Origin of the sequence: Streptomyces sp. LBL, assembly GCF_029893585.1 — a bacterium.
Classification (GTDB): domain Bacteria; phylum Actinomycetota; class Actinomycetes; order Streptomycetales; family Streptomycetaceae; genus Streptomyces.
This window is the reverse complement of sequence record NZ_JARXYX010000014.1, coordinates 114257-171201: the sequence shown is the minus strand read 5'-3', so window position 1 is coordinate 171201 and position 56945 is coordinate 114257. Positions and strand designations below refer to the sequence as shown.

Sequence of the window (56945 nt, the reverse complement as noted above, 5' to 3'; positions counted from 1 at the left end):
CCGACCGCGGCAGCAGCGCCGCGTCGCTCAGCGCCTCGCGGGCCCGCGCGTGGGTGGCCGGGTCGGTGATGATCACGCCGTCGACCAGCTCCGGCCGGGCGGCCAGTACGCGCGCGTGGTCGACGGGGTCGACGGCCTGGGCGAGATAGCGCCAGCCGGGCAGGGCGGGAATGCCCTGCTCGCCGAGGAACTCCACGGTGGCCAGGACGTCCGGTCCGGGCGGCAGCAGCCCGCCGTCACCGAGGGCGCCGAGGATCCGGGAGTCGTCGGCGGCGGCCGTCCGCAGCTCGAAAAGCTGCCGTTCGGCGGAGGAGACGGCGTCGTCGAGGAGTTCGCGCAGCTCGTCGGCGAACCGGTCCAGGCCCTCGGGAGTGAGCCCGGACCGGTCGTCGTCGGCGTTGGCGTCGGTGTTCCGGCGGGGCTGCGGCACCACGGACGCACGCGTGTCGCGGCCGGTCAGGCTCAGCAGTTCCGCGAGCCGCTCCTCACGGGCCAGCGCCTCGGCGAGGCGTCGCTCGGCCTCGTGGGACCGTTCCGCCGCCGTGGCCGCGTCCTCCGCGCGGGCCGCCGTCAGCTCCGCGCGGGACTCGGCGGCGGCCGCCTCACGCGTGTGCTCGGTGGCCCGGCGCGAGGCCTCACGGGCGGTGTCCCAAGCCGCGACGGCCGCCTTCTCGGCGTCGCTGGCGGCGAGTGCCGCGCGGGCCGGGTCGGCGTCGGGCGCGCTGTCGTCGAGCCAGCCCGCGCGCACCGCCTCGGCGGTCTCCTGCCCGACCTCGGTCAGCCGCTGCCGCAGATGCCCGGCCTCACTGCGGGCGCGCTGCGCCTCGGTGGCGGCGGAGGTCGAGTCCCGGTGCGCTGACTCGCCGACCTCCTGGAGAGCGCCGGAGCGCTCCTCCTCCTCGTCGGCGAGGGTCTCGGCTTTCTCCGTCGCCGCGTGCAGGGCTCGTACGAGGTCGACGGCGGCCTTGGTGCGGGCAGACAGGGCGGGGGCCGCGTCCCGCTCGGCCTCCTGGATCGCGGCGGCCACGCGGGTGACCCGGTCGGCGGCGGCGCGGTGGCGCAGCACCTGCTCGGCGGCCTGCCAGGCGGAGTGCAGGGTGCGCGCCTCGGCGAGCTCGCGCTTCTGTGCGGCGGCCGACTTCTCGGCGGCGGCGAGCGCCAACGAGGCGTGCCGGTAGGCCAGTTCGGCGGCGATCAGCGCACTGCGCCAGCGGGCTGCCTCGGCCTGCGTGACCGTGTCCGCGGCGGCGGTGACCCCCTGGGCGAGGTCGGTGGCGCGCACGCGCTCCTGGGCTCCGCGCGCGGACAGCCGACGCGCCAGGGCCCGCGTGCGGCGCTCGGCCCCGGTGTGGATGTCCCGCGCGCTGGAGCGGGCCTCGGCGGCCTCGACGATCCGCCCGAGGAGGTCGACGGACCCGGCGGTGAATTCCCGTTCGGCGATCAGCTCGGCACGCCGCCCCAGCTTGTTGCCGAAGCCGCTGACCAGGTCGGCGAGGCCGTCGGTGTCACGGGTGTCGGTGACGGCGCGCAGCAGCAGGTCGGTGAAGTCGGAGTCCTTCTTCACCGCGAACAGACCGGCGGCCTCGCCCTCGTCGGCGTTCATCTCCCGCTGGTAGCGGAAGAGTTCGGGGTCGAGGCCGAGATCGCCGAGGTGCTCGATCCACCGGTCGTGGATCTCCTCCCAGTGCACCTCGAGATGCGGATACACCTTGCCGGCCTCCGTGATGGCGTCCCGGAAGCCCTTCATGGTCCGCCGCCGCCCCTGCGCCCCCGACTGCCCCTCGACGGACGGGCGTACGGCGCTGGACTCGGCGACGGGAAGGCTGTCGAGGCTCAGTCCCGGTCCGGGCCGGAACGAGTACCAGGCCTCGGCGAACTTCCGCGGGTCGTTGGAGACCTGGCGCCCCCGCCACTCGCTCACCTTGCCGACCACCACGCACTCGCCGGTCAGCACGTGCTGCCACTCCAGCGCCACGTGCCCGCAGTCGTCCGCGAGGAGGAACTTCCGCAGCACACCGGAGCTCGCGCCGCCGAGGGTGTTGCGGTGGCCGGGCAGCATCACCGAGAAGATCAGCTTGAGCAGGACGGACTTACCGCCGCCGTTCTCCAGGAAGAGCACTCCGGCGGGCGCGGGCCGGCGCGGCGGGCCGACGGGCTCGTCTTCGAAGAACTCCGCTTGGGTGGGCGCGGGGTCGGGCACGGGCGCGCCCACGCCCCGCAGGTCAAGCACGGTGTCGGCGTAGCGCGCACCGGCGGGCCCGATGGAGTAGAGGCGGACCCGGGACAGCTCGTACATGGCGGACTCTCGTAAGTCTTCGTCAGAGGGGAAGTTCAGGATTCAGGGCTGGGAAGGCGCGTGGAACGGCAGTCCGGCATCGGCCACCAGTTCCAGGTCGTCGGTGTCCTCGGGCGGCAGCAGCGTCGGCCTCCCGTCGGTCACCGGCACGACACCCAGTTCGAGAAGCTCGGCCATCGCGGCACTGCCCGCCATGTCCCGCACCTGGAGCTGGTAGCGGGCCGTGGTCCGGTACGTGCCGCCGTTGTCGTCCCCGGTCCGCTGCAGGAACCCGGAGTCGGTCAGGAAGGCGACGGCCTTGCCGACGATGCCGGTCGTGGAACCGGCGAGCCGGCGCGCGTCCTTGGTGGCACCGGCCGCGCTGCGTCTGACCCAGATCCGCCAGGCGGACTCCAGACCGGGGGCTTCGGTCGCCGGGTCGGTGTTCTCGCCCTGCACCTCGGCGCGCTCCTCCAGACGCCGGCACGCCTGCCGGACGAACGCGTCGACGCCGTTGACCGAGACCCGCCCGATGTACCCGTCGTCGGCCAGGTCCTCGGGCCGCGGAAACGCCATGGCGGCGACCGCGAGATGCGCCAGTCCGTGCAGGAACCGGTCCCCGCCGTCGGCGGATGTCCGGCGCGCGTAGTCACCCATCCGCACGGCGAACACCGAGTCCTCGGCGGCCGTCACCGCCATCCCCGCGCGCGGGGACACCTCCAGCACGACCAGCCCCAGTCCGGCGGCCACGGCGTCGGCGAGTCGCGCGAAGGGGGAGTCCTCGCGGTAGCGCCGTAGCAGTTCCGCGTACTCCTGGTCGCGGGCGGGCTGCACCTTGGGCTGCAGTCCGAAGGCGACAAGCCGAGCCGCGTCGGCGGCGTCGGCGGGGGTGACGGGCGCGGCCGCCGAAGGGGCGGGAGCCTCCGTGTCACTCCACTCGACATGCTCGCTCACGACCACAACTCCTCGCACTCGAAAACAGGGGTGGCGGACGGGGTGGCAACTGCCCGCCCAGGGGCGTGGGAGGGTGACATGCGTGGCCCCGCCGGGCGGGCGCGACAGGCCACTGCGGGCCCGCCCGCCGCATACGACATCAGGCCGCCTCCGTCCGGCCCGCGGCCATCCCCGCCACATCCAGCAAAGCGGTCCCCACTATCAGATCGGCCCCGCCGAACTCGGGATCATCGAGCTCCGTCCCGTCGTCCACCGCGAACACCAGCTTCTCCTCCCCCTGCCGATAGGCCGTACCGACCGGCGGACTGGCCGCATGGACGGCCAACAAGGCCACCAGGTAGGCAAGATCGGGGTCGCCCGTCCGCCGAGCCTCCGCGAGCAGCCCCGAAAGACGCCGTGGCGCATCCGCCGGCAGATCGAGGAGTTCCGTCGCCGCAGCCAGCTGCTCCTCGCTGAACCGGCTGTCGTCAGGGGTGGCGATGAGATCCGGCTCCGGCATCTCCGCGCCCAGATGCTCCCGCTCCATCGGCGGCGTCAGCAGTATGTCGACGAGGTCGCCCACCCGCACCGACACCGGCGTACGCAACCCGGTCCCTCGGGAGAAGAACGCGTCCGTGACCCGGACCGCCTGCTCCAGGGGCAACGGGAGAACAGGCGCGAGCAGATGGCCGTACAGATCGATCCCCGATGTCGTCATGGGCGTGGCGAAGGCCTGCCGGTCCTGTTCTGCCCGGAACAGCGGACCGGCCTCCAGCAGCCGCGACTGCAACTGGGTGTGGCGCCGGATGCAGTCCTTCACGATGTCCACCAGCTCGGCGGCACGCCTCTTCTGCTCGGGGTCCTCGGACTCGTCACGCGCTCTCCGGATGTTCGTGAGGATCGCGTTCTCGTGGCGGTATCGGTCGGCCACGTGGTCGAGGGCCTCGGCGATCATGTCGGGCACGGTGTTGAGCCAGTCCACCGCGCGGACGTTGCGCCGGGTGGCGTCCAGCGCCCGCCGCAGGGTCTCCGAGTACTGGACCGTGCGGTACCGGGCCTGTTCGGCGGCCAGTTGGGCGTCGGCCAGGCGGCCCCGGCTGATCAGCACCTCCAGCTTGACCTCGGCGGCGATCTGCGCGCTGGTGACGTCGGTGTCGAGGGCACCGACGAGGACGTTGACCGCCTCGTCCGTCGTGCGGAGATACACGGATCCGCCGGGCCCCGGCACTTCCTCGATCAGCTTGAAGTCGTAGTCACGGCGCACATACGTGCCGTCCGCCGCGAACGTGCCGTAGACCGCGCGGAATCCGCGGTCGACGCTGCCGACATTGATCAGGTTCTCCAGGACCCAGCGGGCCACGCGCTCGTGCTCGGCGACGGGCCGCTCTTGGGCCTGGGCGGCGATGCGGGGGATGAGCCTGGCGACGATCTGGTCGTGGTCGGCGCCCGTGTCGAAGTCCATGTTCAGTGTGACCAGATCGATGGCGGACAGGGCCACCTCAGCCATGCCGTACACCGAGTACTCGCCGGCGAGGTTGGCCTTGCGGGCGTCGAGGTCGTGCAGCGGCGCGGTGCAGGCGAGCGCACGCAGCCGCCGCGCCAGTCCCTCGTCGGCGGCCGGCCCCGGTGCGGGGCGCGGCCCCGCACTGAGCTGGGGCGGAACACTGTCCGTCGATGCAGGCGAAGTCACGGTGCACAGACTAGGTCCTCGGTCTGACAACGACCCAAACGACGCAGAAGCGACCCGTCGTCACGGTGGTCACACCTGCAACGGACCCACCGGGCCACCGCTAAACCTCCTCACCGACCCGACGCCGGTAGACCTCGACCACGCGCTCCAGCGAGTCGTCGAGGTACACCTCGAGCAGTTTCTCCGCCTCGCGCCTGTCCCCCGACTCCAGCGCCCGAAGGATCTGCTGGTTGCGTGCGAGGTACGGCTCGTGCAGCCGACGCGGTTCGTCCACCACATGGAAGGCGAGGCGCAGTTCGGCGAAGACACTGCGCATCAGCTCGTCGGTGCGGTCGCTGCCGGCGAGCGCGACCAGCTCCCGGTGGAAGTGGATATTGGCCGTGCCCAGCGCGTTCCAGTCACCTTCCCGCGCCGCCCGCTGTCCTTCCGCCACGGCCTCCGCGAGGCCGTCCAGGCCGTACGGCGGCTCACCGAGACCTCGTACGACAGCGCACTCGACAAGCCCGCGCGTGCGGTAGATGTCCTCGACGTCCTCGACGGTCAGCTCCCGGACGAACACGCCCCGGTTCAGCTCGTGGACGAGCAGCCGCTCGTGGGTGAGCAATCGGAACGCCTCGCGCAGTGTGTTGCGGGAGACCCCGAGCGCGCCGCCGATGCTGTCCTCCGACAACCGGGTTCCGGGTGGGAAGTACCCCTCGGCGATACGGCTCCTGAGGATGTCCGAGACGCGTTCCGCGGTGCTGGTACGGCCCAGGAGGGCGCGGTCGTCGGCCAGTCCGGTCAGCTGCTCTGCCATGCCCGGAATTCAAGCGCAGATACAGGAACGAAACAACATGGGTATTGAAGGATCGTTCAACGATCCTCTATCTTGTATGAACGGCACCGCCCACTCACGACGGCGCCGCGGCTTCCGCTCGCCCCTGCTCACTCCGCACGCACCCTCCGTCCTCCCTCTGCGAGGTGCCCATGAGCACGCCCCCTCCACCGCGGGCCCTTCCCGCCGACACGCACACCGCCGGCCGCACTGTCGGCGTCGTCTTCCCCACCACGGTGGGCTCCCTGGCCGACAGCCGGGGTGTGAGCGGCGCGCTGGTCTTCGGCGCAACGACCGGGCTCCGCATCGGCGCCCTGGCTCTGCCGGGACTGTCGGAGACGCGCGGAAAGGAGCTCGCGTGAACCGCGTGGAAGGCCGCTCTGCGATCGACCGCCCGCTCGCCCTCGTCGACGAGCACGCGCGCGCGTGGAGCCCGCGGGAGGCCCGGACCCGCTTCCGGGCGGGGCTCACGGGCCCCACCGCGGGAGTGGCGGCGGGCCACACCCAGGCCAACCTGATCTCGGTGCCCGCCGACTGGGCGTACGACATGATGCTGTTCTGCCAGCGCAACCCGAAGCCCTGTCCGGTGCTCGACATCACGGACGCCGGTTCCTGGTCGACGATCCTCGCGGACGGCGCCGACCTGCGCACCGACCTGCCGCGCTACCGGGTGTGGCGGGACGGAGAGCTGGTGGACGAGCCGACGGACGTGCGCGCGCACTGGCGGGGCGACCTGGTGTCGTTCCTGATCGGCTGCAGCTTCACCTTCGAGTGGGCGCTGTCCGAGGCGGGCGTCCCGATCCGGCATATCGAGCAGGGCCGCAACGTTTCCATGTATGTGACCAGTCGTGAGTGCCGTCCGGCAGGGCGGTTGCGCGGTCCGCTGGTGGTGTCCATGCGACCGGTACCGCCGGAGCGTCTGGCGGCCGCCATCAGGGAGAGCAGTCTGCTCCCGGCGGTGCACGGCAGCCCCGTACACTGCGGCGATCCCTCGACACTCGGCATCGACGACCTCGGCCGCCCCGACTTCGGCGATCCGGTGGACGCCGGACCGGACGACATTCCGGTGTTCTGGGCCTGCGGTGTGACCCCGCAGGCCGCGGTGATGGCTTCGCGCCCGCCGTTCGCCATCACCCACGCACCGGGCCAGATGTTCCTCACCGACGCCCGCGACGAGCAGTACCGCGTGGTCTGAGCAGGAGAGACGAAGAATGACCTCGATCGATCTCAACGCCGACCTCGGCGAGGGCTTCGGCCGCTGGCGGCTGACCGACGACGAGCAGTTGCTGACGGTCGTCACCAGCGCCAACGTGGCCTGCGGCTTCCACGCCGGGGACGCGGCCACCATGCGCCGGGTGTGCGAGCTGGCGGCCGAGCGCGGGGTACGGATCGGCGCGCAGGTCTCCTACCGGGATCTGGCGGGGTTCGGGCGGCGCGCGATGGACGTGCCGTCCGCCGAGCTGACGGCCGAAGTGGCCTACCAGATCGGCGCCCTGGAAGTGTTCGCACGCGCGGCGGGCTCGCGCGTGTCGTACGTCAAGCCGCACGGCGCGCTCTACAACCGGGCCGTGCACGACGAGGAGCAGGCCGGCGCGGTCGTGGCCGGCGTGCTCCTCGCGGACGCCACGCTGCCGGTGCTCGGGCTGCCCGGCTCGCGGCTCCTGGAGCTGGCCGACGAGGCGGGCCTGCCGCCCGTCACGGAGGCGTTCGCGGACCGCGCGTACACGGACGAGGGCACGCTCGTGCCGCGCGGCCGGAGCGGCGCCGTGGTGTCCGACCCCGAGGCCGTCGTGGAACGGTCGCTGGACCTGGCCCGCTCCGGCGAGGTCACCGCGCACTCCGGGGCACGCATCGCGGTACGCGCGCGTTCCCTGTGCCTGCACGGGGACACGCCCGGCGCGGTGGATCTGGCCCGCCGGGTCCGGGAGCGGCTGGAGACCTCGGGCGTCCGCGTGGAGGCCTTCGCATGAGGGCCCTGCCCGTCGGCGACGGCGCCCTGCTCGTCGAGGTGGCCTCGGACGAGGAGGCCCAGGCCCTGCACGCCGAGCTGGTGCGGCGGCGTGCGGCGGGCCTGCTCACCGTCCACGAAATCGTCCCGGCGGCCCGGACGGTCCTCCTGGACGGTCTGGACGATGCCGAGCGCCTGGCGCGCGAACTGAGCGCCTCAGAGGTGCCCGGCGCTCCCCCGCGCGGCCGGCGGGTCGTGGACATCCCCGTCCGCTACGACGGCCCCGACCTGTCGGAAGTCGCCGCGCGCTGGGGCGTCCCGGAGGATGAGGTGGCTGGTATCCACGCGGGCACCGAGTTCCGCGTCGCCTTCTGCGGGTTCGCCCCCGGCTTCGGTTACCTCACCGGCCTGCCCGCGCGCTACGACGTCCCGCGCAGGGCCACTCCGCGCACGTCCGTCCCGGCGGGCTCGGTGGGGCTGGCGGGCTCGTACACGGGCGTGTACCCCCGTTCGTCGCCGGGCGGCTGGCAGCTGATCGGCACCACGGACATCGTGCTGTGGGACCACGCACGCGTGCCTGCCGCGTTGCTGTCACCGGGCACGCGCGTGCGCTTCGTCCCCGTGGCAGGCCCGGCAGGCCCGGCAGGCCCGGCAGGGGTCGCGGCACCGGCGGGGGTCGCGGCACCGGCGGGGACGCCATGACGGACCGCGCGCTCGCCGTCGTGCGCGCCGGCGCCCTCACCACCGTTCAGGACCAGGGCCGCCCGGGGCACGCCCATCTCGGCGTACCCCGCTCCGGCGCGCTGGACGCGTCGGCCGCGGCGCTCGCCAATCGGCTGGTCGGCAACCGGCCCGACGCCGCCGTCCTGGAGACCACCCTCGACGGCTGCACGCTACGGTCCCGTTCGGAGGTCACCGTGGCCGTCGCGGGCGCGCCCTGCCCGGTCACGCTGGACGGCCGCCCGGTCGCCTGGGGCGCGCCGGTGCGGATGCCCGCCGGTGCGCTCCTGGATCTCGGAACGGCCGTCTCCGGAGTACGCAGCTACCTGGGCGTCTCCGGCGGGATCATCGTCGAGCCGGTACTCGGCAGCCGCTCCACGGACCTGCTGTCGGGCCTCGGCCCGCCCCCGCTCACGGACGGCGCGGTGCTGCCCCTGGGAACACCTCAGGCGCTGCTGCACGCGCGCGTGGATGTCGCTCCGCAGCCCGCTCCCCCGGCCGAACTCGTCCTGCGCGTGACCCTGGGCCCGCGCGACGACTGGTTCACGCCGGACGCCGTCCGGGCCTTCACCTCGCGCACCTACCGGGTGTCCTCCGCGAGCAACCGCATCGGACTGCGCACCGAAGGGCCCGCCCTGGAGCGGGCCCTGACCGGCGAACTCCCCAGCGAGGGCATGGTGCTGGGCGCCGTCCAGGTCCCGCCCGACGGCAGGCCCCTGGTCTTCCTCGCCGACCACCCGACCACCGGGGGCTACCCGGTGATCGCGGTCGTCCGCGCCGCCGACCTCCCGGCCGCCGCACAGGCGGTGCCGGGCACGCCGGTGCGGTTCGTGGTCGTACGCCGCCGCTGAGCCCTCAGGCGGCGTCCGGCTGCTGCTCACCCACCGAGAGCGCGGCGAGCGCCGCGGACACGGCCGCGGAGGTCCGCAGGTCGAGCCGGGCGCTCGTCCCGCGCGCGTGGTGCCGCATCTCGTCGACGGCGAGCGTCAGGAGCTGCGGCAGCAGATCGGTGCAGCGCCGGGCCACCCAGCCGGTGCCGGCGGTGGCCAGCCACCACACGCTCGCCGACCTGGTGGGGGCGGGGAACCCGGGCTCGGGCAAGGGAGCCGCCCCCGTCGCGAGGCCCCGTTCCGCGAGCAGCGCGTGGAAGCGCACGGCCAACTGCCGGTGTCCCCGCTCACCGGGGTGCAGCCGGTCCGCGCTCCACATCGCACGGTCGGTGAGCCACGCACCTTCACAGGCGTGCAGATGCACGGCCCCGTACCGCTCGGACAACGCGTGGACGACGGCGTTGACCGCCCGCTGCCGCCGGGCCAGCGGACGCGCCAGGGCACCCGGCAGCCCCAGCATCGCGCCGGGATCGGGCAGACAGGCCGTGAGCAGGACGGCGCCCTGCTCGGTGAAGGCCGAGTAGACGGTATCGAGGCGGGCGGCCACGGCCTGGATGTCGAAGGTGCAGCGCAGGGTGTCGTTGACGCCGATGACGACAGAGGCGACATCGGGCCGCAGCGCCAGCGCGGCGGGCAGCTGCCGTTCCAGCACGTCACGCGACTGCGACCCGCTCACCGCGAGGTTGGTGAACTCCACAGTCTCCAGGGACTCCACGGACCCCATCGGCTCCACGGGTCCCTCCGACACCACCGACCCCAGCAGCTCCACAGACCCGTCCGACACCACCGACCCCCGCGAGTCCGCAGGCCCCTCCGACACCACGCCCCCTTCGGCGATCCCGTCGGCGAGCAGCGCGGCCCAGCCGCGCCACCCGTCGCCGACGGGGTCTCCCACCCCTTCGGTGAGCGAGTCGCCGAGCGCCACGAAGCGCAGCGGTCTCATGCCACGCCCCCGGGCGCGACCGAGCTGCCCCCGGGCACCGCGGGGGGTACGGAGGTCACCGCGTCGTGCGCGTGCAGGAAGCCCGCGACCGCCGTGTCCCACCCGAAGCACTCCGCACGCGCGCGTGCGGTCTCCCGGCGCTCCTGCACGGACCCGGCCAGCAGCAGCTCCACGGCGTCCGCGAAGGCTCCCCCGTGGTCCGCCGCGACGGCCCCGGCGGAGCCGATCACCTCGGACAGCGCGGACGAGGCACTGGCGACCACGGGTGTGCCGCAGGCCATCGCCTCCAGTGCGGCGAGCCCGAACGTCTCGGCCGGGCCCGGCGCCAGACACACGTCGGCGGACGCCTGCAGCGCGCCCAGCAGTCCGCGGTCGGAGACGTGGCCGAGGAACGTCACCGGCAACCCGCGCTCCCGCGCCCGCTGTTCGAGCCGCGACCGCAGCGGCCCGTCCCCGGCCACCACGAGCACCGCCCTCCGACCACGCCGTACGAGCGCCTCCAGCGCGTCCAGCGCGGTGCCGGGCCGTTTCTCCACGGACAGCCGGGTGCACGTCACCAGCAACACCTCGTCCCCGCGCGCGTGCCGGGCGCGCAGCCCGGGGTCGCGCAGCGCGGGGTGCCGCTGCACCAGGTCGACGCCGAGGGGCGCCCGTACGACGTTCCGCGCCCCGATCCGCACGAACTCCCGCTCGGCGAACTCCGTGGTGCACACCACGCGCGCGTAGGTGTGCGCGGTACGGACGTTGAGCGCGTCGGCGGTGCGCCGGGCCGCTCCCTCGGGCAGGCCCCAGGTGCGCAGCACGCCGTCGGCGGTCTCGTGGGAGACCATCACGGCGGGGACCCGGGCGCGTCGCGCCCACTTGCCGGTCCACCTCAGGGTCGTACGGTCGGAGACCTCCAGGCGGTCGGGGGCCAGTTCCTCCAGCAGGCGGGCCACCCGCTGCTTGTCGGTGAGGACCCGGTAGCCGCCGGTGCCGGGCAGCAGCGGCCCGGGGAGGGTGATCACCCTCCCCTGCTCGGTCTCGCGGTCGCTCGCGCGCTCGCCGGGCACGATCAGCACCGGCTCGTGCCCGGCGGCCTTGAAGCCCTTGCCGAGCTCGCGCAGCGCGGTGCGCAGGCCGCCGGACGCCGGCGCGACGAAGTTGGCCAGCCGCACTATGCGCAAGGAGCTCATGCCGCCACCACCGTCCGCCGTGCGGCGAGGACGTTCTCGTAGTGCCCGATCAGCTGATCGCCGACGGCCGCCCAGGTGCGTCCCTCGACGGTCGCGCGCGCGCTGGTGCCGAACTCGGCGCGCAGGCCGGCGTCGGCGGCCAGGGCCCGCACGGCGTCCCGTACGGCGGCCGGGTCGCGCGGCGGGACCAGCAGGCCGGTGCGCCCGTGGGCGACCAGGTCCAGCGGGCCGCCGGCGGCGGGGGCGACGACGGGCACGCCGCTCGCCATGGCCTCCTGCACGGTCTGGCAGAAGGTCTCGAAGGGACCGGTGTGCACGAAGACATCCAGGGAGGCGAAGATCCGGGCCAGTTCGTCGCCGGTGCGGCGCCCGAGGAAGACGGCGCCCGGCAGGGCTTCGGTGAGCGACGGCTGACTCGGCCCGTCGCCCACCACCACGACCCGGACACCGGCCAGTCCGCAGACACCGGACAGGAGCTCGACCTGCTTCTCGGGGGCGAGCCGGCCGACGTAGCCGACGATCAGCTCACCGTTCGGGGCGAGTTCGCGACGCAGCGCCTCGTCCCGCAGTTCGGGGCGGAACCGGGCGGTGTCGACGCCTCGCGCCCACAGTTTCACCCGGGGCACACCGTGCGTCCGGAGGTCGTGCAGGGCCGGGCTGGACGGGGCGAGGGTGAGGTCGGCGGCGGCGTGGACGGAGCGGATACGGCGCCAGGCCGCCGCCTCGCCCGCGTGGACGTAGGTGCGGGCGTAGCCGGCGAGATCGGTCTGGTAGACGGCCACGGCGGGGATGCCGAGCCGGGCGGCGGCGGCCATGCCGCGGACGCCCAGGATGAAGGGGCTGGCCAGGTGGACGACGTCGGCACGGTGCTCGGCGATCGCCGCGGCCACACGCCGGCTGGGGAGGGCGACACGGACCTGGGGGTAGCCCGGGAGCGGGAGGGAGGGGACACGGATGACAGGGCAGGGCGCCAGGGCGTCGACCCCGGGCCCGGAACCGGCCGCGGTGGCCGGCGCGACGACGAGCGGAGAGTGACCGCGATCTACGAGGTGCCGGGCGGTCTGGAGCGCGCAGTGGGCCACGCCGTTCACATCGGGGGGAAAGGATTCGGTCACGATGACGACACGCATACCCGTGTTGTCTCCGTACTGGACGTGGCCGCGTCAACGTGGATCTGTCCGGACGAGGAACGGTCCATGAGCGTTGCGGTGCACACCCGAGCAGGCCAGACCGCGTCCATGCCCTCCTGACCCACGGGTCATCCCGGGTTCATCCAGCGGGTGCGCCGATGCCCGATGACTTCCTTCTGAGGGCGCACCTGAGCGAGCTGCGATCACGATCGGACACGCCCGGAAGACCGGCGTTCACATGGCGGTGGCGTCCGGTCCGATCCGGCTGCGGACGGCGGTCTGGACCTCGGCCTCCTCGGCGGGATCGGCAGCGAGCCGGCGTAGCCGCTCGACGACCCGGGCATCACCGGTCTCCGCGTGCCGGGCGGCGATCTCGCGGGTGGATTCCTCGCAGTCCCACAGGCACTCGACGGCGAAGCCGGTGGCGAAGGAGGGGTCGGTGACAGCGAGGGCACGGGCGGCTCGGCCGCGTAGATGGGACGAGGCGGTCTCTCGGTAGACATGGCGCAGGACGGGGGCCGCGCAGGCGATACCGAGCCGTCCGGCGCCGTCGACGAGGGTCCACAGGGTCGGCGCGTCGGGCCCTTCGCCCCGTACGGCCTCCCGGAGGGCCGCGAGGACGAGTTCGCTGTCCTGGGCCGCGCCCCGGCAGGAGAGCATACGGCCGGCGGCGGCGCCCAGGGAATCGGGTCGGTGGGCCCAGCCGCGCGCCCGGACGACGGCGGCGACACTGCACATGCGTTCGAAGGCGTCCAGGGCGGCGTCCACGACGACCGGGGTACCGGTGATCACGGCCAGCTCGATCAGGTCGAGGGCGTCGGGATCGTTGCCGTCGGCGAGATAGCGCAGGGCGGTGCAGCGGGCGCCGTCCGTGCCGTCCTGGGCGGCCCGGACAATCTCCGGCCGGTCCTCGGGCCCCGCGACGGCCACCAGACAGCGGGCGGCCGGCACATGGAGGGCGGCACCGCGCTCCATCCCCTGCTGGGCCCACTCGAAGACGGCCTGCACGCTCCACCCGGGGCGGGGCCCGCTCGGCCGCATCTGCCGTTGCCAGCGGTCGAAATGGCCGGTCTCGTGAGCGGCGCGCACGCGCGTGGCGATCGATGCGCGCGGGTCGTCCGCCCACAAGCGCCAGGGCCGGGGCTCGAAGGCGTCCCGCACGACGGCCGCCAGCTCGGCCTCCCCCTCGGCATCGGTCGCGAACCGTGCCAGAACGGGCGCCGCCAGGGCACGCAACCCGGCGTCGTCGTCGCGCAACGCCAGCTCGTCCAGGGCCCAGGCCCAGTTGGAGCCTGAGGCGGCGTACCTGCGCAGCAGCTCGAGTGCGTCCCGCCTGCCGTACGAGGCGAGATGACCGAGGACCGCCAGCGCCAGACCGGTGCGTGACTCCTCGGTGTCGAGTACGTCCTGGACGTCGAAGAGGTGGGCCTCGATCTCGTCCAGCTCGCCGTTCAGGTCGAGGAAGAGACGGGCGTAGTAGAGGGAGCGGTTCTCCACCTGCCAGTCGTGGCGGGGATCGCGCACCACACAGTGGTTCAGTGCCGCGAGCGCTTCGGCGCGCGGTGCGGTGAGCGCGTGCAGTGTGCCGTCGCCGCGGCCCCGCTGCAGCAGGCCGAGCAGCGTACCGCTGGGCGCTATGACCGGATCGAACATGGGAAACAGCCTCACATCAAGCGTCGACGCAACCGGGGACGTGCATTACCTGGCCGCGTGACAACACGTCGGGGCGCCCGCCGTTTCCTGCTTGCTGTAAGCCATCTTCCTCTGCCTCTCGTCGGTGGCCCATGCGGACCGCGTCACGGTCCGCGCGGCGCGGCATCTTCCGCCCGGCCATCACGTCCGTGAACCACGAGGTCATGATGACTCGGCAGTTCCATCCGCCGCGACCGAAATTTCGGCGGCCCGCTACCGCCTCCCCCGTTCTCTGTGTCTGCCCTGGTCAGGGCAGGTGCTTCAGTGTGCGCCGAACAAGTCGAGCAACTGCGTCTTGCCGAACATCCGGGCCGTGTCGACGGCCGACGGCGTGCCCGCCGCGGGGTCGGCGCCAGCCTCCAGAAGAGCGTTGATCACTTCTTCCTCACCCTTGAAGACGGCCCCGGCGAGCGGGGTCTGGCCCCGGTCGTTGATCCGGTCGGCCTCGGCACCCCGGGCGAGCAGAGCGCGTACGGCGTCGGCGTGACCGTGGTACGCGGTGAGCATCACCAGGGAGTCACCGCGGTCGTTGGTCAGGTTGGCCGGAACGCCCGCGTCCACGTACGCCACGAGCGCCTCGGTCTGCCCCCGTCGGGCCAGCTCGAAGACCTTGGTCGCGAGCTCCACGACCTCGGGGTCGGGGGCTTCACTCATCGGGCGGACCGCCTCTCCATGCAACCGTTCAGGTGAATCGCCAGGGTACTGGCTCGCGCCGCACATGACCCGTTGCGCCGGAGGTAAAGATCACCGCAGCCGCGGTCGGGCGCCGGCGACCGGCCCAACCGGCCAACCGGCCCAGGACGACTCCGCCGCCTGGGGTAAATCAACCGAAAACCACCCAGTTGCACCTTTTATCGTATAGATACATGCTGTGATCCTGGAAGTACTCATGGTGACTGTCCCCACAAACCAGGAGAACGCAAATGATCCTGTCCATCTCAGGCGTGGTCCTTCTCGGCATCATCGTCTTCCTCTTCTTCCGCAAGGACGGCCTGAAGGCGTCGCACTGCACGGTCTCGGTCATGTTCGGTTTCTTCCTCTCGAGCACGGCCATCGCTCCGAGCATCAAGGCCGGCAGCGAGAGCCTGGCGAGCCTCCTCGGCGGAATCAAGTTCTGACGCCCCCCACGCCCGCACGCATCACCAGGAGACAGAAGTGGCCCGGCGCCCCCTCCCCCGCATCCTGAGCACAGGCAGCGCGCAGATCGCCCGGAGCCGGGAGCTGGCCCGGACGGCGGTCGACAGCACCACCGATGTCCTCCACCCGCTGATCACGATCACCCGCGGGCTGCGCCGGCTGGCATCGGCCGGGCGGCGCAGGTGGGCCGAGACTCCCAAGGACAAGCGCGGGCCGCTGCTGTTCCTGGTGGCGTCAGCGGTTCTGGTGGTGGCGCTCGCTCCGTACGGCCCACTGCTCGCTGTCATCACGCTGATGGCGGCGGCAGCCTGGCAGGGCCGGGACCGCGGGCCGTCGAAGCCCGAGGGCCCCGACGACTCGCAGATCCAACGACTCCAGTCGCTGTACGAGGCCCTCGTCCCGTATTTCTCGATCGCCGACGATCCGGCCCCGCTGTACGCGCACGGCGGCGAGTGGGAGACGGCCTTCCCCGCGTACGAGTTCGACGAGACGGGCCGCACCACCCACCTCGTGATCCGCTACCCGGCGTACTTCACCGACGGGGAGGCCGAGTCCCGCACCCGCATCGAGCAGTTGCTGCACGCCAAGTCGGGCCGCGGGCGCGAGTACCACTTCGCCTGGGACGAGGAGGGCAACCACCTCACGGTCACCGCGCTGTCCCCGCTGCCCACCGACATCGCCGCCCAGCGATTCGTCACCGCCCCCGGCGAGACGGTACTCGGCTTCACCGACCGCTCCGAGGTCCAGCGCACACTCCCCCTCGCCTACGGTGAGGAACAGCGCGACGCCGCTCCGGTCGTCTGGCGCACGGGCATCCGCTCCACCGAGCCGCACCTGCTGATCATGGGCCAGCCGGGCAGCGGCACCTCCACCCTGCTCCGCTCGATCACCCTCCAGGCCCTGCGGTACGGCGACGTGGTGATCGTCGACGGCGGCGGCACCGGCGAGTACGCGTGCCTCACCGGCCGGGACGGCGTCCTCGCGGTCGAGTGCGGACTGGCCGGGGCGCTGGCCAGCCTGGAGTGGGCGACGACGGAGACGGAGCGCCGTCTGATCGCCGCGAACCGTGCCCGCCAGGCGGGCCATCCGCCGCCGGACGACACCAAGCGGCCGCTGTGGATCCTCCTGGACCGCCCGAGCGTGTTCGCCCACATCGCCGCCGCCGAAGGCCACCCGGACCCACAGTCCCTCCTCCACGTCCCCCTCCGGCACGGCCGCGCGGCGAACGTCACGGTGGTGGTCGCCGACCAGTTCGACACCGCGGACGCCCTGAGCGACGCGGTACGCCGGCACACGCGCGCGCGGGTCGTGCTCGGCCCGGCCACACGTGAGCAACTGGAGACGGTCCTGGGCATGCGCCCGCCCACCACCCTGGTCGCCCACGTCCCACCCGGCCGCGGCTACGCCCGCCTCGGCACCGGCCCGATCCACCGCCTCCAGGTCCCGTCGACCCCGGACCCGTACGACGAGGCGACCAGCGACACGGACCGCCAGACGGTGCTGGCGTTGCTGCCCCCCAGGACGACACCGGCGGACGGCGAGAACCTGCCGACGGCGGTTCCAAAGGAGGCAGTTCCAAAGGAGGCAGTTCCAAAGGAGGCAGTTCCAAAGGAGGCGGTGGCAACGACGGGAGTGACGACGGGGATGGCGACGGAGGCGGTTTCAACAAAAGCGGTTCCGGAAGCGATTCCAACGGAAGCGGTACGCCCGAAAGCAGCACGCCCGGAAGCAGCACGCCCGGAACCGGCACAGCCGGAAGCCGTAGCGGCGGAGACCTCATAGCAACCGCACCCGCGGCCGGCGGCTACTGGCGCCGCTCACCATCCGCCGCGGCTGCGGGCAGTCCTGCCGGCGGGACGGCACGGGTGGGCGCAACCGCACCCACCAAGGGCGGGCAAGCGAACCCACCGCCCACCCCACCCCACCTCACGCCACCTCACGCCACCCCACCCCAATTCACGCCACCACCGTACGAGGCGCCTCCGCACCCCCAGATCCCCCGCTCTCCACCCACCGCGCCGCCGCAGCCAACCGCGCCGCCGCCTCCTCGGCCACCGCACCCCCCACGGTGAACGGCAACCGCACATACCCCTCGAAGGCCCCGTCGACCCCGAAGCGCGGCCCGGACGGCACCCGTACCCCGACCCGCTCCCCCACCTCGGCGAGCCGCGACCCGGAGAGCCCGCCCGCCCGCACCCACAGCGTCAACCCGCCCTTGGGCACCTCGAACTCCCACGTCGGCAGTTCCCTCCGCACCGCTGCCACCAACGCGTCCCGGTTCCCCCGCGCCTGCTCCCGCCGCACCTCGACGGCCTTCTCCCAACCCCCCGTGCTGAACAGCCAGTTCACCGCCAGCTGCTCCACCACCGGCGTACCCAGATCGGCGTACGCCCGCGCGGAGACCAGGCTGCGGATGACGTCCGGTGCCGCCCGCACCCACCCGATCCGCATCCCCGCCCAGAACGCCTTGCTGGCCGACCCGACGGTGATCACCGTGGATCCGGCCGGGTCGAACGCACACACGAGCCGCGGCATCACGCCCTCGATCTCCGCGTCCAGCCACAGCTCGCTCATCGTCTCGTCGGCGACCAGCACCGTCCCGGCCGACCGCGCCGCCTCCACCAGCCGCCGCCGCTGGTCCTCGTCGGCGAGCGCACCGGTCGGATTGTGGAAGTCGGCCACGACGTACGCCAGCCGGGGCGCCGCGTCCCGCAGCACCTGACGCCAGCGGTCCATGTCCCAGCCGGTCAGCCCCTCGGCCATGGCGACGGGCACGAGCCGGGCGCCCGCCGCCCGCATCAACTGGAGGATGTTGGCGTAGGACGGCGACTCGACGGCGATACGTTCGCCCCGCCCCGCGAACAGATGACAGATCGCGTCGATCGCGCCCATCGCACCGGTCGTCACCATGATCTGCTCGGGCATCGTCGGGATCCCGCGCGCGGTGTACCGCTCGGCGATCATCGAGCGCAGTGCGGGCAGCCCCGCCGGATAGTCCCCGTGGGTGTGGGCGTACGGCGGCAGCTCCTCCAGGGCGCCCTGGACGGCGCGGGTCAGCCACGGCTCGGGCGCCGGGAGCGCCGCGCAGCCGAGGTCGATCATCGAGCCGAGGGCCTCCGGCGGCAGGGGTTCCAGTCCGCGGGCAGGCAACGGATTGCCGGCCGGTACCGCCGTCCAGCTGCCGGCCCCGCGCCTGGACTCCAGGAACCCCTCGCTGCGCAGCGCCTCGTACGCGGCGGCGACCGTCGTACGGCTGACGGACAGGGCCAGGGCCAGTTCGCGCTCGGCGGGCAGCCGGGCGGCCACCGGCACCCGTCCTTCGAGGACCAACAGCCGGATGCCGTCGGCCAGCGCCCGATAGGCGGGCGGGCGGCGCGTACCGGGGCCGGCCGGGCGGTCCTGCTGGGACTTGAGCAGCCGCGCCAACTGCACCGCACCCATCGCCGAGGTCCACTGCGCCATGGAAATCAGTCCACCTTCCCCAAATTGGCCATGGATGACATCTCCACTCGCGTCTCAGGGTGTCACGGGTCAGGCCACTACCACCACAGGAGGACCTCTTGCTTCGGGCCGGGCCCCCGGGACGGTCTGATGACCGGCCTGCATCGGCGCACCGGCCGCTCGATCCGGCTGACGCGGACAGCCGTCGAGGCGGCGGTCGTGCTGACCGGGTTCCTCCTGGGCGGCACCGTCGGCGTCGGCACACTCCTGTACGCGGTGTCCATCGGCCCGCTCGCGCAGCTCTTCCTGCGCGTCTTCGCCGTCCGCCCGGCATCCGGCGGCAGCACGGTCGTTGCCACCGGGCCACCCCGCGGGGCGATACTGCGACCGTGACCCCCCGGATACGCCACCCCTACCTCGACCATCCCGGCCCGATCGCCTTCGCTCACCGCGGCGGAGCGGCCGACGGCCTGGAGAACACCACCTCGCAGTTCAGGCGCGCGATCGAGGCGGGCTACCGCTATCTGGAAACCGACGTCCACGCCACCACCGACCGCAGGCTCGTCGCGTTCCACGACGCGACACTGGACCGGGTGACGGACGGGGCGGGCCGGATCGCCGACCTGCCGTGGGCGGAGGTGCGCCGCGCACGCGTGGCGGGCAGGGAACCGGTCCCCCTCTTCGAGGAACTCCTGGAGACCTTCCCCGGGGTGCGCTGGAACGTCGACGTCAAGGCGGAGCCCGCCCTCCTCCCCTTCCTGGAGCTGATCGAGCGCACCAACTCCTGGGACCGGATCTGCCTCGGCTCCTTCGCGGAGGCTCGCGCGGCACGGGCCCAGCGGCTGGCCGGGCCGCGCCTGGCGACATCGTACGGCACTCGCGGGGTGCTCAACCTGCGGCTGCGTTCCTGGGGACTGCCGGCCGCGGTGCGCCGGTCGGCGGTGGCCGCGCAGGTGCCGGAGGCCCAGTCCGGCATCCAGGTGGTCGACCACCGCTTCCTGCGCACCGCCCACACGCTCGGGCTCCAGGTACACGTGTGGACGGTGAACGAACCCGAGCGCATGCACCGGCTCCTGGACCTGGGCGTCGATGGCATCATGACCGATCACATCGACACACTGCGCACGGTCATGGAGGACCGGGGCATCTGGGTCTGACACCCGGCGGGTGTCCGGGTGCCCTTCCCTCCGCCCTCGCGCGGGACCTTCACGGGGAAGCGAGGGGCACGGGTGGGCACCGACACCGTGCGGACGGAAGCGGACGACGCGGTCGGCGAGCGACGGCGCGAGCAGCGCGGCTGGTACTTCTACGACTGGGCGTGCTCCGTCTACTCGACGAGCGTACTGACCGTGTTCCTGGGCCCGTATCTGACGTCGGTGGCCGACGAGGCGGCGGACACGGACGGCTTCGTCCATCCTCTCGGGATCCCGGTGCGAGCCGGCTCCTTCTTCGCGTATTCGGTGTCCCTGTCGGTGATCGTGGCCGTTGTGGTGATGCCCCTGGTGGGCGCGGCCGCGGACCGCACCGGCCGCAAGAAGCCCCTCCTGGCGGCCGCCGCATACACCGGGGCCGCCGCCACGACGGCCATGTTCCTCCTCGGCGGCGACCGCTATCTGCTCGGCGGCCTCCTGCTGGTGGTGGCGAACGCGGCCCAGTCCGTGGCGATGATGCTCTACAACTCCTACCTCCCGCAGATCGCCCCGCCCGAGGAGCGCGACGCGGTCTCCTCGCGGGGCTGGGCCTTCGGCTATGCGGCGGGCTCCCTGATACTGATCGCGAACCTCGTCCTCTACACCGGCCACGGGTCCTTCGGCCTGTCGGAGAGCGCGGCGGTCCGTATCTGTCTGGCCTCCGCCGGCCTGTGGTGGGGCGCCTTCGCCCTCGTCCCGCTACGGCGCCTGCGCGACCGCCACCGCGAGCCGAAACCCGCCGGTGAGCCCACGACTCCCGGCTTCCGTCAGCTCGCCGCGACCGTCCGCGACATGCGCCGCCACCCGCTGACTCTCGCCTTCCTACTGGCCTATCTCGTCTACAACGACGGCATCCAGACCGTGATCTCCCAGGCGTCGATCTACGGCTCCGAGGAACTCGGCCTCGGACAGTCGACGCTCATCGTCGCGGTCCTGCTGGTCCAGCTGCTGGCGGTGGCGGGAGCCCTGGGCATGGGCCGGCTGGCCCGGGCCTACGGGGCCAAGCGCACGATCCTGGGCTCGCTGGTGGCCTGGACGGTGACCCTGGCGGCCGGCTATTTCCTCCCGGCCGGGGCTCCGGCGTGGTTCTTCGTCCTGGCTGCCGGGATCGGGCTCGTCCTCGGCGGCAGCCAGGCGCTGTCCCGCTCCCTGTTCTCGCATCTCGTCCCGCCGGGCAAGGAGGCCGAGTACTTCTCGGCGTACGAGATGAGCGACCGGGGCATGAGCTGGCTGGGTCCTCTGCTGTTCGGGATCACCTACCAGCTGACCGGAAGCTATCGGGACGCGATCATCTCGCTGGTGGCCTTCTTCGTCATCGGGTTCGTGCTGCTCGCACGGGTTCCGGTGCGGCAGGCAATCGGTGACGCGGGCAACCCTGTTCCCGAGAGGATTTAGCGTTCCAGACGAAAGCGCTGTAGTGTACGCGTTTGGCCTTCCAGGCGTACCGTTACTGCGCGTCAAAGATGACGAAGCGCTGGGTGACATCTGCTGGCAGATGTGACAAACCGGGTGCTGGTGGGTACAACAAGGGGCGGCTACGACGGCGACGCATTGCCCGGGACGGGACCCGGAACGGGAATCTTTACCGCCGACCGGACGTTGACCGGATGACGACGACAGCGACACCTGTCCTGTGGGCGACAAGCCCGGGAGGCACGATTCATGAGTGAGCGAGCTCTTCGCGGCACGCGCCTCGTGGTGACCAGCTACGAGACGGACCGCGGTATCGACCTGGCCCCGCGCCAGGCCGTGGAGTACGCATGCGAGAAGGGGCACCGATTTGAGATGCCCTTCTCGGTCGAGGCGGAGATCCCGCCGGAGTGGGAGTGCAAGGTCTGCGGGGCCCAGGCACTCCTGGTCGACGGCGACGGCCCTGAAGAGAAGAAGGCCAAGCCTGCGCGTACGCACTGGGACATGCTGATGGAGCGGCGTACCCGCGAGGAACTCGAAGAGGTCCTCGAGGAACGCCTGGCCGTTCTGCGCTCCGGCGCGATGAACATTGCAGTTCATCCGAGGGACAGCCGAAAGTCGGCGTAACCCGTCCACGGGTTGGGCGGAACACAACACACGCACAGAAGACCGCGGGCGCCGTACTCCACGTACGGCGCCCGCGGTCTTCTGTGTACGCGTGCACCCGGCCGCGCGGGCCCGCGCGGCCGGGCCTGAGGTCAGCGCGCCGGATCAGCGCGCCAGCGGCGGGCGCGGGTCGTGCCGGGCATCGCTCGGCTCGTCCCGGACGACCTCGCCCTGGACCACCTTGCCGTCGGGCTGACGCATGCGGGCCTGCTGGAAGGCGCCGCCCAGGGTCCCCGTGGCGGCCTCCCGGAGCTTGCGCTCGACGGTGCGCTCGGCATAGCGGCTGAGGGCCTTCTGCACCGGCGGGACCAGCAGGAGCAGACCCACCGCGTCCGAGATCAGGCCGGGGATCATCAGAAGCAGACCGCCCAGCATCATCAGGCCGTTGCCGCCGCCCTTCGACGAGTCCGAGGGAGCCCCGCCGCGCTGCAGCGCCTCGTTCAGGTTCTGGAAGGCGCGCCGGCCCGCCCGCTTGATGACCACCGAACCGAGCACGAAACCGGCGACCAGCAGCAACAACACCACGAACCCGCTCGCCGCACCGGCCACCAGGGTCAGCAGCCAGATCTCCAGCACGAGCCATGCGACGATGCCCAGCGGCAGAAACGTGCGCAGCCGGGAACGCCGGGGCCGGGCGGGGTAGGTGGGAGTCGAAGCGCCAGTCGTCATACGTCCAGTGTGCCTGGGACCGGCTCAGTACAGGATAAGGGGATGATCAGCCGTGGCCGGGGGGTCGTAGGGCTACGATCCCGAGGGCTTCGTCCGGCTCACGATCTTGCCGACGCGTTCCCCCACACCCCATGTCGTGACCCGCCACAGCGCCTCCACCAGGATGTCCCGGCTCATCTTGGAGTCGCCGAGTTCCCGCTCGACGAAGGTGATGGGCACCTCGACCACGTGGTAGCCGGCCTTGACCGTGCGGCGGGCCAGGTCGACCTGGAAGCAGTAGCCCTGGGAGGCGACCTCCTCAAGGCCGAGGCCCTCCAGGGTCTCGCGGCGGAAGGCGCGGTAGCCGCCGGTGATGTCGCGCAGCGGCAGATCCAGCGCCAGGCGGGAGTAGAGGCTACCGCCGCGGGAGATGAACTCGCGGGACTTGGGCCAGTTCACGACCCGGCCGCCCGGCACCCAGCGGGAGCCGAGGACCAGGTCGGCGCCCTTGAGGGCGGTCAGCAGCCGGGGCAGCTCCTCGGGCTGGTGGGAACCGTCGGCGTCCATCTCGACGAGGACGCCGTACCCGTTCTCCAGGCCCCAGCGAAAGCCCGCGAGGTAGGCGGCGCCGAGCCCTTCCTTGCCCTTGCGGTGCAGGACCTGGACCTGCTCGTCGGTGGCGGCCAGTTCGTCCGCGAGCTTGCCGGTGCCGTCCGGGCTGTTGTCGTCGGCCACGAGCACGTGCGCCTCGGGGACGGCCTTGCGCACCCGGCCCACGATCGCCTTGATGTTCTCGGCCTCGTTGTAGGTCGGGATGATCACCAATGCCGTGCCGAGCGGGCCCAACTGTCTCCCCCGGTCCGCTGCCGCGAGGTTCCCGTCGCCGTCGTTCACTGCTGCCCCTTCAAGTCCGTCCGCAGAGGTCCACCATAGTGGCCACGGCCTGCAGTGAAATGACAGGACGTTCGAATGGTGGTGTCGGTTCCACAAAAGCGGGGTAGAAGAGCGTCTTTTGTGTGCGGTGTGTCCCGGATCGGGAGTTGTGCGTACTACGGATGGGGGCCCGGCGCCCTTCGGGCCGACCTGGGACCCGCTGGCTGCGGGTCGACCGAAAGCCGTTGTCTACTGAGCGCCCGGGCCCCATCCGGGTCACACCTCCCCGATCGGCCAACACGTTCCCTTGCCGTGGCGCGGGCGCTGAGCCTGGCTCCCAGTGGCGGTGCCCCGGTGCGGCACACCGTCCCTGACCCAGCGGCGCCACGACGCGTGCGCGGACGTTCTCCGATCGGGCGTCCGGTGGTGGACTCGGCCGAACCTACCGGCCCGCTGCCGTCGCCTGTCAACAGCCGTTCGACCTGCGCGTCTTCCGTCAAAGCCCTGGTCAGCGCGGCGGATGCGCAGGTCGCGCGTCGGCGCGGCGGCGGCCGATCGGGGGTGCGCCGCCCCGGGAGATCACTCGCTCGGCCGCACGAACACCGTTCGGCCGCCCACCACGGTACGCAGACAGAGCGGGAGGTCGCGGCCCAGCGTCAGGTCCGGCAGGCCGGGGGTTCCGGAGCGAGGGTCGGTCGACCAGCGGGCCACCCGGTCGTCCGGGGCCTGGACGACCAGTTCGTCGGTGCGCCACACGGCGTAGTCCGCGGGCGCGCCCGGTACCAGGACGCCCGCGTCGTCCCGCCCGACCGCCCGCCAGCCGCCCCGCGTGTGCGCGGTGAACGCGGCGCGCACGGAGACGCGGTGCTCGGGGGTGCGGTGGAAGGCAGCCGCGCGGACCGTGCCCCACGGGTCCAGGGGCGTGACCGGGCTGTCGGAGCCGAAGGCGAGCGGTACACCGGCCCGCAGCAGGGCCGCGAAGGGATTCAGGGCGCGGGCCCGCTCGGCGCCCAGGCGCTGGGCGTACATGCCGTCCTCGCCGCCCCACAGCGCGTCGAATGCGGGCTGGACGGAGGCGGTCAGGCCGAACTCCGCGAAGGCGGCGATCGTCTCCGCCGTCAGCATCTCGGCGTGCTCCACACGGTGCCGGGCGGCCCGGACGCGGGCGAGGCCGACCTTCTCCGCGGCGGTGCGCACGCCCTCCACGACCGAGGTCACCGCGGCGTCCCCGATGGCGTGGAAGCCCGCCTGGAGGCCCGCCTCGGTGCACGCGGTGACGTGCGCGGCCACGGCGGCCGCGTCCAGGTAGGCGGTGCCGGTGTGGCCGGCGTCGGCGTACGGCTCGTGCACACAGGCGGTGTGCGAGCCGAGGGCGCCGTCGACGAACAGGTCACCGGCCGCCCCGATCGCACCGAGTGCCCGCACCTTCTCGATGTCGCGCTCGGCCCAGTAGCCGACGACTCTTGGGCCGGGCTCCTCGGTGGCGAGTTTCAGCAGCCCGGTGAAGTCGTCCTCCGAGGAGATCTCCGGGCCTGCGCATTCGTGAACGGTGCCGATGCCGAGGGAGGCGGCCCGAGCGAGGGCGGTCCGCTGGGCCTCGATGCGCTGCTCTGGTGTGACGGCGGCGAAGGCGGTGGCGCGTACGGCGTGGTGGGCGTCGGCGGTGAGCGGGCCGTCCACCGTGCCGAGACCGGAGGTCAGGTCGAGCAGGGCTGTCGTGACGACCGCCGAGTGGACGTCGATCCGGCTGAGGTAGAGGGGACGTCCGCCGGTGGCCTCGTCGAGTTCGGCGCGCGTCGGCGGACGGCCACCCGGCCAGCGGGAGGCGTCCCAGCCGTGGCCGAGCAGGACCCGGTCGGCCGGCCGGGCGGTCGCGAAGTCCCGGACCAGTGCGAGGGCCGCGTCCAGGGAGGGGGCACCGGACAGATCGAGGCCGGTGCGGGCCAGGCCGGTGGCGGTGGTGTGCACATGGGCGTCGGTGAACGCGGGGGTGACGAGGGCGCCGTCGAGGTCGACCACGTCGTCGACGCCGTCCGCGAAGGCGTCGGCAGCGCCCTCGGAGCCGACCCAGGCGACGTGTCCTCGCTCCACGACCATCGCTGTCGCGAACGGGTCGGCGGGGCTGTGGACCTCGCCGCGACGGAGGAGGACGGTCTTCGGCTCGGGGGTGCTCTCACTCATGGGGAACAGTCTCGCGCCTCAGTTCGGCGGCACCGAACGCAGGGCCGTCAGATCCGCGGCGGGCGCGCCTCGTACGGTGTCGACAGCACGACCGTCGTCCGCGTCGACACCCCCGCCAGCGAGCGCAGCCGCGCCAGGAGTTCCTCGAGTTCGTGCGGGGTGGCCACACGTGCCTTGAGGATGTAGTTCTCGTCCCCGGCGACGCTGTGGCAGGCCTCGATCTCGGGCACGTCGGCCAGGCGTTCCGCGATGTCGTCGGGGGCGCTGGGGTCGAACGGTTTCACCGAGATGAACGCGGTCATCGGCAGCCCGACGGCCTCCGGGTCGACGACCGCGGCGTAACCGCGGATCACGCCCCGCTGTTCCAGTCGGCGCACCCGCTGGTGCACGGCCGACGTGGACAGACCGGTCGCCTTGCCCAGGTCCGTGTAGCTCATCCGCCCGTCCTTGACGAGCAACTGCACGATTTGTCGGTCGAGCTCCTCCATGGCGCAAGAACCTACCGTGCTCCTGATCTCCTCGGATACCTGAGCGGCGCAGGTCATACCCGGTTCGTGATGTGACGAGAGCGGCCCGTGAGGCTCCTGGGGGCGAAACGAGCGCCCCGGGCACCTGCGGATGGCATGTGACGAAGACCACACCTGCCGAACGCGCTCCGTGACGGTCTCGTGATTACCGCCGAGACGGGGCGGGAAGTGCTTGCTGTGGTCGAGGCCGCAGTGCCTTTCACGGCCCAGCCCGAGGGGGAGAACCCAATGCAGAGTCTTAAGCGCCCTGGTCGCACCGCATCCAAGCGGCCGCAGCTGGTTGTCGAGCCGGAGCCGGAGGGCGTCGAACCCGACGCCCTCGAGGACGAACTCGACGCCTACGACACCTTCGAGATGTACCGGGTGATCTGCCCGGACTGCGCGCAGCCCATCGCCCTGCTGGCGGATGAGGAGACCCTTCCGGAGCACGCACTGTGCGCCTCGCCGTGGAATCCGTTCGGGCTGACGGTCTGTGCCGGTACCGGCCGCAGGGCGTCCGACGCCAAGCCGGCGGACGAGTCGGTGGAGCCCCAGGAGCAGGACACGGCCCTTCTGTTGACACTCCCTCAGGGACTCGACTGGCGCAAGCAGCCCTTCTCGCACGTCGGCGGCCCCAGCTCGCGCCCCTTCCAGGTGCCCGTGATGCGGCGCCAGGCCGCCTGAGCGACGCCCTCGCCCTCACCTCGTGACCGCACCGCGCCTCGGCTCGCATCTGCCGTGGCGCGGTGCGATGTGTGCTGACCGGGTCGACGGCGCGTCGGGCCGGCCCACCGCCCCGGACTTCCACGAACGCACGCGCGATTCCGGCGACCGGTGACCTGTCCGTCAGCCTCCGCGTTGCCCTGGTATGACCCCCACTTCTTCAGCGACCGGGCGTCAACGCCGGCTCTTCGTCCCCGTCCCCGTCCCGGGACACGGAGAATCGGTTCCGCTGGCTCCGCCGCCGATTCAGGACCCGCCCATCTACCGGGATCTGCTGCGCACCTGGGCCGACCGCGGCCGTACCCTGCCGGGCCGCCACGACCCGGAGTGGGTCCGGCTGACGGCGCCCCAGGTGACGGCAGATCAGTTCAGCGGGTCTCGGGACCCGCTAGGTGACGGGCGATGACCATCCGCTGGATCTGGTTGGTGCCCTCGACGATCTGCAGCACCTTGGCCTCGCGCATATACCGCTCGGCCGGGAAGTCGGCGGTGTAGCCGTACCCGCCGAGGACCTGGACGGCGTCGGTGGTCACCCTCATCGCGGTGTCGGTGCAGTGCAGTTTGGCCATGGCCGCCTGCTTGGCGAACGGCCGACCCGCGTCCCGCAGCCGTGCCGCCGACAGGTACAGCGCCCGCCCGGCCTCGATCTGGGTAGCCATGTCGGCGAGCATGAAGCGCAGCCCCTGGAAATCGGCGATCGGCCGCCCGAACTGTCGCCGTCCGGTCGCGTATGCCACCGCCTCGTCCAGCGCCGCCTGGGCCAGGCCGATCGCGCAGGCCGCGATGCCGAGCCGCCCCGAGTCGAGCGCGGCGAGGGCGATCGCGAAGCCCTGACCCTCGTCGCCGATGCGCCGGTCGTCGGACACCCGCACGCCGTCGAAGTGGACCTGGGCGGTGGGCGAACCGTTCATGCCCATCTTCTTCTCGGGCGGCGCGGCGCTCACCCCCTGCGCGTCACCCGGCACGAGGAACGCGGTGATCCCGCGCGGGCCCTCCTTGCCGGTGCGCGCCATGACCGTGTAGAAGTCGGCGATCCCGCCGTGCGTGATCCAGGCCTTGGTCCCGGTGATGACCCAGTGACCGTCGTCCCGCACGGCCTTCGTGCGCAGTGAGGCCGCGTCCGATCCCGAGGACGGCTCCGACAGGCAGTACGCGCCCAGCAGACCGCCACCGAGCATCGCGGGCAGATGCTCGGCCTGCTGCTCCTTGGTGCCATAGGCGGCGAGCGCGTAGGAGGCGAGGGTGTGCACGCTGACACCGAGGCCGACGGTGAGGCGGGCCGCGGCGAGTTCTTCGAGGACCTGGAGGTAGACCTCGTACGGCTGGTCGCCGCCGCCGCACTCGGAGTCGTACGGCAGGCCGAGCAGGCCGGATGCGGAAAGCAGAGTGAAGACCTCGCGCGGGAAGCGTCCGGCGTCCTCCTCCTCCTCGGCCGCCCGGGGGGCGATCTCGTGCTGCGCGATGTCGCGGACGAGCGAGATCAGATCCCGGGCCTCGTCCGTGGGCAGTTGCCGGTCCACCGGCTTCGGGGCGCGGTCGGGCATGGCGACGCTCTCCTCCCTGTCGGGCGCAGGCGGACGAGCCCTTCAGGTGGGGGCGGCGCCGCCATGTCTCACTGGGTGCCGGCCGATGCTCGCACTCCCGGGTCGCGGAAGCTGCTGACCAGCGGCTGTGCGCTGTGAGTATGCCCGATCGGAGGCATCCCGTCACCAGTTAACGACCGCTCACTTCAGGAAACCGGAAAAGAGCCGGGCAGGGAATTGGTCCGAACCATTGACGTACTGGTCTAGTCCTCCTACCGTTTCGGGCCAGCGCTTCATCGCGTTCATGCCAATCGGCACGCTCCCCTCCCCCCCCCCCCCGAGGAGACACCCGATGCACACCTCCCACCGTCACCGGCCACGCCTGCGGACGCTCACCGCGGCCGCCTGCGCGGCGATCCTCGGCGCCGGTCTGCTCGCCGGCGCGGGCACCGCCGCCGCCTCCGCCAGCCCGCCGGCCGGGACGGCCCAGCAGGCCCAGTCGGCCAAGTCGGCCGAGAAGGCGGCCGCCGGCTCCAAGGTCGTCGGCTACTTCACCGAATGGGGCACCTACGACCGCAAGTACTACGTCAAGAACATCGAGACGTCCGGGTCGGCGGCGCGGCTCACCCACATCAACTACGCCTTCGGCAACGTCACCGGCGGCAAGTGCGCGATGGGCGACGCCTACGCGGCGACCGACCGGACGTACACCGCGGCCGAGTCCGTCGACGGTGTCGCCGACACCTGGGATCAGCCGCTGCGCGGCAACTTCAACCAGCTGCGCGAGCTGAAGAAGAAACACCCGGGCCTCAAGGTCCTCTGGTCCTTCGGCGGTTGGACCTGGTCGAGCGGTTTCGGCGAGGCCGCGAAGAACCCGGCCGCCTTCGCCCAGTCCTGCTACGACCTGGTGGAGAACTCCAAGTGGGCGGACGTCTTCGACGGTATCGACATCGACTGGGAGTACCCGAACGCCTGCGGCAACACCTGTGACACCAGCGGGAAGGCGGCCTTCAAGAACCTGATGGCCGCGCTGCGGGCCAAGTTCGGCACCGGCAACCTCGTCACCGCGGCGATCACCGCCGACGCGACGCCCGGCGGCAAGATCGACGCAGCCGACTACGCGGGCGCCGCGCAGTACACCGACTGGTACAACCCGATGACGTACGACTACTTCGGCACCTGGGACGCGACCGGACCGACCGCTCCGCACTCGCCGCTGAACTCCTACTCCGGCATCCCGAAGGCGAACTTCCACACCTCGGCGACCATGGCCAAGCTCAAGGGCCTCGGTATCCCGGCCTCGAAGCTGCTGCTCGGCATCGGCTTCTACGGCCGCGGCTGGACCGGCGTCACCCAGGCGGCGCCGGGCGGCACCGCGACGGGCCCGGCGGCGGGGACGTACGAACAGGGCATCGACGACTACAAGGTGCTGAAGACCAAGTGCCCGGCGACGGGGACGGTCGCCGGCACCGCGTACGCCAAGTGCGGGAACAACTGGTGGAGTTACGACACCCCCGCGACCATCGCGACCAAGATGACGTACAAGAACCAGCAGGGACTGGGCGGCACGTTCTTCTGGGAGCTGAGCGGGGACACCACCGGCGGAGAACTGATCAAGGCGATCAACTGACCTGTTCCACAGGGGACTCGGGGCGGGGGAGCACGAGCCTCCGCCCCGAGCCGTCAGTCCGCCGAGTGATCAGCCGACGATGCCGTCCGGCGGCCGAGCGATCAGCCGACCATGCCGTCAGCCGACCGGGCCCCCGCCGGCCCGGGCCCTCGCCGCCCGGGCGTCTCAGTCGTCGTCCCGGCGGGCCGGTTCCGGGGCCGGGTAGGCGGGGTCCATCTCCTCGATCGCTCGCATGACGCCGCCGAGCGTCTTCACCAGCAGTTCGCACATCGTCTCGCGGGACAATTGGGGGCGGCCGATCCAGTCGAGGGCGGCGCCCTCCACGCTGGACAGCCAGGCGAGCAGCCCCATGCGGGGCAACGGGGCGATGTCACTGCGGCCGTAGGCCCCTTCCGCGATGGTCGCGACGATCACCTCGCGCACGCTGTCCCGGATGGCGTGCACCTCGATGTCGAAGCCGACGCCGCCGCCGACGATCGTGCGGTACGCGGCCTGATTGTGCTCGGCATAGCGCAGATAGCTGTCGATGGTGCGGTGGACCCGGTCCACCGGCTCCAGTTCGAGACCGCTCGCCGCGTAGGTGACCAGGTCGGCGACGGAGTCCTGGATGATCGCCAGGTAGTAGCCGCGCTTGGAGTGGAAGTAGTAGTAGATCAGCCCCTTGGCGACCTGCGCCTGGCGGGCGATGTCGTCCATGGAGAGCGCGTCGTACGACGTGTCGGCGAACAGCTTCCGCCCGATGGTGATGAGTTCGGCACGGCGTGCGACGGAGCGCTCGGTGCCACGCGCCCGTGGGTGGGCGACGTCGCGCTGTTGACTAATATTCAATTTCGACCCTGGTCTCGACGGGCGGCGGGGCACCCGCAGTATGCCAGGTCGGAGCGGGTCGACTCACAGCAGACCGAGCTGGGCGACGAGCATCGCGATCACCACGACGAGGGCCCATCCCAGCACGTGCTCGACGATCTTCGGGCCGCCTTCCCGGGGGCCACCGGTACCGGCACGGGTGGCGGAGGCGGAGACGATGACGGAGGCGGAGGCGGAGGCTGCTGGGCTGGTCATGGCGTCTCGCTGGGCTCGGATGCGCGGTGGACTCCCCCGGGGTTCGGTCCACCTTGCCATCGTCGGCGGCTTTTGCGGCCGAGACGTCGGTCACAGGGCCCCGGTCTTCCGGGGCCCTGTGGACTCGTCAGCGCACGCCCACCGCCGCGAGCGCCGTGCGCTGACGCGCGGTCGGACGGGCCGGGAAGTACAGGTAGCAGACGCCGCCGCTGCCGGAGACGACCTTGCCGGAGGCGTTGTACCGCTTGGTCCTGAGCCAGATGTTCTCCCACTCGCGCCGCCTGTAGACGCGCCGCACCGCGTCGTCGCCGGGCGAGGCGGGGTCGTTGGCGATCACATCGCCGTCGTCGGTGAACCCGATGACGGTCATCAGGTGCCCGGCGGTGCCGTAGCCCGCGCCGGTGAGCTCCTCCTTCAGGAACGACTGGGACGTCATGGCCGGGATGCCGGCGGCGATCAGTGTCTCCAGGTCGGTGAGGGAACCGAGCCGGGTGACCACGCCCTGGAGGTCCTTGAAGGTGGCCGCGTAGGCGACGTTGAAGGGCCAGTTGCCGCAGCCGGCGTACTGGTGGTCGTAGGTGAAACGAGCCGCGTGGCAGACCTGCGGGTCGGCGTACGAGGGGTCGACCCAGGCCAGCTGTCCGGTGGTGAGCCCGCCGCCCCAGTACTCGATGATCATCTGCGAGGAGGTGGGACTGCACCAGGCCTCGCCGCCGTTGTCGTACTCCGGATACTGGCCCTTGTGGATCTCCTGCGAGTAGCGCGGGACGATCAGCTCCTCGGCCGTGCCCGGCAGGGAGGCCGGGACGGTGAAGCGGTCGGGGACGTCGGAGCCCATCGCGCCGAGCCGCCAGACGGTGGGCGTGGCCGTCGTGCCGGGCTTGCGGTGGAGAGTGAGCCGCAGACGGTACGAGGACAGACGCAGGCCGGTGGCGGGGTCGTCGATCGCGAAGGTGTCCGTCCAGACGCTGCTCCTGCCGTCGCTCTGGCCGTCGACCGAGGTCCGCCTGATGTCCTGGTCACCCGCTGCCCAGCGACCCATCACGTACCAGGGGGTGTCCGTCCCGTCGGAGTACGTCCCCTTCAGTTCGACCTGGAGCCAGGTGCCGGCCGGGGTGTGCGCGTTCCAGGATGCGATCACCTCGGTGGAGGCGACGGCGAGAGGGTGCACGGGGGAGGTCCAGGTCCCGTACTCCCAGGCGGCGGTCGTGCCGGTGTGCGGGTCGGTGTAGTCGGCGGTGCCCGCGGGGGTGTCGATCACCAGGCCCGGTCGGGCGCCCGCGACGGCACGGGTGCCCTGCGCCGTGCCGCCGCGCCAGTCGGCGTACGTGATCCAGGCGCGGTTGTCGACGGGGCGAACCGGGGCTTGAGCGGGAGCAGCGGGGCCGGCGGGGCCGCCCCCGGCCTCCGCGGCGGCCGCCGGGCCGGTGCTGCCGGCCACGGCGGCCGCGACCGCGGCGGTCAGGACGGTTCTGCGGGACGGCTGTTCGGATCTGATCATGGGTGGAATGACCCCCAGGTGTCCGAGTCGGGCGGATCAGTGCACGGTGGTGCGCCCACTATGGAACAGGCGGCATGCCCCTGCCAGCACTTCGGCCCGCGTCGCGCGCACCAATATCGGCCTTGTCCACCGGCATGCCGCCGGCACCGGCGATCAGCCGGGAAGGCCGCGTAACCTGGAATTTCAGCGTCCATGTCCACCTCCCCACACCGACCCGGGAACCGCCATCCACGAGCTCGCCACCCGACTGCGCCGCCTGCCCCCGTCCTGCGGTCCGGTCCGTCTGATCGGGATCGACGGGCACGCCGGTTCCGGAAAGTCGACGTTCGCCGGGCAGGTGGCCCGCGCGCTCGCGGGTGCGCCGGTGCTGCGCCTCGACGACATCGCCGGCCACCACGAACTGTTCGCCTGGACGCAGCGGCTGCGGACCCAGGTGATCGAGCCCTTCGGCCGAGGCGAGACCGCGCACTACGCCCCCTACGACTGGCACGCTCGCCGCTTCGGACCACTCCGCCCGCTGCCGCCCGCCCCGGTGGTCCTCGTCGAGGGGGTCGGCGCCGGCCGCCGCGCACTGCGCCCGCATCTGGCCCGGCTGCTGTGGATGGAGTTGCCGCGCGAGGAGGCGTGGGCGCGTGGACAGGCCCGGGACGGGGAGGAACAACGGGAGTTCTGGGCCGGATGGGTCCCGGCGGAACGACAGCACTTCACCGAGGACCCCTCCCGGCCCTTCGCCGACCTCCTCGTGCGCCAGTGCGAAAAGGGATACGAGATCCTTCCCGGGCCTGCCGGAACCGTGGGACCGGACCAGGCCATCACGTACAGTGACGGACCATCCGCGGTGTGCTGAAAACGTGAAGAGCCGTGCCGGACAAGTTGCCCGAGTGCTTCAACTCCGCTTGACCCAGGGGCCGTACAGGACTTACGTTCTTTACGAGCGGCCCATTCGGCGCCACCCTCAGACGCGAAGCCCCCGGTCGTTCCCCCGTGACCGGGGGCTTCGTTCCGCCCTGAAGGTACTTTTCGGGCGTCATGTGACACGAATCGCTCACCCTCGGTCACCATGCGGAATCCGCGCATCTGCTCCCACCTCGACAAACGGCCCGTGCGGCACCCTTCGATGAGCGACACCCCCGCAGGTACGATGCCTTCGGTGCGACCTACGGACGGCTGCTCTGCGCATCGGTGCAACTCCGGTCCGCGGCACAGCGGTTGGACCAAGGCGGCCGACGGGCACCGGCCCGCCGGGAACCAAACGGGGGCACGGTTTGTGGGGGACGTGATGGATTTCGGCACGCAGGGCCTGGAGGCCCCGGCCGACCTCGCCTGGCTGCGAGGCGTGGACGCCTACACGATGGGCGCCTATCCACAGGCGGAGGAGGAGTTCCGCACCGCGGTGCGGATCGATCCCGGGATGGCCGACGGCTGGCTCGGACTGCACGCGCTGCGCGTCGACACGACGACCGCACTGCTGCGGATGTTCCGGCACCGGGACCGCTTCGGCGAACAGCGCACCCGGCACCGCCGCACCCTCAACTCCTGGTACTGGCTGGGCTGGTGGGTTCAGCCGGTACTGGAGAGCCCGCGTGACCTGCTCCTCGCGCACTCCTCGCACTGGCTGGACGGACGGCACGTCCCGGAACTCGACCGCGCCCTCGCAGGCCTGCCGCCGGTGGACACCGACCCCCAGGTCCGCTTCCTGCAGGCCTGCCGCGCCTATCTGGTCAAGGACTGGGAGCAGCTGGTCCGGCACACCGATCCGCTGATCAACGACCCCATGCTCGGCATCGAGGCCGGCCTCTTCGGTGGCATGGCCCGGGTCCGCCTGGAGATGTACGGGCAGGCCGAACCGCTGCTCTCGGCGGCCCTGATGCGCTGCCGCAGCGAGCAGCCGCAGCGCAAGGAGCTGCGCTACTGGCTGGCGCGGGCCCGCGAGGGCACCGGCCGGTCCGCCGCGGCCCTCCCCCTGTACCGGGCCGTGCATCGCGTCGACCCCGCCTTCATGGACACCTCGGCCCGGCTCGCCGCGATCGCCGAGGGCGACGGGTACGACGACTCCGCCGACCTCGCGGCGATCACGCTCGCCGGGGGCGGGCAGGACGTGGTGGAGGGCCCCGACGGCCTCGACCCGCTCTTCGGCACCGAGGGCCGCGAGCTGAAGCTCACCGAACCGGACCCTTCGGCCTCCGCCCCCCTGTCGTCGCTGACCGACCCGGCGGTACGCGAGAAGCTCCTCCCCCCGCCGTCGCTGCCCGCCGGGCCCACCGATCCGGCGTTACTCGATGAGGCGCTCGCCGAGCTGGAACGGATGGTGGGTCTGGAGCCCGTGAAGCGCCAGGTAAAGGCGCTGTCGGCGCAGTTGAACATGGCCCGGCTGCGCGCCGGGCAGGGCCTGCCGGTCCAGCCGCCCAAGCGGCACTTCGTCTTCTCCGGGCCGTCCGGCACCGGCAAGACCACGGTGGCCCGCATCCTCGGCCGGGTCTTCTACGCCCTCGGACTGCTGGGCGGCGACCATCTCGTGGAGGCGCAACGGGCGGACCTCGTCGGCGAGTACCTCGGCCAGACAGCGGTGAAGGCCAACGAGCTGATCGACTCCGCGCTCGGCGGGGTGCTGTTCGTCGACGAGGCGTACTCGCTGTCGAACTCCGGATACGGCAAGGGCGACGCGTACGGCGACGAGGCGTTGCAGGTGCTGCTGAAGCGGGCGGAGGACAACCGGGACCACCTCGTGGTGATCCTGGCCGGCTATCCGGAGGGCATGGACCGTCTCCTCACCGCCAACCCGGGACTGTCCTCCCGCTTCACGACCCGCGTCGACTTTCCCTCCTACCGCCCTCTCGAACTCACCTCCATCGGCGAGGTGCTGGCCGCGGAGAACGGCGACGTGTGGGACGAGGAGACACTGGACGAGCTGCGTTCCATCGCCCGGCACGTGGTCGACCAGGGGTGGATCGACGAGCTGGGCAACGGACGGTTCCTGCGGACGCTGTACGAGAAGAGCTGTGCGTACCGGGATCTGCGCTTGTCGACGTATCCGGGGCTGCTGACGCGGGACGACTTGTCGACACTTCGACTTCCCGACCTGATGCAGGCGTACGGAGAGGTGTTGTCGGGACGGGGACCGCAGGATCCGTCGGCGATCTGACGGACCCGGCGGATCCGTACCCCGCGTCAGCCGGCCAGCGCCTCCTCCTGCGCCCCGCTGGCCCGCGGTTCGGTCACCCTGACCTCCGGCACCTCCCGGTGCGCGGGGTCCCGGACCTCACCCACCAGCAGTTCCAGTACGTCCTCCAGGGCCACCAGGCCGAGCACCTTGCCGGAGGCGTCCGCCACCTGGGCCAGGTGGGTCGCGGCGCGGCGCATCACCGTGAGCGCGTCGTCCAGCGGGAGTTCGGACCTGAGCGTCGTCATCGGTCGCCACACCTGTTGCGGCACCGCCCGTTCGGAGTCCTCCAGGTCGAGGACGTCCTTCACATGCAGGTAGCCCATGAAGGCGCCGTTCTCCGCCGCCACGGGGAAGCGGGAGTACCCGGTGCGGGCGGTGAGCTCGACGATCTGGCCCGGGGTGACCGAGGGACTGACGGTCACCAGGGTCTCGCGGCTCAGCAGGACGTCCGTCACCGGACGGGAGCCCAGCTCCAGGGCGTCCTCCAGGCGTTCCTGCTCGTCGGGGTCGAGGAGACCGGCCTGGCCGGAGTCCTCCACCAGCCGGTTGAGCTGCTCACTGGTGAAGACCGCCTCGATCTCGTCCTTGGGCTCGACGTGGAAGAGCCGCAGGATGCCCTTGGCGCAGGCGCCGAGGGCGACGGTGATCGGCCGGCACAGGCGGGCGAAGGCGACCAGGCCGGGGCTGAGCCACAGCGCGGCCTTCTCCGGGGCCGCCATGGCGAGGTTCTTCGGGACCATCTCGCCGATGACGAGGTGGAAGAAGACGACCGCGACGAGCGCGATGACGTACCCGAGGGGGTGGATCATGCCGTCCGGCAGGTGGATTCCCTCGAACACCGGCTCCACCAGCTGCGCGACCGTGGGCTCGGCCACCGCGCCCAGGGTCAGCGAGCAGATGGTGATACCGAACTGCGCGGCCGCCATCATCTGCGGCAGCCGCTCCAGGCCGTACAGGACCTGCCGGGCCCGGGTGGTGCCGAGCGGTTCGATCTGGCTTCGGCGGACGGAGACGAGCGCGAACTCGGCGCCGACGAAGAAGCCGTTGGCGAGCACGAGCAGCGCGGCGAACAGGAGTTGGAGCACGCTCATCGGACGGCCTCCATGACGTTCGCCGCCGGGCTCGTCCTGACCACGCGCACCCGCTCCGCGCGGTAGTGACCGACCTGGCGCACGGCCAGCCGCCAGCCGGGCAGTTCCGCCTTGTCGCCGACGGCCGGGATCCGGCCGAGCAGATCGGCGACCAGGCCGGCGACCGTCTCGTACGGCCCTTCGGGCACGTCGAGGCCGATGCGCTGCAGGATGTCGACCCGGCAGCTGCCGTCGGCCTCCCACGCGGGTCTGCCGTCCTCGGGCGGGGCCGCCGCGAGTTCGGGCAGGTCCTGCCCGTCGTGCTCGTCACGGACCTCGCCGACGATCTCCTCGACGATGTCCTCCAGCGTGACCACGCCGGCCGTGCCCCCGTACTCGTCGACGACGACGGCGATGGGCTGCTCGCTGCGCAGCTGTGTGAGCAGCGGCCGCACCGGAAGCGTCTCGGGCACGAGCAGGGCCGGACGCGCGATGCGCCCCACGGGGGTACGCAGCCGGTCCCGTACGGGCACCGCGAGCGCGTCCTTGAGGTGCACCATGCCGACGATTTCGTCGATCCTCTCCCGGTAGACGGGGAAGCGGGACAGGCCGGTGGCGCGGGTGAGGTTGACCACGTCCTCGGCGGTCGCCGTGGACTGCAGCGCGCTGACCTTCACGCGCGGGGTCATCACGTGCTGCGCGGTCAGCTCGGCCAGCGACAGCGTCCGTACGAAGAGGTCCGCGGTGTCCTGTTCCAGGGCACCGGCCCGCGCGGAGTGCCGGGCCAGGGAGACCAGTTCACCGGGGGTGCGGGCGGAGGCCAGCTCCTCGGCTGGCTCGACGCCCAGGGTGCGGACCAGGCGGTTGGCGACCGCGTTCAGCGCGGCGATCACCGGGTGGAACAGACGGGCGAAGGCGTGCTGCGGGCCGGCGACGAACCGCGCGACCTGCAGGGGCTTGGACACCGCCCAGTTCTTGGGTACGAGTTCGCCGATCACCATCTGCACGGCCGCGGCCAGCAGCATGCCGACGACCACGGCGACACCGGAGACGGCTCCCTCGGGGAGACCGGTCGCGGTGATGGGGCCGTGCAGCAGCTCCGCGAGCGCCGGTTCGGCGAGCATGCCGACGACGAGCGAGGTGATGGTGATGCCGAGCTGGGTGCCGGAGAGCTGGAAGGACAGCTCCTTGAGGGACTCGACGACCGTACGGGCCCGTCGGTCGCCCTCGGCGGCGGCCTTCTCGGCGTCCGTCGACTCGACCGTCACCAGGCCGAACTCGGCCGCCACGAAGAATCCGTTGGCGAGAATCAGCAGGAACGCCGCTCCGAGGAGCAGCAGGGGGGTGGTCATGATGCCGCCGCCTCCGCGTACACGCGGAACGGGCCCGCGGTATGTCGGCAGGGGGCGGCGCAGGTACTACAGGACGATCCGTCCATCGCCGGAGAGGGTCACTCCTCGCGTTGCAGGAACCCCTGGGCGCCGGGCGGCGCGCAGGGGCGGAGGCGCAGCGAATACGCCTCCGCCACCAGATTAATCAAGACACCGGCCACTGCGGCAGGGTGGGAGGCCCTGAGTTCAGCCCTGATCTTCGTCGGGGCCGGCCGTGGGGCGTGATGTGGGGCGGGCCGTGGAGCGCGCCTCGGCAAGCGCCCGCAGGGCGTGGGCGTCGGCGATGGCGCGCTGCTTGGCGATACCCGGCTGGATGCCGAGCGCGGGCAGGCTGGTGCCGTCGCTGAGGTTGAGGAACACCCAGGGGTCGCCGGGGCGGAGGTTCACCTGAATGATCTCGGCCCAGTCCAGATGGCGCTTGCCGGCGATGTTGACGACGGTGACGCCGGACTCGTCGGCGACGACCTTGGGCCGCGACAGCAGGAACAGCACTCCGGCCAGGAGCGCGGCCGTGAACACGAAGCTGAGGCGCTCGCCGGAGCTGAGCTGCTCCAGCAGGAGCCCGACCGTCGTGATGACCACGAAGATCGCGACACCTGCGGTCAGCAGGACGGCACGGGTGCGGCTCGGCCGGAAGGTGACGGGGAGCGGGGGCAGGTCCGACATGGGTCTATGGCTCTCGTGCGGTTCTCAGAGACGGCAGGCGTGGATGGCCGTTGTCAGGATGGCCCGGGCGCCGATGTCGTACAGGTCGTCCATGATCCGCTGCGCTTCCTTGGCGGGGACCATCGCGCGGACGGCGACCCAGCCCTCGTTGTGCAGCGGGGAGACGGTCGGGGACTCGAGGCCCGGGGTGAGCGCGACGGCCTTCTCGAGCTGCTCGACCCGGCAGTCGTAGTCCATCATCACGTAGGTCCGGGCCACCAGAACGCCCTGCAGGCGGCGCAGGAACTGCTGCACCTTGGGCTCTTCGCCGTCGGTGCCGGTGCGACGGACGACGACGGCCTCGGACTTCATGATCGGCTCGCCGATGACCTCCAGGCCCGCGTTGCGCAGACTGGTGCCGGTCTCGACGACGTCCGCGATGACCTCGGCGACTCCGAGCTCGATGGCGGTCTCGACGGCGCCGTCGAGGTGGACCACGGAGGCGTCGATGCCGTGGTCGGCGAGGTGCTGGGCGACGATGCCCTCGTACGAGGTGGCGACCGTCATGCCGTTCAGGTCCTGCACACCGGCGGCCGTGCCGGGCTTGGTGGCGTAGCGGAAGGTGGAGCGGGCGAAGCCGAGCGGGAGGATCTCCTCGGCCTTGGCGCCGGAGTCGATGAGCAGGTCGCGGCCGGTGATGCCGATGTCCAGCTTGCCGGAGGAGACATAGATCGCGATGTCGCGGGGGCGGAGGTAGAAGAACTCGACCTCGTTCTCCGGGTCGACGATCCGCAGTTCCTTGGACTCGCGGCGCTGCTGGTAGCCGGCCTCATGCAGCATCTCCGCCGCAGGTCCTGACAGGGAACCCTTGTTGGGGACGGCGATGCGCAGCATGAGGTCGGCTTCCTTTGTTCGTTCTGTACGGGCTGTACGGGGAGGTGTGCGGGTACGGCTCAGAGGTGGGCGTAGACGTCGTCCAGGGAGATCCCGCGGGCGACCATCATCACCTGGACGTGGTACAGCAGCTGCGAGATCTCCTCGGCGGCCGCCTCCTTGCCCTCGTGCTCGGCGGCCATCCAGACTTCGGCGGCTTCCTCGACGACCTTCTTGCCGATGGCATGGACACCCTTGCCGACCAGCTCTGCGGTGCGGGAAGTGGCGGGATCGCCGTGGGCGGCCTTGTGCTGGAGCTCGGTGAAGAGCTCCTCGAACGTCTTATTGGACATGGTGCCGCTCACTTTACGCGTGTGCCGACCGGCCTAACGCCAGGGTTCAGATACTGAGCGGAGGGTGGCCGCGGTCGCCACGGCCGCGGTCACCGCCTCGTGCCCCTTGTCCTCGTGGGAGCCCTCCAGGCCGGCGCGGTCCAGGGCCTGCTCCTCGGTGTCGCAGGTGAGAAGCCCGAAGCCGACGGGGACTCCGGTGTCGACCGAGACCTGGGTGAGGCCCTGGGTGACGCCCTGGCACACGTACTCGAAGTGGGGGGTGCCGCCGCGGATGACGACTCCGAGGGCGACGATCGCGTCGTAGCCGCGGCCCGCGAGCACCTTGGCGACGACCGGGAGTTCCCAGCTGCCGGGGACCCTGAGCAGGGTCGGCTCGTCGATTCCCAGGTCGTGCAGGGCGCGCAGGGCGCCGTCCACCAGACCGTCCATCACCTTCTCGTGCCATTGTGCCGCGATGACGGCGACCCGCAGGTCTCCGACATTGCGTACGGACATTTCCGGTGCACCCTTGCCGCTCACGTCTCTCCTCGGTGTTTCTTGCTCACTGGTTGCCGCAGGCGGAGACGGGGGTCGTCTCCAGCCAGGGCAGGTCGTGCCCCATCCGGTCCCGCTTGGTGCGCAGGTAGCGGAGGTTGTGTTCGCCCGCCTGGACCGGCATCGGCTCGCGGCCGGTGACCTTGAGGCCGTGACGGACGAGCGCGTCGGTCTTGTCGGGGTTGTTGGTCATCAGGCGCACGCTGCGGACGCCGAGGTCCTGGAGGATCTGCGCGCCGGCGCCGTAGTCCCGGGCGTCGGCGGGCAGACCGAGCTCCAGGTTGGCGTCGAGGGTGTCGTGGCCCTGCTCCTGGAGCTCGTAGGCGCGGAGCTTGGACAGCAGGCCGATGCCGCGTCCCTCATGGCCGCGGAGGTAGACCACCACTCCCCTGCCCTCGGCCTGGATGCGGTCCAGGGAGGCGTCGAGCTGGTGGCCGCAGTCGCAGCGGGCGGAGCCGAAGACGTCGCCGGTGAGGCACTCGGAGTGGACGCGGACGACGATGTCCTCGCCCTCGCCGATCTCGCCGTGCACGAGGGCGACGTGCTCGACGCCGTCGACGGTGGAGCGGTAGCCGTACGCCGTGAACTCTCCGTGCCGGGTGGGCAGGCGGGTCTCGGCCTCGCGGCGGACGGTGGGCTCGGAGCTGCGGCGGTAGGCGATCAGGTCCTCGATGGAGATGATCGTCAGGCCGTGCTTGCGGGCGAAGGGAATCAGCTCGGGCAGGCGGAGCATACGGCCGTCCTCGCCGGCGATCTCGACGATCGCTCCGGCCGGACGCAGGCCCGCGAGGCGGGCGAGGTCGACGGCGGCCTCGGTGTGGCCGTCGCGGGCCAGTACGCCGCCGGACCTGGCGCGCAGCGGGAAGATGTGGCCGGGACGGACCAGGTCCGAGGGCTCGGCCGTACCGCTCGCGAGGAGCCGCAGCGTGGCGGCGCGGTCGGCGGCCGAGATCCCGGTGCTCACACCGTGGTCCGCCGTGGCGTCCACGGAGACGGTGAACGCGGTTTTCATCGACTCGGTGTTGTCCTGGACCATCTGCGGAAGCTGGAGCCGGTCCAGTTCCTCGCCCTCCATGGGCGCGCAGATCAGGCCGCGGCACTCGCTCATCATGAAGGCGACGATCTCGGGGGTCACCTTCTCGGCGGCGACGACGAGGTCGCCCTCGTTCTCCCGGTCCTCGTCGTCGACGACCACGATCGGGCGGCCGGCCGCGATGTCCGCGACGGCCTGCTCGACGGGGTCGAGAGCGAAGTCCTCGAAACCGTCGGTGCTGTACAGAACCGGCGGGTCGAGAGGTACGGCGCGATGGGGGTCTCCCCAGGCCTTTTGCCCGGGGGGAGCGGGAGGAGTGGGGAGAGCCTCGTTCAGGGGGGCGGTGGGTGACGGGCGGGCAGTCATGCCGGCGCTCCTTCCAGGAAGGGCTGCGAGGCCTTGCGGGAGCGCAGCCACCAGTCGCGCATGCCCCACAGGACGAGTGCGCCGTAGATGACGTAGACGAAGCCGGAGAAGGCGTAGCCGTTGGCGAAGTTGAGGGGGACGCCGACGAGGTCGACGAGGAGCCAGGCGAACCAGAACTCGACCATGCCGCGCGCCTGGGCGTACATGGCGACGACGGTGCCGACGAAGATGTAGGCGTCCGGCCAGGGGTCCCAGGACAGGCTCGGGTAGGCCTTGAACAGCAGGGCCACGGCGACCGTGCCGACGACGGCGGCGGCGGCCATCACCGCGCGTTCGCGCCAGGTGGCGAACCTCGGGGTGATGTGGCCGTCGCCGGAGCCGCCCTTGTCACGGTTCCACTGCCACCAGCCGTACAGGGCGACGGCCATGACGACGGCCTGCTTGCCGGCGCTGCCGGTCAGGTGGCCGAAGAAGGCCCCGAAGAGGACGAGGCCGGACAGGAACTGCACCGGCCAGGTCCACAGGGAACGGCGCCAGCCGAGGGCGAGGGTGATCAGGCCGAGGGTGTTGCCGATCATGTCCGACCACAGGATGTGCTGGTCGAAGAGGACGAACGCCTCGGAGTTCAGCCCGTTCACCGGCCGGCCCCCTGACCGGCCATCAGCCGCTCGACGTACTTGGCGATGACGTCGACTTCGAGGTTGACCGGGTCGCCGGGCTGCTTGTGGCCGAGCGTGGTCAGATCGAGGGTGGTGGGGATGAGGCTGACGGTGAAGTAGTCGGGCCCGGCGTCGACGACGGTGAGGCTGATGCCGTCGACCGTGATGGAGCCCTTCTCCACGACGTAGCGTGCGAGGTCCGCGGGCAGCGAGATCTTCACGATCTCCCAGTTCTCGGACGGCTCGCGCTCCAGAACCGTGCCCGTGCCGTCGACATGGCCCTGGACGATATGGCCACCGAGGCGGGCGCCCAGGGCCATGGGACGTTCGAGGTTGACCCGGGAGCCGACGGCCAGGGCGCCGAGGCTGGAGCGTTTCAGGGTCTCCGCCATGACGTCGGCGGTGAACTCGTCGCCCTCGTGTTCGACGACGGTGAGACAGACGCCGTTGACGGCGATGGAGTCGCCGTGCTGCGCGCCCTCCGTGACGACGGGGCCACGAAGACGGAAGCGGGAGGCGTCGTCGAGGATCTCGACGGCGGTGACCTCACCCAGCTCTTCGACGATTCCGGTGAACACTTCCCGGGTCCTCCTGCCACATGGGGGCACGGACTCCGGGGCTGTCGATGACGACAGTATGTACGGACAGGAACACCGATGCGACGCCGGACGCACCCGTCCCGAAGGACGAGCTGATACGGCGGCGTGCACGAATGCCCGCCCGCCGCGCACTGCCTCCCATCCGGACTTTAACCGTCGGTCCAGGAATTTCACCTGGTCAACCGGCCGCTGGAAGCGACCGGGTCGCGGACTGTAACCGCCGGTTCGGACTTTCACCGACCCCGGAGTGCGCTGCTTCTGGTACACGGACAGTGTGCCACGCCCGATCCGGCTCCATACGGGTGAACGGTGTGGGTTGCCTCACAGAGCGTATGGGGAATGTAACCGGCCTCACGGTTGGACCATACCTATTGACCCTACTGGTCTAGTCCTCTTAGTGTCTGCGTACGGTCCGGCGACGGTGACGACGGCCCTTGCCCGCCGCCGGACCCCAGGGCCCCCCGGACCCCGGACCCCGGACTGACCGAACCCCAGGGACCCCGGACTGACAGGACTCCTGGGGCCCGGACCCCAGGGGCCCCGGACGACTGCTGACTACCGCGGAGGCGCGAACAGTTCGTCCTGCGCCCGGTCCCGCGCCGTGAGCAGCGCCCCGCGCAGCACCGCCCCCCCGCCGAGGGCGCTGGGCCGCACCTCCGTGGGCAGCGGGGACAGCCGCGCGAGACGGTCCTGCACGCGCCGGGCCAGGACGTCCCCGCCCGCCCGGCCGATCTCGCCGGCGAGCACCACACAGCCCGGATCCAGTACGGAGATCACGGCGGCGACGCCCAGGGCGACACGGTCGGCGAGGACGTCGAGGAACCGGTCGGCGCCGGCACCCGACCGGTCCCCCACCAACGACACAGCTGCCCGAACCAGCGCCGCGGCCTCCGGCTCATGTGCTGCCGCCACGGCCGTCACCCCGTGCTCGGCCGCCAGCGCGGCCACCGCACCCGCGCCCGCCAGCGAGTGGAACCCGCCGTCGCAGTCGGTCGCCGACGGCAGTCCCGTGGTGCCCGGCACCGGGAGGAAACCGATCTCACCGGCGCCGCCGGAGGCGCCCCGGCGCAGGGCGCCGTCGAGGACGAGCGCCGCGCCGATGCCCATGCCGAGCCATACGAGCACGAAGGTGTCCCGGTCCCGGGCGGCACCGTCACGCTGTTCCGCCAGGGCCGCGAGGCTCGTCTCGTTCTCCACGCTGAACCGGGCGCCCGGGAGTCGCTCCTGGAGTGCGGCCACCAGGCGCCGATGCCAGGCGGGCAGGCCCGAGGAGTCGCGGAGTTCACCGCTCGCCGGGTCGATCAGGCCGGGTGCGCCGATGCCGACGGTGTGCAGCCGGTCGGCGCCGGCCTCCTTCGCCACCCGCTCGACCAGTGTGACCGCCTGCTCCACGGCGGGCCCGGTGCCCGTATCGTCGCCGATCGGCAGGGATGCCTCGGCGAGCACCTGCCCGAGCAGGTCGGAGACGACCACGGCGACGCCTTCGGTACGGACGTCCAGGGCCGCCAGATGGGCGCGGTCGGCGACGATGCCGTACAGCTTCGCGTTCGGCCCGCGTCGCTGCTCGCCCGACTCCCCGACCACGGCGATGAGACCGGAGGCGGCGAGGCGGTCGACGAGGTCGGCGACGCTGGGTCTGGACAGGCCGGTGAGCTGCTTCAGCTGTCCCGCCGTCAGCGGGCCCTCCTGCTGGAGCAGACGCAGGGCGAGCCGGTCGTTGATGGCCCGGGCGGTGCTCGGGGATGCGGGCATGCGGGGATCCTTCCAGATCGGCGGGGCCGCGGCGTGCGGCCGGTAACCCGCTATCTATCAGGCAGGGTTCCTGATAGTTTACGGCGCCAGCGGAAACGGGAAACCGGGAGGGGACGGAGAATGAGTGGAGTGGTCTACGACCAGCGCCAGGTGAGGCGGGCCCGGTATGCCGTGGCCGCCGTGTTCACCGTGCACGGCGCCGTCACCGGCTCGTTCGCGACCCGCGTGCCGTGGATCCAGGAGCATGCGTCGGTCAGCGCGGGACAGCTGGGCCTCGCCCTGGCCTTCCCCGCGCTCGGCGCGTCCGTGGCGATGCCGCTCGCGGGCAGCATCAGCCACCGCTTCGGTGCCCGGAACGCCCTGCGCGGCCTGATCGCCCTGTGGACCCTGGCCCTGATCCTGCCGTCCCTCGCCCCGAATCTGCTGACCCTGTGCCTGGCCCTCTTCGTCTACGGCGCCACCGCGGGCATGTCGGACGTCGCGATGAACGCGCTCGGTGTCGAGGTCGAGAACCGGCTGAGCCGGTCGATCATGTCGGGGCTGCACGGCATGTGGAGCGCGGGTGCCCTGGTCGGCTCGGCAGCCGGCACGCTCGCCGCGCACCTGGGTGCGGACGCCCGGCTGCACCACGCGCTGGCCGCCGCCGTCCTGACCGTGCTGGGCGTGGCCGCCTGTGCGTGGGTGCTCGACCTGCAGCCCGCCGAGGACGAGGAGCCGCCGCCCCGGTTCGCGCTGCCGCCGAAGTCGGCGCTGGTCATCGGCGCGGTCGGGTTCTGCGCGGTGTTCGCGGAGGGCGCGAGCCTGGACTGGTCGGCGGTGTATCTGCGCGACCGGCTGGACAGCTCGGCGGGACTTGCGGCCGCCTGCACCACGGGCTTCACGTTCACCATGGCGATCGCCCGGATCGCCGGCGACAAGGTGGTGGACCGGTTCGGTTCGGTGCGCACGGTCCGGGTGGGCGGGGTCCTGGCCGCCCTCGGCGGGCTGCTGATCGTCGTGGCGGACCATCCGGCGGCGGCCATGGCCGGGTTCGCGCTGATGGGGCTGGGCATCGCGGTCGTCGTACCGCTGTGCTTCGCCGCGGCGGGCCGCAGCGGTGCGAACCCCAGCCTGGCCATCGCGGGCGTCGCGACCATCACCTACACCTCGGGCCTGGTCGCGCCGGGCGCCATCGGCGGTCTGGCCCAGGCGACCAGCCTGGTGGTGTCGTTCGCTCTGGTGACGGTGCTGGCCTGCGGGCTGGTGCTCTTCGCGGGCGTGCTGCGGGCGGGAGACCGGGATCGGCCGAAGGTCGGTGCCGAGGCCGCGGCGGTTCCCGACCCGCGACCCTGAACGCGTCGCGCCACGGCGCCGAGCCCGAGAGGGGCCTGCGCGCCAGGCCCGACCAGGGCCCGGGTGCCGAGCCCGACCACCCCCCGGATGCCGAGCCCGACCCTCCGGGTGCCGTGGGACGTATGTCACCGTCCCGTCGGCCGAGCGGAAGTGGAAGTCGTGGGCCGAGCGCAAGCGGAAGCCGTGGGCCAGGTCGGTGGTGCGCCCGTTCGCCCTGGACAATGTCCCGGACAAACCCACCGGCACGACGAAAGCGAAACCGCACCATGGATCTTGGCGTCCGCTGGAAACTGCACGGAGACGGACGCACGCCGGCGCCCGGAGCGGTGGTCCGCCCCGACGAACGGCTCTCCTGGCCCCGCACGTTCGGGCTCGGCGCCCAGCACGTGGTGGCGATGTTCGGTGCGTCCTTCGTCGCCCCCGTCCTCATGGGCCTGGACCCCAACCTCGCGATCATGATGTCCGGCGTCGCGACCGTGATCTTCCTGCTCGCCACCCGCGGCCGGGTGCCCAGTTACCTCGGCTGCTCGCTGTCCTTCGTCGGGGTCGCCGCGGTCATCCGGGCGCAGGGCGGGACGAGTGCCACGGTGACCGGCGCGGTCCTGGTCGTCGGCGTCGCGCTGTTCCTGGTCGGGGTGGCCGTGCAGCGGTTCGGGGCGCGGATCATCCATGTGGCGATGCCGCCGATCGTCACGGGCGCGGTGGTGATGCTGATCGGCTTCAACCTGGCGCCCGTCACTGCCTCCACGTACTGGCCGCAGGACCAGTGGACGGCCCTGCTGGTCATGCTGCTCACCGGTCTGGCCGTGGTCTGCCTGCGTGGTTTCTGGTCCCGCATCGCGATCTTCCTGGGCCTGGTCTTCGGCTACGGCATCTCCTGGGCCTTCGACCGGATCTTCGGCCGCATCCACTCGGCGGACGCGAGCGGCAAGATCACCGACCACTGGCGGCTCGACCTGTCCGCCGTCGGCCGGGCCGACTGGATCGGGCTGCCGTCCTTCCACGGGCCGTCCTTCGAGTGGTCGGCGATCCTGGTCGCGCTGCCCGTGGTCATCGCCCTCGTCGCGGAGAACGCCGGGCATGTCAAGGCGGTCGGCGAGATGACCGGCGACTCGCTGGACGACCGGCTCGGTACGGCGATCTCCGCCGACGGCATAGGCTCCGTGCTGTCCACCGCGGTCGGCGGGCCGCCCAACACCACCTACTCCGAGAACATCGGCGTGATGGCCGCGACCCGCGTCTACTCCACGGCCGCCTACTGGGCCGCCGCCGGCTTCGCGCTCCTCTTCGGCCTGTGCCCGAAGTTCGGCGCGGTCGTGGCCGCGATCCCTGGCGGTGTCCTCGGCGGCATCACGGTCATCCTGTACGGCATGATCGGCCTGCTCGGCGCCCAGATCTGGCTCAACGCCAAGGTGGATTTGCGTAATCCTCTCAACCTGGTGCCGGCCGCGGCGGGCATCATCATCGGCGTCGGCAACGTGACGATGAAGTTCACCGACACCTTCTCGCTGAGCGGCATCGCCCTGGGCACGCTGGTCGTGATCACCGGCTACCACGCGCTGCGGGCGTTCGCACCGCCCCACCTCAAGACGCAGGAACCCCTGCTGGACGAGGGCACCAGCACCTACGGCAGCGACACTCAGCGCGCCAAGTCGTAGGCGTACGACGGCGAGAACGCCCCCGGCGAGCCCTTGCAGCCGTCCGACTCCCCCGGCAGCTTCACCCACAGGAAGGCGTCGATCCGCGCCTCCCCGGTGTTCAGCGTGGGCGCCCGTCCGATCTTGCGCCCGGACGGGTCGCACCACTCGCCGTCGGCCGGGGCGCCGTTGCCGTTGCGGCTGGTGTCGATGACGGCACCCAGGCTCGCCGGGCCGCCCAGGGCGTCCAGGACCTGGCGGTCGTACGCGATCTCGTCGGCCGTACGGTGGAAGTTGGAGACGTTGCTGAACACGCCGTCGGAGGAGGCGGCCGAGGCGGCCCCGGCCCGCCGGAGCCAACCCGCCTGTTTCGTGGCCGCGTTCCAGCCCGAGTGACCGGCGTCGTAGTAGACCCGCACCTGGGGATCGGCCGCCTTGAGGACGCGGCCCGCACGGGCCAACGAGGCGAACCGGCGGGCGCGTTGGCCCGAGGAGAGGCACTCGGCCTGGGCGACCGAGTCGGGCTCCAGGATGACGACGGCCTCACCTGATCCCAGTCCGGCGGCGAAGGCGTCGATCCAGGCGTCGTACGCGTCGAGGTCGGGTGCCCCGCCCTGCGAGGCGCCACCGCAGTCGCGACCGGGAATCGTGTACGCGACCAGCACCGGGACCCGGCCCTGTCCGGCACCGCCCGAGGTGACCGCACGGACCCGGGCCGTAATGGTCGAGGGCGTGTGGTCGGCGAACCAGACGGCGGCCGGCTGATCCGCGATACGGGACTCTATGACGGCCTGCCGAGGGTCGTCGGAGTTGGCGCGCACCCACTCCAGCACCTGGGAATCGGGGTGACGGTAGAGCCGGGTGGACACGAAGGCGGTCAGGTCTTTCTCCTTCTCCTTCTCCTGCTCCTTCTCCGGCTCCTTCCTCTCCTCAGTCGGCGTGGGCATGGGCGTCGGCGTGGGCGTGGGCGTGGACGTAGGGCTCTCCTTCGGGGACGGCGAGGCGGAGGCGCTCGGGCTCGGCGAGGTGGACGGCCTGGGCACGACGGGCGGCGGCGCCAGGTAGGGCGAGCTGCTCACCTCAGGCTTCGCCTCGTCGGAGACCTGCCGACCGTCGAGGGCGGACAGCATCCCGGTCGCGGTGCCGACCGCGACGACGACCGAGGCCGTCGCCACCATCGCGCCCCGCCGAGCGGTCCGCCTGCGCTCTGCCCGGCGCGCGGCCAGGCGCTGGGCACGTAAGCCTGACACGGTGCCGTCCCCCTCCCCCGAGGGCGGGCACGTTCCCCCGTTCTGGGGAAGCGTCGGGCCCGCCGGTACCCGGGTCAGCCTAAAGCTGCGACTCTGCAACCCATGGTGCAATGCGAACAATTCACCACTCCCGTGGACGCGGTCCTCTCCCGCATGCGCGCACTCGACGCGGCGCTGCCGACGAGGGACGGAGTCGCGGTCTTCAACCGTGTCTACCTCGCTGTCACCGAGGCGGTCGACCGGCGCATCGACAGCGGGCAGTTCGGGGACGCGCGAGCCGCGATCACGCTGGACGTACGGTTCGCGGAGCGCTACCTGGCCGCCGTCGAGACGGTGACCCACGAGCGGCGTCCGCCCGCCTGCTGGCGGCCCCTGTTCCAGATGCGCCGTCATCCCTACGTACGACCACTGCAGTTCGCGCTGGCGGGCATCAACGCGCACATCGGCCACGACCTGGCGCTCGCCGTCGTGGACACCTGTCGTACGCTCGGCTGCGAACCCGCCGAGGTGGAGGACGAGTTCGACCGCGTGGGCGATCTCCTCGTCTCGCTGGAGGAACGCATCCGCGAAGAGCTGATGCCGGGCCCCGACCTCCTCCAGATCGCCGATCCGCTCACCCATCTGCTCGGCGCGTGGAGCCTGGAGCGGGCTCGGGACGCCACCTGGACCACGGCCCGGGCCCTATGGGCGCTGCGCGGACTGCCCGAGGTCGCCGGGGAGTTCACCGAACGGCTGGACGCGGCGGTGGGGTTCGCCGGACGCATGCTGCTCACCCCGCTGCCGGACTGACCGACGATCTGGTCCTCCGAGAGCACGACCGGCGCGATCTCGTCGTACACGTCCCCCGGGCCCGGGCCCACCCTCGCCCTGCCCCCTGCCCCCTGCCCCCTGCCCCCTGCCCCCTGCCCCCTGCCCCCTGCCCCCGCGGATGGTGCCCCCGCCGCCCCGGCCCCGTGCATGACGCCCCGCCCCCGTCATGTCATCCGCCACTCCCGCCGCGCGCTCCGACCCTCCGCGTGCCCTTCGCCAACACCAGCGCCGTCACCAGGTACGGCACGGTGAACAGCGCGAAGACCGTGCCGTGTGTGGCGCCCGCGGCGACGCCCGCGTACACGGCGTACACGACGACCGTGGCCAACTCGGTGCCCAGGCTCGCGACCGAGGTCAAGGTGGCCCGGCCGGTGTCCTCGATGCGGTGCTGGAGGCGGACGTCGACCAGCACGGTCGAGAGCTGGAAGCCGCCGAAGGACAGGGCCACGAGGACGAGGCCGGTCGGGGTCCCTGCCCCGGCGCCCACGGCCAGGGCGAGCGCGGCGCCCGCGAGCAGCCAGGCGAGCCCGCGGCTGCCGAGGCGTTCGGCGGGGCCGGCCAGCAGGCTTCCCGCCGTGGCGCCCGTCCAGATCAGCAGGAGCAGATACGGGACCAGCTCGTCCGGGACACCGGTGTCCCGGACCAGCAGCGGGGTGTACTCGTCAAGCGCTCCCCAGACGGCGCCGACGGCCGGGACGAGCAGCAGTGCCCGGCGCAGCGACCGGTCGCCGCGGGCCGCTGCGAGTCCGTCCCGCAGGGTCGCGGCCCAGCTGTCGCCGCCGGTTCCGGGCGCCCGGTGCTCCGGGAACCGGGTCGCGGTCAACGCGGTGAGCAGACAGGCCAGGACACTCGCGGCGCCGACGGCCGGGTAGCCGCCGAAGGCGAACACCGGCCCGGCGGCACCCATCGCCGCCATCACGGCCAGCAGCCCCGCCGCCCGGGCCCGGCCCATGACACGGGCGTACCGGTCGGCCGCGCCGAGCCGGACCAGTTCCTCGTACACCAGGGCCTCCAGCGCACCGGAGCCGAGCGCTCCGCGTACGCCCCACAGGACGAAGCCGGCCGCGAAGGCCCCGTACGAGGGGACCAGTACCCACAGGGCGAAGCCCACGGAGGTGAGCAGCGGGCCGAGCCACAGCAGCAGCCGGCGCGAGACGGCGTCGGCCCAGGCGCCGGACGGCACCTCCAGCAGAACGCCGGTGAGGGACCACAGGGCGAACAGGGAGGACATCTGCCAGATCGACAGACCGGTGTCGGCAAACAGCAGCGCGTACACCGGGTACAGCAGGACGAAGTCGTCGAGGAACGCGTAGCCGTACAACGTGGCCGTGAGCCGCCGGACACCGGTGACGGGCACACGCGCGGGTGAGAGTGTCATGAGACCTTCCCGAAGGGACGAATCGGACGCCGGAGGTACGGCGTCCGAGGCGGCCCTCGGGAGGCACGGCTGCTGAATCAATGTCGCCAGGTCATGGCACCGATGGTAGTCCCGCCGACGCGTCCGGCCGAGTGAATTGCGCGATCGTCGCCTGCGGTGCGCCCGTCATCGTCCTGGCCTGTGGCGAGGTGTGGCGACAGCGGAGGTGGCGGGACTGCGGAGGTGACGCGTCAGCTCCAACTGGCGTGCAGTGGCTGGCCCTCGGCGTAGCCGGCCGCGCTCTGGATGCCGACGACGGCCTTCTCGGCGAACTCCTCCAGGGAGCCGGCGCCGGCATAGGTGCAGGAGGAGCGGACGCCCGCGATGATCGCGTCGATGAGGTCCTCGACGCCCGGGCGGGCCGGGTCGAGGAACATCCGGGAGGTGGAGATGCCCTCCTCGAACAGTGCCTTGCGGGCGCGGTCGTACGCCGACTCCTCCGACGTCCGGTTGGCCACGGCCCGCGCGGACGCCATGCCGAACGACTCCTTGTAGAGGCGCCCGCCGGCGTCCTGCTGGAGGTCGCCCGGGGACTCGTAGGTTCCCGCGAACCAGGACCCGATCATCACGTTGGACGCGCCGGCCGCGAGCGCCATGGCGACATCGCGCGGGTGACGGACCCCGCCGTCGGCCCACACGTGCTTGCCGTACTTCTTCGCCTCGGCGGCGCACTCCATGACCGCCGAGAACTGGGGCCTGCCGACGCCGGTCATCATGCGGGTCGTGCACATCGCCCCCGGACCGACACCGACCTTGATGATGTCCGCGCCCGCCTCGATCAGATCCCGGACGCCCTCCGCGGCGACGATGTTGCCCGCCGCGATCGGCACCCGCGGGTCGAGGTCGCGCACCAGCTTGATCGCGCTGATCATCGACTCCTGGTGGCCGTGGGCCGTGTCGATGACCAGCGTGTCGACGCCCGCGTCCAGCAGCTGCTTCGCCTTGCCCGCGACATCGCCGTTGATACCGACGGCGGCGGCGATCCGCAGGTGCCCGTCCGCGTCGACGGCCGGCGTGTACAGCGTGGCGCGCAGGGCGCCCTTGCGGGTGAGGATGCCGGCGAGCCGGCCGTCCTTGTCGACGGCGGGGGCGTAGCGGCGATTGGCGTGGTCAAGCCGGTGGAAGGCCTCGCGGGGGTCGATGGCCGCGTCGAGGAGCAGCAGGTCCTTGGACATGACCACTTCGAGTTGGGTGAAGCGGTCGACACCGGTCAGATCCCGGTCGGTGACCACACCGATGGGCCGCTGCTCCGCGTCGACGACGACACCGGCGTTGTGCGCCCGCTTGGGCAGCAGGGACAGCGCGTCGGCGACGGTCTGGTGCGGGGCCAGCACGATCGGCGTGTCGAGGACGTGGTGGCGGCTCTTCACCCAGGCGACGACCTCGGTGACGACCTCGATCGGGATGTCCTGCGGGATGACGACCAGTCCGCCACGACGGGCCATCGTCTCGGCCATACGGCGCCCGGCGATCGCGGTCATGTTGGCGACGACCAGCGGAATCGTGGTGCCCGTGCCGTCCGGGGAGCTGAGGTCCACGCTCTGCCGCGAGCCGACCGCGCTGCGGCTCGGGACCATGAACACGTCGTCGTACGTCAGGTCGTACGGAGGCTGGATGTCGTTGAGGAAACGCACGTGCTGCACATCCCAGTCGATCAGAGGTGGCCCCCGGACAGGTCAGCCCAAGGGAAGAGCACGTACCTCATTGTCCCATGCCGACCGGAAAGCGATGCCGGAACGAATCATCCAGGCTGGTCAGAGAGGCCTTGGGAGGAACCTCCAAGAGCGAGCGCCACGGTGGGCGCCGAAGGAGTCGTGGTGATCGTCGCAGGGATGGACCCCGGAGGGGGCGACCGTGGCCGCCCCCTCCGGGCTGTCCGCCAGATCCCCTCCGGGCTGTCCGTCAGATCCCGTCCGGATCGGCCCGGTTGAGCGCCGGCTTCGGCGTCGGTCCCGCCGCCAACAGGTAGTCCGCCGCCGACGTGTCCGTCACCAAGCTGGTGACGAGGCCCGACCGCAGCACCGCGTCGATCGCGGCCGCCTTCCGCTGTCCGCCCGCGATCGCGACAACCTCGGGGACACGGCGGAGCTGATCGGTCTTGACGGTGATGCACCGCTCGCCCAGGTCCCGTCCGACCCGGCGGCCCTCGGCGTCGAAGAGGTGCGCGGACATCTCGGCGGCGACACCGAGCGAGGCGTAGTGCGAGCGCTCCTCGTCGCTGAGCATGTCGTGCACCGTGGAGATGCCCGGCTCCCAGGAGCCGATGGACACGCAGGCGACCGTGACCTTGTCGAAGTACTCGAAGGCCCGGGCGATCCCGGTCTGGTGGCGCAGCGCCTGCGCGGTGGCCGCGTCCGGCAGCAGCATCGGCGCGTAGATGGGGTGGGCGTCGCCGCCCGACACCTGGGCGGCACGGCGGACGGCCTCGACCGAACCGCGCTCGGCGGTCCCGGCGTCGTACACGCCGGTCAGCTGCACCACCGTGCAGGGCGGCAGCCGGTCCAGCGCCGCGGCCATGTGGATGGTGGACCTGCCCCAGGCCAGCCCCAGCACATCACCTTCGTTCAGGAGTTCGCCGAGCAGCTCGGCGGCCACTTCCCCCAGGTTCTCCGGGTCGGGCGTCTCCTCGGCATCGGCCGGGGACTCGACCACGACGGCGTGTCTGAGGCCGTAGCGGGCGCGCAACGCGTCGGAGCGGTCCGCGTCCAGTTCGGCCGGCACACGGATCTCGATCCGCACGAGATCCCGTTCGAGGGCGGTCTCCAGGACCCGGGCCACCTTGAAGCGGCTGACGCCGAACTCCTCGGCGATCTGGATCTTGGACTTGCCCTCAAGGTAGAAGCGGCGGGCCATGGCCGCCGCCTGCACCAGCTCAGCGGGTCCCATCCGCATGGCTGACCGGCCCGCCGACATACCCGACACGGCGATCTCCTCACTACTGTTCACACTCTGGATTCGCCGTTCATCCTTGCAGATGCGGCGCACTTGATCAGCCCTGATGGGAGCCGTTCACGTTCCCTTGGTTCAGTGGTCGCACGCCCAGCTCGCGTTGGCACTCGCCCCCTCGGCTTGGGTGCGCAATGCACGTACCGCCTCGGCCGGGTCGGACGCCCCGAAGACCGCCGATCCGGCGACGAAGACGTCGGCGCCCGCGTCCGCGCAGCGCTCGATGGTGGAGGCCGAGACTCCTCCGTCGACCTGGAGCCACAGCTCAAGACCGTGCTTGCTGATCAGCTCGCGGGTGCGGCGGATCTTCGGAAGCATGATGTCGAGGAAGGCCTGTCCCCCGAAGCCCGGCTCGACCGTCATGATCAGCAGCATGTCGAGCTCGGGGAGCAGGTCTTCGTACGGCTCGATCGGCGTCGCCGGCTTCAGTGCCATGGAGGCGCGGGCGCCCTTGGCGCGGATCTCCCGGGCGAGCCGGACCGGAGCGGCGGCCGCCTCGATGTGGAAGGTGACGGACGAGGCACCCGCCTCCACATACTGGGGCGCCCAGCGATCGGGGGCTTCGATCATCAGATGGCAGTCCAGCGGGGTGTCCGTCGCACGGGCCAGCGACTCCACGACCGGCACGCCGAGCGTGAGGTTCGGAACGAAATGGTTGTCCATGACGTCGACGTGGAGCCAGTCGGCTCCTTCGACCGCCTTCGCCTCGTCCGCGAGGCGGGCGAAATCGGCGGACAGCATGCTGGGATTGATCTGCACGGCCATGACCCAAGCCTCCCATGCCCGGGCACGAATGTTCGCGCCGGTCCAGACCTGAACAGTTCATCGGATGGTGTGCGGTGCCCGGCGCGCGCCGTGCCGGGCGGCCGTTCGGGTCGGCACTACCAGCACCGAGGGCCTGACCTGCGGTTGCTTGGCTGTCGTAGCCGAGCAGGCAAGAGGACGCGAAGTGGCCAAGAACTGGTGGCGGCCCCACACGACCGTGTACCACACGCAAGCGGCTGGACACAGTGCGTTATATGTGACCAGACCGGATCATGGCATCTCATGTCTCTCACGATGCGTCAGCCTCGGCTCTGGGTTGTCCGTACGAGGCGAAGTGGGCTCTGTTGGAGTTGCTGCGCTGATCTTCCGAGCGGCCGGGCGGGGCCATCAGCCTTGAGCTCCATGACGACGTGGCCTGCGAGGTCTCGGGGTGCACTGCCAGGGCCCCGGCAAAGTCGTCTTGTAGCCCTGTGGCGTGGGGTTTTGTGGCGGGGTAGCGGTGCGCGGGCGTGTTCCGGTCCGGTTGGATGGAGGTTCCTACGCCGTACCGTCCGACCAGGGGATCACGCCCGCGCCATGCCATCGTCTCTCATCCCCGCGCCTGTTCGCACGCCCGTACTGGATCACGAACTCCTCGTCCACCTGCTCGGCCGGATACCTGATCCGCGCCGACGGCGCGGTGTGCGGCATCCGGTGGGTGCCCTGATCGCGGTGGCCGTGTGCGCGGTGGTGGCCGGAGCGCGGGGGTTCACCGCGATCGGGGAGTGGGCCCGTGATGCCGGCGGCGGTGCGCTTGCCCGGCTGGGACTTGAACGCGGCGGTGTGGACGAGTCGACGTTGCGGCGCCTGTTCGCCCGCCTCGACGCGGACCTGCTCGATGCGGTGCTGGGTGCCTGGGCGGCGACCGGGACCGCGTTGGTGGCGGGACGGCGGGTGATCGCCATCGACGGCAAGACCGTCCGGGGTGCACGCAGTGGCGGCTCCTCGGCCCCGCACCTGGTCGCCGCCCTCGCGCACGGATCAGGGGTGGTGCTCGGCCAGATCGCCGTGAGCGAGAAGAGCAACGAGATCCCGGCTGCCCGGGAGCTGCTCCAGAACCTCACCTGGACGGCGTGGTCGTCACGATGCACGCGCTGCACACCCAGCACGACACCGCGGCTGTCGTGACCAGGGCCGGCGGTGACTACGTCCTGACCGTGAAGGCCAATCAGAAGTCGTTGTATGCGCACCTCAAAGCGCTTCCCTGGGTTTCTGTACCCGCCACCACCAGGACAGATCGCGGTCACGGACGCCGGGCCACCCGGACGGTCAAGGTCGTCGAGGTACCGGCCTGGGTCGAGTTCAGCGGAGCCGCGCAGGTCGCACAACTGCGGCGCACCGTCACCCGCAAGGGTCGACGGACCGTCGAGATCGTCTACCTGATCACCAGCGCGGACGCCCGTACCGCGCCACCGGAAGTCCTGGCCACCTGGGTGCAGTCGCACTGGGAGATCGAAAACCGCCTCCACTGGGTCCGCGACGTCACCTTCGACGAGGACCGCTCCCAGGTCCGCACCGGCAACGCACCCCGCGTCATGGCCGGCCTGCGCAACACCGCCATTACCCTGCTCCGCCTGGAGGGCCACCGCAACATCGCCGCCGCCCTACAA

51 protein-coding genes, 2 pseudogenes and 1 riboswitch (2 of these 54 running past the window's edge) are annotated in these 56945 nt (G+C 71.7%); of the genes and pseudogenes, 20 read left to right on the top strand and 33 right to left on the bottom strand.

The window, feature by feature from the left end:
* The 4 genes from M2271_RS19080 to M2271_RS19065 form a co-directional block, all read right to left on the bottom strand.
* Nucleotides 1–2296: the start of a hypothetical protein gene (locus M2271_RS19080; protein WP_280888453.1), read on the bottom strand. Its footprint begins 2330 nt before the window's first position; the window shows 2296 of its 4626 coding nt (coding positions 1–2296); it begins with the start codon at nt 2294–2296; the stop codon falls past the left edge of the window.
* Between the two features lie 42 nt (nt 2297–2338).
* Nucleotides 2339–3229, bottom strand: coding sequence for a hypothetical protein (locus M2271_RS19075; RefSeq protein ID WP_280888452.1), 891 nt, complete (start codon nt 3227–3229; stop codon nt 2339–2341).
* A gap of 139 nt (nt 3230–3368) precedes the next feature.
* Nucleotides 3369–4898, bottom strand: coding sequence for a hypothetical protein (locus tag M2271_RS19070; RefSeq protein WP_280888451.1), 1530 nt, complete (start codon nt 4896–4898; stop codon nt 3369–3371).
* Nucleotides 4899–4998: 100 nt separating this feature from the next.
* The gene (locus tag M2271_RS19065) at nt 4999–5694 is read right to left on the bottom strand and encodes a GntR family transcriptional regulator (RefSeq protein WP_280888450.1); all 696 of its coding nucleotides are present in this window, start codon (nt 5692–5694) and stop codon (nt 4999–5001) included.
* 209 nt (nt 5695–5903) lie between these two features.
* Between M2271_RS19065 and M2271_RS19060 the strand changes: the two are divergent.
* From M2271_RS19060 to M2271_RS19040, 5 genes and pseudogenes are all read left to right on the top strand, one after another.
* Nucleotides 5904–6074, top strand: a pseudogene (locus M2271_RS19060) (MFS transporter); the annotation flags it as partial.
* 5 nt (nt 6075–6079) lie between these two features.
* On the top strand, nt 6080–6907 hold the full coding sequence (locus M2271_RS19055; protein WP_280888483.1) for a putative hydro-lyase: 828 nt from the start codon (nt 6080–6082) through the stop codon (nt 6905–6907).
* Nucleotides 6908–6923: 16 nt separating this feature from the next.
* A complete protein-coding gene (locus M2271_RS19050; protein WP_280888449.1) occupies nt 6924–7682 on the top strand; it encodes a 5-oxoprolinase subunit PxpA in 759 nt (252 codons plus the stop codon).
* On the top strand, nt 7679–8362 hold the full coding sequence (gene pxpB, locus M2271_RS19045) for a 5-oxoprolinase subunit PxpB (protein ID WP_280888448.1): 684 nt from the start codon (nt 7679–7681) through the stop codon (nt 8360–8362). Before M2271_RS19050 ends, pxpB begins: the two co-directional genes overlap by 4 nt.
* The gene (locus M2271_RS19040) at nt 8359–9231 is read left to right on the top strand and encodes a biotin-dependent carboxyltransferase family protein (RefSeq protein ID WP_280888447.1); all 873 of its coding nucleotides are present in this window, start codon (nt 8359–8361) and stop codon (nt 9229–9231) included. Before pxpB ends, M2271_RS19040 begins: the two co-directional genes overlap by 4 nt.
* 4 nt (nt 9232–9235) lie before the next feature.
* Here the strand turns inward: M2271_RS19040 and M2271_RS19035 are convergent, their stop codons facing one another.
* The 5 genes from M2271_RS19035 to M2271_RS19015 form a co-directional block, all read right to left on the bottom strand.
* Nucleotides 9236–10213: an SGNH/GDSL hydrolase family protein gene (locus M2271_RS19035; protein WP_280888446.1), complete on the bottom strand. Its 978-nt coding sequence runs from the start codon at nt 10211–10213 to the stop codon at nt 9236–9238.
* Complete coding sequence (locus M2271_RS19030) at nt 10210–11388, bottom strand: glycosyltransferase (protein ID WP_280888445.1); 1179 nt, start codon at nt 11386–11388, stop codon at nt 10210–10212. Before M2271_RS19030 ends, M2271_RS19035 begins: the two co-directional genes overlap by 4 nt.
* Nucleotides 11385–12518, bottom strand: coding sequence for a glycosyltransferase family 1 protein (locus tag M2271_RS19025; RefSeq protein WP_280888444.1), 1134 nt, complete (start codon nt 12516–12518; stop codon nt 11385–11387). The genes M2271_RS19030 and M2271_RS19025 overlap by 4 nt, the downstream gene beginning before the upstream one ends.
* Before the next feature lie 234 nt (nt 12519–12752).
* Nucleotides 12753–14171: a HEAT repeat domain-containing protein gene (locus M2271_RS19020; protein ID WP_280888443.1), complete on the bottom strand. Its 1419-nt coding sequence runs from the start codon at nt 14169–14171 to the stop codon at nt 12753–12755.
* 300 nt (nt 14172–14471) lie between these two features.
* Nucleotides 14472–14864: an ankyrin repeat domain-containing protein gene (locus M2271_RS19015; RefSeq protein ID WP_280888442.1), complete on the bottom strand. Its 393-nt coding sequence runs from the start codon at nt 14862–14864 to the stop codon at nt 14472–14474.
* A 269-nt stretch (nt 14865–15133) separates the two neighbouring features.
* On the opposite strand from M2271_RS19015, the gene M2271_RS19010 reads away from it, so the two are divergent.
* Both M2271_RS19010 and M2271_RS19005 read left to right on the top strand, forming a co-directional pair.
* Nucleotides 15134–15328 carry a hypothetical protein gene (locus tag M2271_RS19010; protein ID WP_280888441.1) on the top strand — a complete coding sequence of 65 codons (195 nt, stop codon included), beginning with the start codon at nt 15134–15136 and terminating at the stop codon, nt 15326–15328.
* A gap of 37 nt (nt 15329–15365) precedes the next feature.
* Entirely contained in the window at nt 15366–17129 is a 1764-nt protein-coding gene (locus M2271_RS19005; RefSeq protein ID WP_280888440.1) for a hypothetical protein, read from the top strand.
* A gap of 174 nt (nt 17130–17303) precedes the next feature.
* On the opposite strand, the gene M2271_RS19000 is transcribed toward M2271_RS19005, so the two are convergent.
* Nucleotides 17304–18809: a PLP-dependent aminotransferase family protein gene (locus tag M2271_RS19000; RefSeq protein ID WP_280888439.1), complete on the bottom strand. Its 1506-nt coding sequence runs from the start codon at nt 18807–18809 to the stop codon at nt 17304–17306.
* 102 nt (nt 18810–18911) lie between these two features.
* Here M2271_RS19000 and M2271_RS18995 point away from each other — a divergent pair.
* The 4 genes and pseudogenes from M2271_RS18995 to M2271_RS18980 form a co-directional block, all read left to right on the top strand.
* Nucleotides 18912–19181 (top strand): annotated as a pseudogene (locus M2271_RS18995) (hypothetical protein); the annotation flags it as partial.
* Nucleotides 19178–19945 (top strand): glycerophosphodiester phosphodiesterase, encoded by a 768-nt coding sequence (locus M2271_RS18990; RefSeq protein WP_280888438.1) that lies wholly within the window; start codon nt 19178–19180, stop codon nt 19943–19945. The pseudogene M2271_RS18995 and the gene M2271_RS18990, both read left to right, overlap by 4 nt.
* Nucleotides 19946–20017: 72 nt before the next feature.
* Nucleotides 20018–21373 carry an MFS transporter gene (locus M2271_RS18985; protein WP_280888437.1) on the top strand — a complete coding sequence of 452 codons (1356 nt, stop codon included), beginning with the start codon at nt 20018–20020 and terminating at the stop codon, nt 21371–21373.
* 267 nt (nt 21374–21640) lie between these two features.
* Complete coding sequence (locus M2271_RS18980; protein WP_003977404.1) at nt 21641–22015, top strand: RNA polymerase-binding protein RbpA; 375 nt, start codon at nt 21641–21643, stop codon at nt 22013–22015.
* A 144-nt stretch (nt 22016–22159) separates the two neighbouring features.
* Here M2271_RS18980 and fxsA read toward each other — a convergent pair whose 3' ends face one another.
* The 4 genes from fxsA to M2271_RS18960 all read right to left on the bottom strand — a co-directional run bounded on the left by fxsA (nt 22160) and on the right by M2271_RS18960 (nt 26244).
* Nucleotides 22160–22723: an FxsA family membrane protein gene (fxsA, locus tag M2271_RS18975; protein WP_280888436.1), complete on the bottom strand. Its 564-nt coding sequence runs from the start codon at nt 22721–22723 to the stop codon at nt 22160–22162.
* A 72-nt stretch (nt 22724–22795) separates the two neighbouring features.
* Nucleotides 22796–23596, bottom strand: a complete 801-nt coding sequence (locus M2271_RS18970; protein WP_280888435.1) for a polyprenol monophosphomannose synthase — start codon at nt 23594–23596, stop codon at nt 22796–22798.
* Nucleotides 23597–24154: 558 nt separating this feature from the next.
* A complete protein-coding gene (locus M2271_RS18965; RefSeq protein WP_280888434.1) occupies nt 24155–25756 on the bottom strand; it encodes an amidohydrolase in 1602 nt (533 codons plus the stop codon).
* A gap of 47 nt (nt 25757–25803) precedes the next feature.
* The gene (locus M2271_RS18960; RefSeq protein ID WP_280888433.1) at nt 25804–26244 is read right to left on the bottom strand and encodes an Lrp/AsnC family transcriptional regulator; all 441 of its coding nucleotides are present in this window, start codon (nt 26242–26244) and stop codon (nt 25804–25806) included.
* Nucleotides 26245–26511: 267 nt separating this feature from the next.
* On the opposite strand from M2271_RS18960, the gene M2271_RS18955 reads away from it, so the two are divergent.
* Nucleotides 26512–26946 carry a hypothetical protein gene (locus tag M2271_RS18955; protein WP_280888432.1) on the top strand — a complete coding sequence of 145 codons (435 nt, stop codon included), beginning with the start codon at nt 26512–26514 and terminating at the stop codon, nt 26944–26946.
* A gap of 407 nt (nt 26947–27353) precedes the next feature.
* Here the strand turns inward: M2271_RS18955 and M2271_RS18945 are convergent, their stop codons facing one another.
* Nucleotides 27354–28529, bottom strand: coding sequence for an acyl-CoA dehydrogenase family protein (locus M2271_RS18945; protein WP_280888430.1), 1176 nt, complete (start codon nt 28527–28529; stop codon nt 27354–27356).
* A 331-nt stretch (nt 28530–28860) separates the two neighbouring features.
* On the opposite strand from M2271_RS18945, the gene M2271_RS18940 reads away from it, so the two are divergent.
* Nucleotides 28861–30138: a glycoside hydrolase family 18 protein gene (locus M2271_RS18940; RefSeq protein ID WP_280888429.1), complete on the top strand. Its 1278-nt coding sequence runs from the start codon at nt 28861–28863 to the stop codon at nt 30136–30138.
* A 165-nt stretch (nt 30139–30303) separates the two neighbouring features.
* On the opposite strand, the gene M2271_RS18935 is transcribed toward M2271_RS18940, so the two are convergent.
* The 3 genes from M2271_RS18935 to M2271_RS18925 form a co-directional block, all read right to left on the bottom strand.
* A complete protein-coding gene (locus M2271_RS18935) occupies nt 30304–30966 on the bottom strand; it encodes a TetR/AcrR family transcriptional regulator (RefSeq protein ID WP_280888428.1) in 663 nt (220 codons plus the stop codon).
* Nucleotides 30967–31029: 63 nt separating this feature from the next.
* Nucleotides 31030–31200, bottom strand: a complete 171-nt coding sequence (locus tag M2271_RS18930) for an SCO1431 family membrane protein (RefSeq protein WP_280888427.1) — start codon at nt 31198–31200, stop codon at nt 31030–31032.
* A 127-nt stretch (nt 31201–31327) separates the two neighbouring features.
* The gene (locus tag M2271_RS18925; RefSeq protein WP_280888426.1) at nt 31328–32701 is read right to left on the bottom strand and encodes a peptidase C39 family protein; all 1374 of its coding nucleotides are present in this window, start codon (nt 32699–32701) and stop codon (nt 31328–31330) included.
* A 226-nt stretch (nt 32702–32927) separates the two neighbouring features.
* Here M2271_RS18925 and M2271_RS18920 point away from each other — a divergent pair, with 226 nt between their 5' ends.
* On the top strand, nt 32928–33548 hold the full coding sequence (locus M2271_RS18920; protein ID WP_280888482.1) for a hypothetical protein: 621 nt from the start codon (nt 32928–32930) through the stop codon (nt 33546–33548).
* 432 nt (nt 33549–33980) lie between these two features.
* Nucleotides 33981–35843, top strand: a complete 1863-nt coding sequence (locus tag M2271_RS18915; RefSeq protein WP_280888425.1) for an AAA family ATPase — start codon at nt 33981–33983, stop codon at nt 35841–35843.
* 26 nt (nt 35844–35869) lie between these two features.
* Here M2271_RS18915 and M2271_RS18910 read toward each other — a convergent pair whose 3' ends face one another.
* The 10 genes from M2271_RS18910 to M2271_RS18865 form a co-directional block, all read right to left on the bottom strand.
* Entirely contained in the window at nt 35870–36955 is a 1086-nt protein-coding gene (locus tag M2271_RS18910; protein WP_280888424.1) for a hemolysin family protein, read from the bottom strand.
* Nucleotides 36952–38286 carry a hemolysin family protein gene (locus M2271_RS18905; protein ID WP_280888423.1) on the bottom strand — a complete coding sequence of 445 codons (1335 nt, stop codon included), beginning with the start codon at nt 38284–38286 and terminating at the stop codon, nt 36952–36954. The genes M2271_RS18910 and M2271_RS18905 overlap by 4 nt, the downstream gene beginning before the upstream one ends.
* A 225-nt stretch (nt 38287–38511) precedes the next feature.
* Nucleotides 38512–38991: a PH domain-containing protein gene (locus M2271_RS18900; protein WP_280888422.1), complete on the bottom strand. Its 480-nt coding sequence runs from the start codon at nt 38989–38991 to the stop codon at nt 38512–38514.
* 24 nt (nt 38992–39015) lie between these two features.
* Nucleotides 39016–39864, bottom strand: coding sequence for an ATP phosphoribosyltransferase (gene hisG, locus M2271_RS18895; protein WP_280888421.1), 849 nt, complete (start codon nt 39862–39864; stop codon nt 39016–39018).
* A 59-nt stretch (nt 39865–39923) separates the two neighbouring features.
* Nucleotides 39924–40196 carry a phosphoribosyl-ATP diphosphatase gene (locus tag M2271_RS18890; RefSeq protein WP_280888420.1) on the bottom strand — a complete coding sequence of 91 codons (273 nt, stop codon included), beginning with the start codon at nt 40194–40196 and terminating at the stop codon, nt 39924–39926.
* Between the two features lie 33 nt (nt 40197–40229).
* Nucleotides 40230–40715, bottom strand: coding sequence for a 6,7-dimethyl-8-ribityllumazine synthase (ribH, locus tag M2271_RS18885; protein WP_280888419.1), 486 nt, complete (start codon nt 40713–40715; stop codon nt 40230–40232).
* A 22-nt stretch (nt 40716–40737) separates the two neighbouring features.
* Complete coding sequence (locus M2271_RS18880) at nt 40738–42129, bottom strand: bifunctional 3,4-dihydroxy-2-butanone-4-phosphate synthase/GTP cyclohydrolase II (RefSeq protein ID WP_280888418.1); 1392 nt, start codon at nt 42127–42129, stop codon at nt 40738–40740.
* Entirely contained in the window at nt 42126–42767 is a 642-nt protein-coding gene (locus tag M2271_RS18875) for a nicotinamide mononucleotide transporter family protein (RefSeq protein ID WP_280888417.1), read from the bottom strand. The genes M2271_RS18880 and M2271_RS18875 overlap by 4 nt, the downstream gene beginning before the upstream one ends.
* Complete coding sequence (locus M2271_RS18870; protein ID WP_280888416.1) at nt 42764–43366, bottom strand: riboflavin synthase; 603 nt, start codon at nt 43364–43366, stop codon at nt 42764–42766. The genes M2271_RS18875 and M2271_RS18870 overlap by 4 nt, the downstream gene beginning before the upstream one ends.
* 145 nt (nt 43367–43511) lie before the next feature.
* Nucleotides 43512–43642: riboswitch (FMN riboswitch) on the bottom strand.
* 300 nt (nt 43643–43942) lie between these two features.
* Nucleotides 43943–45139: an ROK family transcriptional regulator gene (locus M2271_RS18865; RefSeq protein WP_280888415.1), complete on the bottom strand. Its 1197-nt coding sequence runs from the start codon at nt 45137–45139 to the stop codon at nt 43943–43945.
* Between the two features lie 120 nt (nt 45140–45259).
* Here M2271_RS18865 and M2271_RS18860 point away from each other — a divergent pair, with 120 nt between their 5' ends.
* Together M2271_RS18860 and M2271_RS18855 are read left to right on the top strand one after the other, a co-directional pair.
* Nucleotides 45260–46471 carry an MFS transporter gene (locus tag M2271_RS18860; RefSeq protein WP_280888414.1) on the top strand — a complete coding sequence of 404 codons (1212 nt, stop codon included), beginning with the start codon at nt 45260–45262 and terminating at the stop codon, nt 46469–46471.
* A 266-nt stretch (nt 46472–46737) separates the two neighbouring features.
* A complete protein-coding gene (locus M2271_RS18855; RefSeq protein WP_280888413.1) occupies nt 46738–48129 on the top strand; it encodes a solute carrier family 23 protein in 1392 nt (463 codons plus the stop codon).
* On the opposite strand, the gene M2271_RS18850 is transcribed toward M2271_RS18855, so the two are convergent.
* Entirely contained in the window at nt 48111–49286 is a 1176-nt protein-coding gene (locus M2271_RS18850; RefSeq protein WP_280888481.1) for a glycoside hydrolase family 6 protein, read from the bottom strand. The genes M2271_RS18855 and M2271_RS18850 overlap by 19 nt on opposite strands.
* A gap of 174 nt (nt 49287–49460) precedes the next feature.
* Between M2271_RS18850 and M2271_RS18845 the strand changes: the two genes are divergently transcribed.
* Nucleotides 49461–50147, top strand: coding sequence for a DUF5995 family protein (locus M2271_RS18845; protein WP_280888412.1), 687 nt, complete (start codon nt 49461–49463; stop codon nt 50145–50147).
* Nucleotides 50148–50337: 190 nt separating this feature from the next.
* Here the strand turns inward: M2271_RS18845 and M2271_RS18840 are convergent, their stop codons facing one another.
* From M2271_RS18840 to rpe, 4 genes are all read right to left on the bottom strand, one after another.
* Complete coding sequence (locus tag M2271_RS18840; protein WP_280888411.1) at nt 50338–51546, bottom strand: MFS transporter; 1209 nt, start codon at nt 51544–51546, stop codon at nt 50338–50340.
* Between the two features lie 230 nt (nt 51547–51776).
* Nucleotides 51777–53219 (bottom strand): GuaB1 family IMP dehydrogenase-related protein, encoded by a 1443-nt coding sequence (locus M2271_RS18835; RefSeq protein ID WP_280888480.1) that lies wholly within the window; start codon nt 53217–53219, stop codon nt 51777–51779.
* A 268-nt stretch (nt 53220–53487) separates the two neighbouring features.
* Nucleotides 53488–54531, bottom strand: a complete 1044-nt coding sequence (locus M2271_RS18830; RefSeq protein WP_280888410.1) for a sugar-binding domain-containing protein — start codon at nt 54529–54531, stop codon at nt 53488–53490.
* Nucleotides 54532–54609: 78 nt separating this feature from the next.
* A complete protein-coding gene (rpe, locus tag M2271_RS18825) occupies nt 54610–55296 on the bottom strand; it encodes a ribulose-phosphate 3-epimerase (RefSeq protein ID WP_280888409.1) in 687 nt (228 codons plus the stop codon).
* Between the two features lie 576 nt (nt 55297–55872).
* Here rpe and M2271_RS42525 point away from each other — a divergent pair.
* Together M2271_RS42525 and M2271_RS42520 are read left to right on the top strand one after the other, a co-directional pair.
* The gene (locus tag M2271_RS42525; protein ID WP_348539175.1) at nt 55873–56463 is read left to right on the top strand and encodes an ISAs1 family transposase; all 591 of its coding nucleotides are present in this window, start codon (nt 55873–55875) and stop codon (nt 56461–56463) included.
* On the top strand, nt 56409–56945 hold the 5' portion of the coding sequence (locus M2271_RS42520) for an ISAs1 family transposase (protein ID WP_348539174.1). Its footprint extends 51 nt past the window's final position; only the first 537 of its 588 coding nucleotides appear in the window; the start codon lies at nt 56409–56411; its stop codon lies off the right edge, out of view. The genes M2271_RS42525 and M2271_RS42520 overlap by 55 nt, the downstream gene beginning before the upstream one ends.

Excerpts from the sequence above, each read along its gene's own strand:
- M2271_RS18925 (WP_280888426.1), bottom strand. The coding sequence starts at position 32,701 with ATGATCAGATCCGAACAGCCGTCCCGCAGAACCGTCCTGACCGCCGCG.
- M2271_RS19025 (WP_280888444.1), bottom strand. The coding sequence starts at position 12,518 with ATGCGTGTCGTCATCGTGACCGAATCCTTTCCCCCCGATGTGAACGGC.
- M2271_RS18930 (WP_280888427.1), bottom strand. The coding sequence starts at position 31,200 with ATGACCAGCCCAGCAGCCTCCGCCTCCGCCTCCGTCATCGTCTCCGCC.
- M2271_RS18865 (WP_280888415.1), bottom strand. The coding sequence starts at position 45,139 with ATGCCCGCATCCCCGAGCACCGCCCGGGCCATCAACGACCGGCTCGCC.
- M2271_RS42525 (WP_348539175.1), top strand. The coding sequence starts at position 55,873 with ATGCCATCGTCTCTCATCCCCGCGCCTGTTCGCACGCCCGTACTGGAT.
- M2271_RS18940 (WP_280888429.1), top strand. The coding sequence starts at position 28,861 with ATGCACACCTCCCACCGTCACCGGCCACGCCTGCGGACGCTCACCGCG.
- M2271_RS18910 (WP_280888424.1), bottom strand. The coding sequence starts at position 36,955 with ATGAGCGTGCTCCAACTCCTGTTCGCCGCGCTGCTCGTGCTCGCCAAC.
- M2271_RS19050 (WP_280888449.1), top strand. The coding sequence starts at position 6,924 with ATGACCTCGATCGATCTCAACGCCGACCTCGGCGAGGGCTTCGGCCGC.
- M2271_RS18840 (WP_280888411.1), bottom strand. The coding sequence starts at position 51,546 with ATGACACTCTCACCCGCGCGTGTGCCCGTCACCGGTGTCCGGCGGCTC.
- M2271_RS19000 (WP_280888439.1), bottom strand. The coding sequence starts at position 18,809 with ATGGCGCAGTGGACCTCGGCGATGGGTGCGGTGCAGTTGGCGCGGCTG.
- M2271_RS19035 (WP_280888446.1), bottom strand. The coding sequence starts at position 10,213 with ATGAGACCGCTGCGCTTCGTGGCGCTCGGCGACTCGCTCACCGAAGGG.
- pxpB (WP_280888448.1), top strand. The coding sequence starts at position 7,679 with ATGAGGGCCCTGCCCGTCGGCGACGGCGCCCTGCTCGTCGAGGTGGCC.
- M2271_RS18905 (WP_280888423.1), bottom strand. The coding sequence starts at position 38,286 with ATGACCACCCCCCTGCTGCTCCTCGGAGCGGCGTTCCTGCTGATTCTC.
- M2271_RS18980 (WP_003977404.1), top strand. The coding sequence starts at position 21,641 with ATGAGTGAGCGAGCTCTTCGCGGCACGCGCCTCGTGGTGACCAGCTAC.
- M2271_RS18845 (WP_280888412.1), top strand. The coding sequence starts at position 49,461 with ATGGTGCAATGCGAACAATTCACCACTCCCGTGGACGCGGTCCTCTCC.
- fxsA (WP_280888436.1), bottom strand. The coding sequence starts at position 22,723 with ATGACGACTGGCGCTTCGACTCCCACCTACCCCGCCCGGCCCCGGCGT.
- M2271_RS18915 (WP_280888425.1), top strand. The coding sequence starts at position 33,981 with ATGGATTTCGGCACGCAGGGCCTGGAGGCCCCGGCCGACCTCGCCTGG.
- M2271_RS18880 (WP_280888418.1), bottom strand. The coding sequence starts at position 42,129 with ATGACTGCCCGCCCGTCACCCACCGCCCCCCTGAACGAGGCTCTCCCC.
- M2271_RS19065 (WP_280888450.1), bottom strand. The coding sequence starts at position 5,694 with ATGGCAGAGCAGCTGACCGGACTGGCCGACGACCGCGCCCTCCTGGGC.
- M2271_RS19020 (WP_280888443.1), bottom strand. The coding sequence starts at position 14,171 with ATGTTCGATCCGGTCATAGCGCCCAGCGGTACGCTGCTCGGCCTGCTG.
- M2271_RS18945 (WP_280888430.1), bottom strand. The coding sequence starts at position 28,529 with ATGCCCGACCGCGCCCCGAAGCCGGTGGACCGGCAACTGCCCACGGAC.
- M2271_RS18955 (WP_280888432.1), top strand. The coding sequence starts at position 26,512 with ATGCAGAGTCTTAAGCGCCCTGGTCGCACCGCATCCAAGCGGCCGCAG.
- rpe (WP_280888409.1), bottom strand. The coding sequence starts at position 55,296 with ATGGCCGTGCAGATCAATCCCAGCATGCTGTCCGCCGATTTCGCCCGC.
- M2271_RS18960 (WP_280888433.1), bottom strand. The coding sequence starts at position 26,244 with ATGGAGGAGCTCGACCGACAAATCGTGCAGTTGCTCGTCAAGGACGGG.
- M2271_RS18860 (WP_280888414.1), top strand. The coding sequence starts at position 45,260 with ATGAGTGGAGTGGTCTACGACCAGCGCCAGGTGAGGCGGGCCCGGTAT.
- M2271_RS18890 (WP_280888420.1), bottom strand. The coding sequence starts at position 40,196 with ATGTCCAATAAGACGTTCGAGGAGCTCTTCACCGAGCTCCAGCACAAG.
- M2271_RS18850 (WP_280888481.1), bottom strand. The coding sequence starts at position 49,286 with ATGGTGGCGACGGCCTCGGTCGTCGTCGCGGTCGGCACCGCGACCGGG.
- M2271_RS18900 (WP_280888422.1), bottom strand. The coding sequence starts at position 38,991 with ATGTCGGACCTGCCCCCGCTCCCCGTCACCTTCCGGCCGAGCCGCACC.
- M2271_RS19015 (WP_280888442.1), bottom strand. The coding sequence starts at position 14,864 with ATGAGTGAAGCCCCCGACCCCGAGGTCGTGGAGCTCGCGACCAAGGTC.
- M2271_RS19030 (WP_280888445.1), bottom strand. The coding sequence starts at position 11,388 with ATGAGCTCCTTGCGCATAGTGCGGCTGGCCAACTTCGTCGCGCCGGCG.
- hisG (WP_280888421.1), bottom strand. The coding sequence starts at position 39,864 with ATGCTGCGCATCGCCGTCCCCAACAAGGGTTCCCTGTCAGGACCTGCG.
- M2271_RS19040 (WP_280888447.1), top strand. The coding sequence starts at position 8,359 with ATGACGGACCGCGCGCTCGCCGTCGTGCGCGCCGGCGCCCTCACCACC.
- M2271_RS19010 (WP_280888441.1), top strand. The coding sequence starts at position 15,134 with ATGATCCTGTCCATCTCAGGCGTGGTCCTTCTCGGCATCATCGTCTTC.
- M2271_RS18855 (WP_280888413.1), top strand. The coding sequence starts at position 46,738 with ATGGATCTTGGCGTCCGCTGGAAACTGCACGGAGACGGACGCACGCCG.
- M2271_RS18965 (WP_280888434.1), bottom strand. The coding sequence starts at position 25,756 with ATGAGTGAGAGCACCCCCGAGCCGAAGACCGTCCTCCTCCGTCGCGGC.